This window comes from Pseudomonas sp. FYR_5 (assembly GCF_043106315.1).
Taxonomy (GTDB): Bacteria; Pseudomonadota; Gammaproteobacteria; order Pseudomonadales; family Pseudomonadaceae; genus Aquipseudomonas; species Aquipseudomonas putida_Y.
Map to the genome: position 1 here is coordinate 1 of NZ_JBICMK010000095.1, position 56,395 is coordinate 56,395.

55 protein-coding genes and 1 pseudogene (1 of these 56 cut by a window edge) are annotated in these 56,395 nt (G+C 58.9%); 30 read left to right on the plus strand and 26 right to left on the minus strand.

From position 1 onward, the window contains the following. Positions 1-253 precede the first annotated feature (253 nt). Positions 254-1,297 carry a histone deacetylase family protein gene (locus ACF8RA_RS17595; RefSeq protein ID WP_392461481.1) on the plus strand — a complete coding sequence of 348 codons (1,044 nt, stop codon included), beginning with the start codon at positions 254-256 and terminating at the stop codon, positions 1,295-1,297. After that, on the plus strand, positions 1,297-2,400 hold the full coding sequence (locus tag ACF8RA_RS17600; protein ID WP_176682919.1) for a polyamine ABC transporter substrate-binding protein: 1,104 nt from the start codon (positions 1,297-1,299) through the stop codon (positions 2,398-2,400). The genes ACF8RA_RS17595 and ACF8RA_RS17600 overlap by 1 nt, the downstream gene beginning before the upstream one ends. A gap of 31 nt (positions 2,401-2,431) precedes the next feature. Here ACF8RA_RS17600 and ACF8RA_RS17605 read toward each other — a convergent pair whose 3' ends face one another. Then, a complete protein-coding gene (locus ACF8RA_RS17605; protein WP_392461479.1) occupies positions 2,432-3,961 on the minus strand; it encodes a PLP-dependent aminotransferase family protein in 1,530 nt (509 codons plus the stop codon). 89 nt (positions 3,962-4,050) lie between these two features. Here ACF8RA_RS17605 and ACF8RA_RS17610 point away from each other — a divergent pair, with 89 nt between their 5' ends. Genes ACF8RA_RS17610 through ACF8RA_RS17620 form a run of 3 tightly spaced genes read left to right on the plus strand, consistent with a single transcriptional unit; the run spans position 4,051 to position 5,817 of the window. Then, positions 4,051-4,680 (plus strand): FMN-binding negative transcriptional regulator, encoded by a 630-nt coding sequence (locus ACF8RA_RS17610; RefSeq protein ID WP_176682921.1) that lies wholly within the window; start codon positions 4,051-4,053, stop codon positions 4,678-4,680. A gap of 11 nt (positions 4,681-4,691) precedes the next feature. After that, the gene (locus tag ACF8RA_RS17615) at positions 4,692-5,138 is read left to right on the plus strand and encodes a GNAT family N-acetyltransferase (protein ID WP_003253286.1); all 447 of its coding nucleotides are present in this window, start codon (positions 4,692-4,694) and stop codon (positions 5,136-5,138) included. A gap of 7 nt (positions 5,139-5,145) precedes the next feature. Next, the gene (locus ACF8RA_RS17620; protein ID WP_176682922.1) at positions 5,146-5,817 is read left to right on the plus strand and encodes a GNAT family N-acetyltransferase; all 672 of its coding nucleotides are present in this window, start codon (positions 5,146-5,148) and stop codon (positions 5,815-5,817) included. 92 nt (positions 5,818-5,909) lie between these two features. Here ACF8RA_RS17620 and oadA read toward each other — a convergent pair whose 3' ends face one another. Both oadA and ACF8RA_RS17630 read right to left on the minus strand, forming a co-directional pair. Continuing rightward, positions 5,910-7,718 carry a sodium-extruding oxaloacetate decarboxylase subunit alpha gene (gene oadA, locus ACF8RA_RS17625; protein ID WP_209969087.1) on the minus strand — a complete coding sequence of 603 codons (1,809 nt, stop codon included), beginning with the start codon at positions 7,716-7,718 and terminating at the stop codon, positions 5,910-5,912. A gap of 11 nt (positions 7,719-7,729) precedes the next feature. Beyond that, positions 7,730-9,145, minus strand: a complete 1,416-nt coding sequence (locus ACF8RA_RS17630; protein ID WP_003253279.1) for an acetyl-CoA carboxylase biotin carboxylase subunit — start codon at positions 9,143-9,145, stop codon at positions 7,730-7,732. A 189-nt stretch (positions 9,146-9,334) separates the two neighbouring features. Here ACF8RA_RS17630 and ACF8RA_RS17635 point away from each other — a divergent pair, with 189 nt between their 5' ends. Continuing rightward, on the plus strand, positions 9,335-10,297 hold the full coding sequence (locus ACF8RA_RS17635; RefSeq protein WP_392461478.1) for a LysR family transcriptional regulator: 963 nt from the start codon (positions 9,335-9,337) through the stop codon (positions 10,295-10,297). Here ACF8RA_RS17635 and ACF8RA_RS17640 read toward each other — a convergent pair. Both ACF8RA_RS17640 and hexR read right to left on the minus strand, forming a co-directional pair. Continuing rightward, positions 10,239-10,457 (minus strand): PA3496 family putative envelope integrity protein, encoded by a 219-nt coding sequence (locus tag ACF8RA_RS17640; protein WP_061405728.1) that lies wholly within the window; start codon positions 10,455-10,457, stop codon positions 10,239-10,241. The genes ACF8RA_RS17635 and ACF8RA_RS17640 overlap by 59 nt on opposite strands. A 211-nt stretch (positions 10,458-10,668) precedes the next feature. Next, the gene (gene hexR, locus ACF8RA_RS17645; RefSeq protein WP_003253273.1) at positions 10,669-11,535 is read right to left on the minus strand and encodes a transcriptional regulator HexR; all 867 of its coding nucleotides are present in this window, start codon (positions 11,533-11,535) and stop codon (positions 10,669-10,671) included. A gap of 103 nt (positions 11,536-11,638) precedes the next feature. On the opposite strand from hexR, the gene zwf reads away from it, so the two are divergent. From zwf to ACF8RA_RS17665, 4 genes are all read left to right on the plus strand, one after another. Further along, on the plus strand, positions 11,639-13,081 hold the full coding sequence (gene zwf / locus ACF8RA_RS17650) for a glucose-6-phosphate dehydrogenase (RefSeq protein WP_176682925.1): 1,443 nt from the start codon (positions 11,639-11,641) through the stop codon (positions 13,079-13,081). 214 nt (positions 13,082-13,295) lie between these two features. Continuing rightward, positions 13,296-15,482 carry a DNA helicase II gene (gene uvrD, locus ACF8RA_RS17655; RefSeq protein ID WP_176682926.1) on the plus strand — a complete coding sequence of 729 codons (2,187 nt, stop codon included), beginning with the start codon at positions 13,296-13,298 and terminating at the stop codon, positions 15,480-15,482. A gap of 131 nt (positions 15,483-15,613) precedes the next feature. Continuing rightward, positions 15,614-16,468: a Tim44 domain-containing protein gene (locus ACF8RA_RS17660; protein WP_176682927.1), complete on the plus strand. Its 855-nt coding sequence runs from the start codon at positions 15,614-15,616 to the stop codon at positions 16,466-16,468. Between the two features lie 114 nt (positions 16,469-16,582). Next, positions 16,583-16,990, plus strand: a complete 408-nt coding sequence (locus tag ACF8RA_RS17665; RefSeq protein WP_176682928.1) for an SMI1/KNR4 family protein — start codon at positions 16,583-16,585, stop codon at positions 16,988-16,990. A 161-nt stretch (positions 16,991-17,151) separates the two neighbouring features. Here ACF8RA_RS17665 and ACF8RA_RS17670 read toward each other — a convergent pair whose 3' ends face one another. Beyond that, complete coding sequence (locus ACF8RA_RS17670) at positions 17,152-18,912, minus strand: cation:proton antiporter (protein WP_176682929.1); 1,761 nt, start codon at positions 18,910-18,912, stop codon at positions 17,152-17,154. Positions 18,913-19,249: 337 nt separating this feature from the next. On the opposite strand from ACF8RA_RS17670, the gene ACF8RA_RS17675 reads away from it, so the two are divergent. Then, positions 19,250-19,735 (plus strand): acyl-CoA thioesterase, encoded by a 486-nt coding sequence (locus ACF8RA_RS17675; RefSeq protein WP_003253263.1) that lies wholly within the window; start codon positions 19,250-19,252, stop codon positions 19,733-19,735. On the opposite strand, the gene pdxY is transcribed toward ACF8RA_RS17675, so the two are convergent. Further along, on the minus strand, positions 19,732-20,604 hold the full coding sequence (gene pdxY / locus ACF8RA_RS17680) for a pyridoxal kinase PdxY (RefSeq protein WP_176682930.1): 873 nt from the start codon (positions 20,602-20,604) through the stop codon (positions 19,732-19,734). The genes ACF8RA_RS17675 and pdxY overlap by 4 nt on opposite strands. A gap of 120 nt (positions 20,605-20,724) precedes the next feature. On the opposite strand from pdxY, the gene ACF8RA_RS17685 reads away from it, so the two are divergent. Next, positions 20,725-21,117: a DUF3301 domain-containing protein gene (locus ACF8RA_RS17685; RefSeq protein WP_176682931.1), complete on the plus strand. Its 393-nt coding sequence runs from the start codon at positions 20,725-20,727 to the stop codon at positions 21,115-21,117. Here the strand turns inward: ACF8RA_RS17685 and ACF8RA_RS17690 are convergent, their stop codons facing one another. Genes ACF8RA_RS17690 through zigA form a run of 3 tightly spaced genes read right to left on the minus strand, consistent with a single transcriptional unit; the run spans position 21,118 to position 23,961 of the window. Then, positions 21,118-22,089: a CobW family GTP-binding protein gene (locus ACF8RA_RS17690; RefSeq protein WP_392519399.1), complete on the minus strand. Its 972-nt coding sequence runs from the start codon at positions 22,087-22,089 to the stop codon at positions 21,118-21,120. A gap of 40 nt (positions 22,090-22,129) precedes the next feature. Further along, positions 22,130-22,756 carry a DUF1826 domain-containing protein gene (locus tag ACF8RA_RS17695; RefSeq protein WP_176682933.1) on the minus strand — a complete coding sequence of 209 codons (627 nt, stop codon included), beginning with the start codon at positions 22,754-22,756 and terminating at the stop codon, positions 22,130-22,132. Further along, positions 22,753-23,961, minus strand: coding sequence for a zinc metallochaperone GTPase ZigA (zigA, locus tag ACF8RA_RS17700; protein ID WP_392519400.1), 1,209 nt, complete (start codon positions 23,959-23,961; stop codon positions 22,753-22,755). The genes ACF8RA_RS17695 and zigA overlap by 4 nt, the downstream gene beginning before the upstream one ends. Positions 23,962-24,075: 114 nt before the next feature. Here zigA and ACF8RA_RS17705 point away from each other — a divergent pair, with 114 nt between their 5' ends. Then, positions 24,076-24,456 (plus strand): glutamine synthetase, encoded by a 381-nt coding sequence (locus ACF8RA_RS17705; protein ID WP_176682935.1) that lies wholly within the window; start codon positions 24,076-24,078, stop codon positions 24,454-24,456. Between the two features lie 212 nt (positions 24,457-24,668). Here ACF8RA_RS17705 and ACF8RA_RS17710 read toward each other — a convergent pair whose 3' ends face one another. After that, complete coding sequence (locus ACF8RA_RS17710; protein WP_176682936.1) at positions 24,669-25,196, minus strand: DUF3617 domain-containing protein; 528 nt, start codon at positions 25,194-25,196, stop codon at positions 24,669-24,671. A 132-nt stretch (positions 25,197-25,328) separates the two neighbouring features. Here ACF8RA_RS17710 and cls point away from each other — a divergent pair, with 132 nt between their 5' ends. Continuing rightward, positions 25,329-26,768: a cardiolipin synthase gene (gene cls, locus ACF8RA_RS17715; protein ID WP_176682937.1), complete on the plus strand. Its 1,440-nt coding sequence runs from the start codon at positions 25,329-25,331 to the stop codon at positions 26,766-26,768. An 83-nt stretch (positions 26,769-26,851) separates the two neighbouring features. Here the strand turns inward: cls and cfaB are convergent, their stop codons facing one another. Then, the gene (gene cfaB, locus ACF8RA_RS17720) at positions 26,852-28,036 is read right to left on the minus strand and encodes a C17 cyclopropane fatty acid synthase CfaB (RefSeq protein ID WP_021785301.1); all 1,185 of its coding nucleotides are present in this window, start codon (positions 28,034-28,036) and stop codon (positions 26,852-26,854) included. A gap of 207 nt (positions 28,037-28,243) precedes the next feature. Here cfaB and lpdA point away from each other — a divergent pair, with 207 nt between their 5' ends. From lpdA to ACF8RA_RS17735, 3 genes are all read left to right on the plus strand, one after another. Next, positions 28,244-29,644: a dihydrolipoyl dehydrogenase gene (lpdA, locus tag ACF8RA_RS17725; RefSeq protein WP_176682939.1), complete on the plus strand. Its 1,401-nt coding sequence runs from the start codon at positions 28,244-28,246 to the stop codon at positions 29,642-29,644. A 268-nt stretch (positions 29,645-29,912) separates the two neighbouring features. Continuing rightward, positions 29,913-30,521, plus strand: coding sequence for a LysE family translocator (locus ACF8RA_RS17730; RefSeq protein ID WP_392519401.1), 609 nt, complete (start codon positions 29,913-29,915; stop codon positions 30,519-30,521). Positions 30,522-30,781: 260 nt separating this feature from the next. Beyond that, positions 30,782-31,504 (plus strand): LuxR family transcriptional regulator, encoded by a 723-nt coding sequence (locus tag ACF8RA_RS17735; RefSeq protein WP_209969062.1) that lies wholly within the window; start codon positions 30,782-30,784, stop codon positions 31,502-31,504. Here ACF8RA_RS17735 and ACF8RA_RS17740 read toward each other — a convergent pair whose 3' ends face one another. Beyond that, complete coding sequence (locus ACF8RA_RS17740) at positions 31,505-32,173, minus strand: acyl-homoserine-lactone synthase (RefSeq protein WP_176682942.1); 669 nt, start codon at positions 32,171-32,173, stop codon at positions 31,505-31,507. Positions 32,174-32,537: 364 nt separating this feature from the next. Here ACF8RA_RS17740 and ACF8RA_RS17745 point away from each other — a divergent pair, with 364 nt between their 5' ends. The 13 genes and pseudogenes from ACF8RA_RS17745 (at position 32,538) to ACF8RA_RS17805 (ending at position 44,722) form a co-directional block, all read left to right on the plus strand. Next, a complete protein-coding gene (locus tag ACF8RA_RS17745) occupies positions 32,538-33,806 on the plus strand; it encodes a beta-ketoacyl-[acyl-carrier-protein] synthase family protein (protein ID WP_176682943.1) in 1,269 nt (422 codons plus the stop codon). Positions 33,807-33,808: 2 nt separating this feature from the next. Beyond that, on the plus strand, positions 33,809-34,615 hold the full coding sequence (locus ACF8RA_RS17750; RefSeq protein ID WP_209969059.1) for a MaoC/PaaZ C-terminal domain-containing protein: 807 nt from the start codon (positions 33,809-33,811) through the stop codon (positions 34,613-34,615). Further along, positions 34,612-34,878: an acyl carrier protein gene (locus ACF8RA_RS17755; protein WP_176682945.1), complete on the plus strand. Its 267-nt coding sequence runs from the start codon at positions 34,612-34,614 to the stop codon at positions 34,876-34,878. The genes ACF8RA_RS17750 and ACF8RA_RS17755 overlap by 4 nt, the downstream gene beginning before the upstream one ends. A gap of 32 nt (positions 34,879-34,910) precedes the next feature. Further along, positions 34,911-35,810, plus strand: coding sequence for a diiron oxygenase (locus ACF8RA_RS17760; protein ID WP_392519402.1), 900 nt, complete (start codon positions 34,911-34,913; stop codon positions 35,808-35,810). Further along, positions 35,807-37,330 (plus strand): phytoene desaturase family protein, encoded by a 1,524-nt coding sequence (locus ACF8RA_RS17765; RefSeq protein WP_392519403.1) that lies wholly within the window; start codon positions 35,807-35,809, stop codon positions 37,328-37,330. The genes ACF8RA_RS17760 and ACF8RA_RS17765 overlap by 4 nt, the downstream gene beginning before the upstream one ends. After that, complete coding sequence (locus ACF8RA_RS17770) at positions 37,327-38,166, plus strand: alpha/beta hydrolase (RefSeq protein ID WP_176682948.1); 840 nt, start codon at positions 37,327-37,329, stop codon at positions 38,164-38,166. The genes ACF8RA_RS17765 and ACF8RA_RS17770 overlap by 4 nt, the downstream gene beginning before the upstream one ends. Positions 38,167-38,197: 31 nt before the next feature. Then, on the plus strand, positions 38,198-38,953 hold the full coding sequence (locus ACF8RA_RS17775) for an SDR family NAD(P)-dependent oxidoreductase (RefSeq protein WP_176682949.1): 756 nt from the start codon (positions 38,198-38,200) through the stop codon (positions 38,951-38,953). Positions 38,954-38,996: 43 nt separating this feature from the next. Further along, positions 38,997-40,502, plus strand: coding sequence for a phytoene desaturase family protein (locus tag ACF8RA_RS17780; protein WP_392487794.1), 1,506 nt, complete (start codon positions 38,997-38,999; stop codon positions 40,500-40,502). A 40-nt stretch (positions 40,503-40,542) separates the two neighbouring features. After that, a complete protein-coding gene (fdxA, locus tag ACF8RA_RS17785) occupies positions 40,543-40,914 on the plus strand; it encodes a ferredoxin FdxA (protein ID WP_176682951.1) in 372 nt (123 codons plus the stop codon). 21 nt (positions 40,915-40,935) lie between these two features. Beyond that, a complete protein-coding gene (locus ACF8RA_RS17790; RefSeq protein ID WP_392519404.1) occupies positions 40,936-42,576 on the plus strand; it encodes a phytoene desaturase family protein in 1,641 nt (546 codons plus the stop codon). Between the two features lie 77 nt (positions 42,577-42,653). After that, entirely contained in the window at positions 42,654-43,094 is a 441-nt protein-coding gene (locus tag ACF8RA_RS17795) for a hypothetical protein (protein ID WP_176682953.1), read from the plus strand. 41 nt (positions 43,095-43,135) lie between these two features. Next, positions 43,136-44,037, plus strand: a pseudogene (gene tnpC, locus ACF8RA_RS17800) (IS66 family transposase); the annotation flags it as partial. Positions 44,038-44,098: 61 nt separating this feature from the next. Next, the gene (locus tag ACF8RA_RS17805; RefSeq protein WP_252459811.1) at positions 44,099-44,722 is read left to right on the plus strand and encodes a trans-aconitate 2-methyltransferase; all 624 of its coding nucleotides are present in this window, start codon (positions 44,099-44,101) and stop codon (positions 44,720-44,722) included. 107 nt (positions 44,723-44,829) lie between these two features. Here the strand turns inward: ACF8RA_RS17805 and glmS are convergent, their stop codons facing one another. The 13 genes from glmS to ACF8RA_RS17870 form a co-directional block, all read right to left on the minus strand. After that, positions 44,830-46,665: a glutamine--fructose-6-phosphate transaminase (isomerizing) gene (gene glmS / locus ACF8RA_RS17810; RefSeq protein WP_010955884.1), complete on the minus strand. Its 1,836-nt coding sequence runs from the start codon at positions 46,663-46,665 to the stop codon at positions 44,830-44,832. 3 nt (positions 46,666-46,668) lie between these two features. Continuing rightward, the gene (locus tag ACF8RA_RS17815) at positions 46,669-47,445 is read right to left on the minus strand and encodes a DeoR/GlpR family DNA-binding transcription regulator (protein WP_003253204.1); all 777 of its coding nucleotides are present in this window, start codon (positions 47,443-47,445) and stop codon (positions 46,669-46,671) included. A 190-nt stretch (positions 47,446-47,635) separates the two neighbouring features. Further along, positions 47,636-49,003 (minus strand): bifunctional UDP-N-acetylglucosamine diphosphorylase/glucosamine-1-phosphate N-acetyltransferase GlmU, encoded by a 1,368-nt coding sequence (gene glmU / locus ACF8RA_RS17820; RefSeq protein WP_176682955.1) that lies wholly within the window; start codon positions 49,001-49,003, stop codon positions 47,636-47,638. Between the two features lie 123 nt (positions 49,004-49,126). Further along, the gene (locus ACF8RA_RS17825) at positions 49,127-49,546 is read right to left on the minus strand and encodes a F0F1 ATP synthase subunit epsilon (RefSeq protein WP_003260039.1); all 420 of its coding nucleotides are present in this window, start codon (positions 49,544-49,546) and stop codon (positions 49,127-49,129) included. A gap of 43 nt (positions 49,547-49,589) precedes the next feature. Beyond that, a complete protein-coding gene (atpD, locus tag ACF8RA_RS17830; protein WP_003253197.1) occupies positions 49,590-50,966 on the minus strand; it encodes a F0F1 ATP synthase subunit beta in 1,377 nt (458 codons plus the stop codon). A 27-nt stretch (positions 50,967-50,993) separates the two neighbouring features. Then, a complete protein-coding gene (gene atpG, locus ACF8RA_RS17835) occupies positions 50,994-51,854 on the minus strand; it encodes a F0F1 ATP synthase subunit gamma (protein ID WP_003253195.1) in 861 nt (286 codons plus the stop codon). 48 nt (positions 51,855-51,902) lie between these two features. Beyond that, positions 51,903-53,447, minus strand: a complete 1,545-nt coding sequence (gene atpA, locus ACF8RA_RS17840; protein WP_176682956.1) for a F0F1 ATP synthase subunit alpha — start codon at positions 53,445-53,447, stop codon at positions 51,903-51,905. Between the two features lie 21 nt (positions 53,448-53,468). After that, positions 53,469-54,005, minus strand: coding sequence for a F0F1 ATP synthase subunit delta (locus ACF8RA_RS17845; protein WP_003253191.1), 537 nt, complete (start codon positions 54,003-54,005; stop codon positions 53,469-53,471). Between the two features lie 12 nt (positions 54,006-54,017). Next, positions 54,018-54,488: a F0F1 ATP synthase subunit B gene (locus ACF8RA_RS17850; RefSeq protein ID WP_010955888.1), complete on the minus strand. Its 471-nt coding sequence runs from the start codon at positions 54,486-54,488 to the stop codon at positions 54,018-54,020. Between the two features lie 56 nt (positions 54,489-54,544). Beyond that, positions 54,545-54,802, minus strand: coding sequence for a F0F1 ATP synthase subunit C (gene atpE, locus ACF8RA_RS17855; protein ID WP_003097235.1), 258 nt, complete (start codon positions 54,800-54,802; stop codon positions 54,545-54,547). Between the two features lie 144 nt (positions 54,803-54,946). Beyond that, a complete protein-coding gene (atpB, locus tag ACF8RA_RS17860; protein WP_010955889.1) occupies positions 54,947-55,816 on the minus strand; it encodes a F0F1 ATP synthase subunit A in 870 nt (289 codons plus the stop codon). 16 nt (positions 55,817-55,832) lie between these two features. Beyond that, entirely contained in the window at positions 55,833-56,240 is a 408-nt protein-coding gene (locus ACF8RA_RS17865; RefSeq protein WP_010955890.1) for a F0F1 ATP synthase subunit I, read from the minus strand. A 149-nt stretch (positions 56,241-56,389) separates the two neighbouring features. Further along, on the minus strand, positions 56,390-56,395 hold the 3' portion of the coding sequence (locus tag ACF8RA_RS17870) for a ParB/RepB/Spo0J family partition protein (RefSeq protein WP_003253185.1). Its footprint extends 867 nt past the window's final position; only the last 6 of its 873 coding nucleotides appear in the window; the start codon falls outside the window, past its right edge; it ends in the stop codon at positions 56,390-56,392.

A 56,395-nucleotide genomic window follows, 5' to 3' on the forward strand; every position in this document is an offset into this window, starting at 1 on the left:
GTCACAACCTCTGACGCCCTGGTGGCCATTGTAGGAGCGGGTTCACCCGCGAAAGGGCAGGGCCTGCCGGCTAATGTCCAAAGGCCGTTCACCGTTGCCGCCACTGCCTTACCCGCGACGAGGCTGGGATAGGTCACCACCCATCTGGCCATAGACCTTGGCCATATCGATCCCCTTTTGGCCGTTTGCGTCGTTCTCCCCTGCCGATCAGCCCATGACAATGGACCCACGCCAGTCCCACCGGAGAACAACAATGCTGACGATCTATTCCGATGACCACCGCCTGCACCACGGCCGCTGCGAGCTGATCGATGGCAAGCTGATGCCCTGTTTCGAAATGCCTTCGCGCGCCGACCATGTGCTCGACCAGGTGAAAAAACGCAACCTCGGCGACATCCAGGGCCCGACCGACTTCGGCCGTGCGCCGTTACTGCGCGTCCACAGCGCCGATTACCTGGATTTCTTCGAAGGCGCCTGGGCCCGCTGGGCTGCACTGGGCCACGAGGGTGACCTGCTGCCCTTCACCTGGCCGGCCCGCACACTGCGCCAGGTCAAACCGACCGGCCTACATGGCGAACTGGGTTACTACAGCTTCGATGCCGGCGCCCCCATCACCGCGGGTACCTGGCAGGCTGCCTATAGTGCTGCACAAGTTGCCCTGACCGCCCAGGCAGCGATTCAGCAAGGCGCCCATGCGGCGTTCGCCCTGTGCCGTCCGCCAGGGCACCACGCTGCCGGTGAAGTGATGGGCGGCTACTGCTACCTGAATAACGCCGCCATCGCCGCCCAGGCCTTCCTCGATCAAGGCCGAAGCAAGGTCGCCATCCTTGACGTCGACTACCACCACGGCAACGGCACCCAAGACATCTTCTACAGCCGCGACGACGTGTTCTTCGCTTCGATCCACGGCGACCCGCAGGACGAATTCCCGTTCTTCCTCGGCTATGCCGATGAAACCGGCGAAGGCGCAGGCCAGGGCTACAACATCAACTACCCCTTGCCCGCCGGTAGCGACTGGGCCGCCTGGAGCGCAGCCCTGGAGGATGCCTGCAAGCGCATCGCCAGCTATGACGCCGACGTGCTGGTCATCTCCCTGGGTGTGGACACCTTCAAGGACGACCCCATCTCACAGTTCAAGCTGGACAGCCCGGACTACCTGGAAATGGGCAAGCGCATCGGCCAACTCGGCAAGCCGACCCTGTTCGTGATGGAAGGCGGCTACGCTGTGGAAGAAATCGGCATCAACGCGGTCAATGTGCTGGAAGGTTTCCAGCGCGCCCAGCCAGGAGCCCGATAATGGTCCGACTCAAGCGTCTGCTCGCCCCGTTCATCGCTGCCACCCTGTTCGCGGGCGCCCTGCATGCGCAAGCTGAGCAGCGTACCCTGCGTGTATATAACTGGTTCGATTACATCACCCCGCAGACCTTGACTGCCTTCCAGAAGGACAGCGGCGTGAAGCTGGTGTACGACATCTTCGACACCAACGAGGCGCTGGAGGCCAAGCTGCTAACCGGCAACTCCGGTTATGACGTGGTAGTACCGTCCAACGTGTTCCTCGCCAAGCAGATCGAAGCTGGGGTGTTCCAGCCGCTGGATCGCAGCAAGCTGCCGAACTGGCAACACCTGGACCCGGCGCTGATGAAGCTGATCGAAGCCAATGACCCGGGCAACAAGTTTGCCGTGCCGTATATGTACGGCACCGTGCTGATCGGCTTCAACCCGGCCAAGGTCAAGGCTGCACTCGGCGACAACGCGCCGGTGGACAGCTGGGACCTGATTTTCAAGGAAGAGAACATCGCCAAGCTCAAGCAGTGCGGCGTAGCCCTGCTCGACTCGCCGTCGGAGATTCTACCGGTGGCCCTGCAGTACCTGGGCTTGCCGCCGAACAGCGACAAGCCGGCCGACTACAAGAAGGCCGAGGCGCTGATGCTGAAGATTCGTCCGCATATCACCTACTTCCACTCCTCGAAGTACATGGCAGACATCGCCAATGGCGACATCTGCGTGGCGGTGGGCTACAGCGGCAGCTTCTCGCAGGCTGCCAACCGCGCCCGTGAGGCGAACAACGGCGTGGTGGTGGACATGCGCCTGCCCAAGGAAGGCGCGCCGATCTGGTTCGACATGCTGGCGATTCCAAAGGGCGCAGCCAACCCGGAGGATGCGCATACGTTCATCAACTACCTGCTGCGGCCAGAAGTGATTGCGCCGATCAGCGACTTCGTCGGGTATCCGAACCCGAACAAGGATGCGACCGACAAGGTGAATCCGACGATTCGCAACAACCCCAACCTGTATCCGACGGCAGAGGCGATGGCCAAACTCTATACGCTCAAGCCCTTGACGCGAAATGCCGAACGGGCCAGGACCCGCGCCTGGACGCGGATAAAGTCCGGTACCTGATGTTGAACCTGGGGCTGCTTTGCAGCCCCCTTCATTTTCTCCAGACTTTGCGTAGTTTCATCAAGGCCTCGGCTATCTCGCCCTCTGGCACCGCCGCAAAGCCCAGTACCAGTCCTGCCCGTTTATCCACAGACGCCTCACTGTCCGTCAACCAGAAACTGCTCAGTGGCGTCACCTCCACCCCCACCGCCTCGGCTTTGGCCACCAGCTCCTGTTCCCGAGTAAAGTTATCCACACCCACCTTCACATGCAGCCCAGCGGCCACTTCCGGCATTGCGCCCAAGCCCGGAATATCCACAGGCCAACCGGCCTTGAGCACATCGCGCCGCTTCAACGCCGCCTTGCGCATACGGCGGATATGCCGCTGAAAATGCCCGCGCGCCATGAACTCGGCCATCACGCACTGACTGCTGACTTCCGAATGCCGCACTGCCAACGCTCTGCCCTGGCTGAACGCCTGCACCAGCTTCGACGGAAGCACCAGGTAGCCCAGACGCAAGGCCGGGAAGGCTATCTTGCCGAAGGTGCCGACATACAACACTCGCCCGTGCCGGTCGAGCGCTGCCAGCGGGGCCAGCGGCGCACCGCTGTAGCGGTACTCACCGTCATAGTCGTCCTCGATGATCCAGCCGTCAGTGCGTTCAGCCCAGGCCAGCAATGCCAGGCGACGTGCAAGGCTCATGGTCACCCCGGTCGGGTATTGGTGCGCAGGCGTGACATAGGTCAGTCGGCAATTCGTCAACTGTTCCAGCCGGCTGCAGTCCAGTCCGTCTTCATCCACAGGCACGCCAACCACCCGGCCACCCGCGAGCGTGAAGGCATGAGCGGCCGCCCGATAGCCTGGGTTTTCCACAGCCACACCGTCGCCCGGTTGCAGCAGTAACTGTGCACAAAGGCTGATGGCCTGCTGCGCACCGCTAGTGATCACAATTTGTTCAGCCGTGCAGTTCAGGCCCCGCGAGCGTCGTAGGTAGGCCGCAATCAGATCGCGCAAAGCCGGCTCGCCTGCCGGATCACCATAGCCCAGTTGCGCAGGGCACGGGTTGCGCCAGAAACCCGCCTGTAGCTTGGCCCAGACGTCAAACGGGAACAGGTCGAATGCCGGAATACCAACACGAAAAGCACGCGGCGCACCGCTTCTGGGCGGTGGCAAATGGTTGCTTTTCAGGCGCTGCAGAGGCTCACTAAGAAGTCTTCCGCTGGATAAATCCTCAGTACTCTCTTCGCAAAATGTGGATAAACCTGTTGATAAACCCCGGGATAACCCTGTGGATACTTGTGTGGACAGTTTTGGCAGTCGGCTGACGTAAGTGCCATCCCCGACGCGGCTTTCGATGAAGCCCTCGGCATACAGTTGATCGTAGGCGCGCACCACGCTGTTGCGTGAAAGCGCCAACATGGCAGCCAGGTCGCGCGTGGCCGGCAGCCGCGTACCACTGCTCAGGCGTCCATCCAGTACCCGCGCTCGCAACGCCTGATATAGCTGCTGGCTAAGCCCGCGGCGGCGATCAAGGGCGATCCCGGCAGGGTCGAAAGGCAGTATGAGGGGGGACTCGCTCATGGTATTGGACCTATCAAAACAGGCAGTAATGGCTCTTACCCAGAACCAATAGCCTGCCTAGGATGGAGCCATTCGACAAGGATCCCGCCATGTACAACAGTAAGCCTCACCAGGAACACGACCTCACCCGCCTGCACCAGCACATGCTAGACACCCGCCTGGCCGTTCTGGTCAGTCAGGGCGAACAGGGCCTTCTGGCCACACACCTGCCGGTGCTGGTCGATACCGCCGAGGGTGATTTCGGCACTGTGTATGCTCACCTGGCCCGGGCCAACCGCCAATGGCAAGACCTGCAGCAAGGCGGCGAAGCGCTGCTGGTATTCCCCGGCGCCGATGCCTATGTCAGCCCCAGCTATTACCCAAGCAAGGCCGATAACCCCAAGGTGGTGCCGACCTGGAACTACCTGGCGGTGCACGCTTACGGCTCGGCCGAAGTCATCCATGAGGCCGAGCCGCTACTGGCTATCGTTAGCCGCCTGACCGACCGTCACGAACAGGGTCGCAGCGAACCATGGAAAGTCACCGACGCCCCTGCCGACTACATCGACGGCATGCTCCGCGCCATCGTCGGCATTCGCCTACCCATTGCGCGCCTGCAAGGTGCGCGCAAGCTCAGCCAGAACCGCTCCGGGCACGACATCGAAGGCGTGCGCGAAGGCCTGAGCGCCAGTCCCGATCAACTGGACAATCAACTCGCGGCGCACATGCGCCAACTCTGAAGGAATAGCCCATGCCCAACCTTACCCTGCGCCCTGTCACGGCCCAAGATCACGCAGCCTGGCACGCCCTGTGGCAGGCCTACCTGCACTTCTACGAGACCGAGCTGGCCGATGCCGTCAGCCTGAGCACCTGGCAACGCCTGCTCGACCCCAGCGAGCCAACCCATTCGGCACTGGCCTGGGTCGACGGCAAGGCGGTGGGGATGGTCAACTTCATCTACCATCGCTCCAACTGGAGCATCGAGAATTCCTGCTACCTGCAGGACCTGTATGTGGACAGCACGCAACGTGGCCTGGGCATTGGTCGACAGTTGATCGAGCACGTCTACACCACCGCCAAGGCCGACAACTGCATCAAGGTGCACTGGCTGACCCACGAAACCAACGCCACCGCCATCAGCCTGTACCAGCAGGTTGCCGAGCGCTCGGGTTTCATCCAATTCCGCAAAGGCTTGTAGGTCGAACATGACAGACGTATTGAACTGGAAACCCGCCGCAACCCCCAAGGCTGAGCCCATTGAAGGCCGCTTTATTCGCCTGGAAAAGCTCGATCCAGGGCACCATGGCGAAGACCTCTGGGAGGTGCTGCAGGGGCCGGCCTCCGATCCGGTGCTGTGGGACTACCTGCCCTACGGTCCGTTCGCCGAACGTGCCGCCTTTGACCGCTGGCTGGAAGGCAACGCAGCTGGCCGCGACCCGCTTTTCTACACCGTCATCGACCGCGCCAGTGGCCAGGCCCAAGGCATTCTCAGCCTGATGTCGATCGTGCCTGACCACGGCCGAATCGAGATCGGCCACATCGCCTTCGGCGCCGCCATGCAGCGCACGCCCAAGGGTACCGAGGCGGTGTACCTGCTGGGCAAGCTGGGCTTCGAGCTGGGTAATCGACGGCTGGAGTGGAAGTGCAATAACGCCAATGCCCGTTCCAAACGCGCGGCAGAACGATTCGGCTTCGTCTACGAAGGGGTGTTCCGCAAGCACCTGGTGGTCAAGGACCATAACCGCGACACGGCTTGGTACTCGATTACCGATGATGAATGGCCGGCGGTGGCTGCCGGGTTTGAGCGGTGGCTGAGTGAAGAGAACCAGCAACCGGGTGGCCAGGTGGAAAGCCTTGAGGTGTGCCGTAAAGGTTGAACGGTGTGCTGAATCAGAGGCTAGTGAATCCAGCACAAAAAAGGGGAGCATCCGCTCCCCAGAGGTTAACCACTTGTAGATGAGGGCTTAAATCAGCCCTCGATCTCGATCAGGATCTCACCTGGCGTCACGCGATCACCCTTGGCCACATGGATGGCCACGACCTTACCGGCGATGGCCGCCTGCACTTCGGTTTCCATCTTCATGGCTTCGGTGATCAAGACGGCCTGGCCGGCCTTGACCATGTCACCTTCCTTGACCAGCACATCAACGATGTTCCCTGGCATGGTGGTGCTTACGTGGCCAGGGTCAGTCGCTTGCTTGCGCTTGCTGCCGCCACCGCTGACGAACTCGTTGAGTGGCTCGAAGACCACTTCTTCCGGCATGCCGTCGATCGACAGGTAGAAGTGACGCTTGCCTTCGGCTTTCACGCCCACACCGGTGATGTCAACGCGGTAGGTTTCGCCGTGAACGTCGATGACGAACTCGGTCGGCACGCCTTCACCACCGGGCGCAGCCACGGCACCGGCTTCCGGAATCGGCAGCAGAACTTCAGGCGTCAGCGTGCCAGCTTCGCGTTCTTCGAGGAACTTGCGGCCAATGTCAGGGAACATGGCGAAGGTCAGCACGTCTTCTTCGCAACGGGCCAAGGTACCGATGTCGCTACGCAGCTTGGCCATTTCCGGCTTCAGCAGATCAGCCGGGCGCACATCGATCACGTCTTCGCTGCCGATAGCCTGGCGACGCAGTTGCTCGTTGACCACACCCGGTGCCTTGCCATAACCACCTTGCAGGTACAACTTCACCTCGTTGGTGATGGTCTTGTAGCGCTCACCAGCCAGCACGTTGAAGAACGCCTGGGTGCCGACGATCTGCGAGGTCGGGGTGACCAGCGGTGGGAAGCCGAGGTCTTCACGCACACGCGGGATCTCGGCCAGCACTTCGTTCATGCGGTTGAGGGCGCCCTGCTCCTTGAGCTGGTTGGCCAGGTTGGAAATCATGCCGCCCGGTACCTGGTTGACCTGCACGCGGGTGTCCACCGTTGTGAACTCGCTTTCGAACTGGTGGTACTTCTTGCGCACGGCGTAGAAGTACAAGCCGATTTCCTGCAGAAGCTCCAGGTCCAGGCCGGTGTCGAACTCGCTGCCCTTGAGTGCAGCAACCATCGACTCGGTACCTGGATGGCTGGTGCCCCAGGCGAAGCTGGAGATGGCAGTGTCGATGTGGTCGGCGCCATTTTCCACTGCCTTGAGCTGGCACATGGCAGCCAGGCCGGCGGTATCGTGGGAGTGGATGAACACCGGCAGCGACTGTTCAGCCTTCAGCGCCTTGACCAGTTCGCCAGTGGCGAACGGGGTCAGCAGGCCAGCCATGTCCTTGATCGCCACCGAGTCGCAACCCATGGCTTCCATCTGCTTGGCCTGCTTCACGAAGGCTTCGATGGTGTGTACCGGGCTGGTGGTGTAAGCGATGGTGCCCTGGGCGTGCTTGCCGGCGGCCTTGACCGCTTCGATGGCCACGCGCAGGTTACGCACGTCGTTCATGGCGTCGAAAATGCGGAACACATCGATGCCGTTGACCGCAGCCTTGGCGACGAAGGCCTTGACCACGTCGTCGCTGTAGTGGCGGTAGCCCAGCAGGTTCTGACCGCGAAGCAGCATTTGCAGGCGGGTGTTGGGCAGCGCCGCGCGCAGCTTGCGCAGGCGCTCCCACGGGTCTTCCTTGAGGAAGCGCACGCAGGCGTCGAAGGTGGCACCACCCCAGACTTCCAGCGACCAGTAGCCGACCTTGTCGAGCTTGTCACAGATCGGCAGCATGTCTTCGGTACGCATGCGGGTGGCCAGCAGGGACTGGTGGGCGTCGCGCAGGATCGTGTCGGTTACGTGAATTTTCTTGGACATTATGGGGTTCCTCACAGGCCTGCGTGGGCGGCGATGGCGGCAGCGATGGCCAGGGCCAGCTCTTCGGGTTTGCGCTTGATCGAGTAGTTGGTCAATTCAGGGTGGCTTTCGACGAAGCTGGTATTGAACTGGCCGCTACGGAATTCCGGATTGCGCAGGATTTCCTGGTAGTACGCGGCGGTGGTCTTCACCCCTTGCACGCGCATGTCGTCCAGGGCCCGCAGGCCGCGGTCCATGGCTTCTTCCCAGGTCAACGCCCACACCACCAGTTTCAGGCACATGGAGTCGTAGAACGGCGGAATGGTATAGCCGGTGTAGATCGCCGTGTCGGTACGCACGCCCGGGCCGCCGGGGGCGTAGTAACGGGTGATCTTGCCGAAGCTGGGCAGGAAGTTGTTTTTCGGGTCTTCAGCATTGATACGGAACTGCAAGGCGTAGCCACGGTGCTGAATATCTTCCTGCTTGACCGACAGTGGCAGCCCCGAGGCAATGCGGATCTGCTCACGAACGATGTCGATCCCGGTGATTTCCTCGGTGATGGTGTGTTCCACCTGCACCCGGGTGTTCATTTCCATGAAGTACACTTCGCCATCGGCGAGCAGGAACTCCACGGTACCGGCGTTCTCGTAATTCACCGCTTTGGCCGCACGTACCGCCAGGTCACCGATGTAGGCACGCTGTTCGGGAGTGAGCTGTGGGCTGGGGGCAATTTCGATGAGCTTCTGGTTACGGCGCTGGATAGAGCAGTCGCGCTCGAACAGGTGCACTACGTTGCCGAAGCTGTCACCGAGAATTTGCGCCTCGATGTGCTTCGGGTTGACGATGCACTTCTCCAGGAACACTTCGGCCGAACCAAAGGCCTTGGTCGCCTCGGAAATGACCCGCGGGAAATTCTGTTCCAGTTCTTCACGGCTATTGCAACGGCGAATACCGCGACCGCCACCACCGGAGGTGGCCTTGAGCATCACCGGATAACCGATGCGGTCACCTTCGCTCAGGGCTTCATGAATATCGGCAACGTTGCCTTCGGTGCCCGGGGTTACCGGCACACCGGCGGCGATCATGGTGCGGCGCGCTTCGGTCTTGTCGCCCATACGGCGGATCACGTCGGCGGCCGGGCCAATGAACTTGATCCCGCGCTCGGCGCAAATCTCTGCCAGTTCGGCGTTTTCCGAAAGGAAACCATAGCCCGGGTGCAAGGCATCACAGCCGGTTTCCACAGCCAGGTTCACCAGCTTGCGCGGGTTCAGGTAACCGGCCAGCGGCTCGGCACCGATGCTGTGGGCTTCGTCAGCGCGCTTGACGTGCAAGGCATGCCGGTCGGCGTCGGAAAAGATCGCTACCGAGCGAATGCCCATCTCGGCGCAAGCACGCACGATCCGAACTGCGATTTCACCTCGGTTGGCGATCAGGATTTTTTTTATCACTGGAGTCTTCCCAAAGCCGTAGGAACAGTCGAGCCGGTTCTACCGGTCGGCGCGTGACCAGACGTTGCTGGCCAGTCGCGTAATCACCCTAGCGCTGTAGGTCGATAAACAAAAATCAATATTTGTTAGAGGCTGTATTAGTAAAAGCTTATAGTTGGGTAACAGGGTGTTGCCGAGGAGCCGATTAAAATGCGTAAGTCCTTGATGCGTATGACATTGCGTCAACTCCAGATCTTCAATGAGGTGTGCGATTTGCGCTCGTACAGCCGTGCTGCGGAGGAGATGGCGCTGACGCAACCCGCCGTTAGTCTACAGATCCGCCAGCTTGAAGAGCTGATCGGCCAGCCGCTGTTCGAGTACGTGGGCAAGAAGCTCTACCTGACTGAGGCGGCCGAGGCCCTTCAGCGCGCCAGCCACGATATCTTCGGGCGCCTGGAAAGCCTGGACATGCAGCTTTCGGACATGCAGGGCTCATTGCAGGGCCAGTTGAAACTGGCGATCGAGTCCAGTGCCAAGTACTTCGTGCCACACCTGTTCGCCGCCTTCAAGCAGCGTCACCCGGAGGTCAACCTGACCCTGACGGTAGTCAACCGCGCCCAAGCCATCCGCCGCCTTTCCGATAACCGCGACGACCTGATCATCATGTCGATGGTGCCGCAAGACATGGGCCTGGAGTTTCTGCCGTTCCTCAACAATCCGATCGTTGCGGTGGCCCCGCCGCAGCACCCGCTGTGCAAGCTGGAGCATTTGCGCATGCAGGACCTGGAGCCTCATACCCTGTTAATCCGCGAGCAAGGTTCGGGAACACGCAAGGCGTGCGAAGAGTACTTCAAGGACAAGCGCGTGCATTTCGCCCAAACGCTTGAAGTAGCCTCGGCCGATGCCCAACGCGAATGCGTGATCGCCGGCTTGGGGATCGCCCTGCTGACCCGCCATGCAGTCAACCTGGAACTGGCCACCGGGGTGCTGAAGGAATTGCCGGTCGAGGAACTGCCGCTGTACCGTAGCTGGTGCGTGGTGCAGGCCAAGGCCAAGCGACAGTCGCCGGTGGCCTTGGCATTTCTGGCATTCATCCGCGGCGAACGTGCGCTGATCAGCGCGCTTGTTGAACGTTTTTCGGGGAAGTTGCCGCCGACGACTGCCATACCGTGAGTGCTTGCAGCTCAGGGTAGTCCGCCAGGTCGCGGAGCAGTTGACGTTGGTCGCAATAGCTCTCGATCGCGCGGCGGTATTCCATACGGCGCTGATCCTTTTCCTGCTGCTTGCGAGCCTTGGCGTTGGGTTGGTACGTACCGTCGAAGTCACGAGCCATTGCCTCTCTCCCAGATAGGATGCGGGAGTTTCAGACTGGCCTTGATGGTTTACCGTTTTGCGGTGGAATGGTGACAGAATCGTGAATTTTCACTGCCTGTACCGGCCTCTTCGCGGGCTTGCCCGCTCCCACAGGAATGGCACCGATTTATACAGGTGCACAGTACCTGTGGGAGCGGGCAAGCCCGCGAAGAGGCCAATACAGGTTGAATTCAGTCGTCTGTAGCCTTGATCGATTTGGGCGACAGACGCAAGCTGCGCAAGCTGCGCTTCACGCTCTTCAGGTGGTTGACCAGGCTTGGCCCGCGCGCCATGGCAACGCCCATGGCCAGCACGTCGATCACCACCAGATGGGCAATACGCGAGGTCAGAGGGGTGTAGATCTCGGTGTCCTCATGCACGTCGATCGCCAGGTTGACCGTCGACAGCTCGGCCAGCGGCGTCTGGCTGGGGCACAGGGTAATCAGGTTGGCGCCGCTCTCACGCACCAGGTTGGCAGTGATCAGCAGGTCCTTGGAACGGCCCGACTGGGAAATACACACCGCCACATCACCCGGTTTCAGGGTAACCGCCGACATCGCTTGCATGTGCGGGTCGGAATACGCTGCCGCGCTGAGCAGCAGGCGGAAGAACTTGTGCTGGGCATCGGCTGCAACCGCACCGGACGCGCCAAAGCCATAGAACTCTACCCGCTGCGCCTGGGCCATGGCGCTCACTGCTTGTTGCAGCGCCTGCGGATCAAGGTGCTCGCGCACTTCCATCAGGGTGTGGAGGGTGGTGTCGAAGATCTTCAGACTGTAGTCGGCGACCGAGTCATCTTCGTGGATGGCGAACTGACCGAAGCTGGCCCCGGCAGCCAGGCTTTGCGCCAGCTTCAGCTTCAGGTCCTGGAAGCCCGAGCAGCCGATGGCCCGGCAGAAACGCACGATGGTCGGCTCACTGATACCCACGCTGTGCGCCAAGTCGGCCATGGAGCTGTGCATGACGGCAGCCGGGTCGAGCAGCACGTGGTCGGCCACTTTCAGTTCCGATTTGCGCAGCAGGTGGCGCGATTGGGCGATATGTTGCAACAGATTCACAGGCTGGACTCGGTTATGATCGGCTTGCCGGGTTGTAGCTTTCTTGTAGTTATACTACATGGACGCCAACCCGCCCAGTTAAACGAACGTGGAGAGTGGTGGTTTGACTATTCCTTGCGACATTCTGGTCTTCGGCGGCACCGGCGATCTGGCCCTGCACAAATTGCTTCCGGCGCTCTACCACCTGTTTCGCGAGGCCCGTCTGAACCCTGCCGTGCGGGTCATCGCACTGGCCAGGCGCAACCTGCCACGCATCGACTATCTGAAGCTCGCCGAACGCCATTGTCGGGCGCAGATTGCCCGCAGTGACTTCGACGAAGAGGTGTGGCAGCGGTTTTCCGCACGTGTCGACTACTTCCCGATGGATGCTTCACAGAGCGCCGACTTCGGCCGCCTGGCACGCTACCTGGGCGAACCCGGTGGGCTGACGCGCATCTTCTACCTGGCCACCGCCCCCAACCTGTTCGTACCGATTGCCAACCACCTGCGCATTGCCGGACTGGCCGACACCGAAGCGCGCATCGTGCTGGAAAAGCCGATCGGCCATTCGCTGGAATCAGCCACTGCCATCAATGAAGCGATTGGCACGGTGTTCGAGGAAAGCCAGGTGTTTCGCATCGACCACTATCTGGGCAAGGAAACCGTGCAGAACCTGATGGCCCTGCGTTTTGCCAATGCCCTGCTGGAGCCAGTGTGGCGCAACAACCAGGTCGACCATGTCCAGATCAGCGTTTGCGAGACGCTGGGCGTAGAAAACCGCGGTGCCTACTACGACCGCGCCGGGGCTATTCGCGACATGCTGCAGAACCACCTGCTGCAACTGCTGTGCCTGGTGGCCATGGAGCCACCCGCGCAGTTCGAGGCCGAAGCGGTACGCGACGAAAAGGTGAAAATCCTGCGCGCCCTCAAGCCGATCACTGGCCAGGATGTACAGGACAAGACAGTACGCGGCCAATATGGCGCCGGACGTATCGGCGGCCAGGAAGTGCCGGCCTACTACTTTGAAAAGGATGTCGACAACGACAGCGATACCGAGACTTTCGTGGCCATCGAGGCGCACATCGACAACTGGCGCTGGGCGGGCGTGCCTTTCTATCTGCGCACCGGCAAACGCATGGCGCGGCGCGCTTCGCAGATCGTCATCCAGTTCAAGCCAGTGCCTCACGAACTGTTCAGCGGCGGCCAGGTCAACCAGCTACTGATACAGCTGCAACCGGACGAACGCATCAGCCTGCGCATGATGACCAAGAGCCCAGGCAAGGGCATGCGCCTGGAACCCGTGGAGCTGGACCTTAATCTGGCCCAGGTGTTCAGCCAGACTCGCCGCTGGGAAGCCTACGAGCGTCTGCTGCTGGATGTGCTCGAAGGTGATTCGACACTGTTCATGCGCCGCGATGAAGTGGAAGCAGCCTGGGCCTGGGTAGATCCAATCATCAAGGGCTGTGAAGAACACTTCCAGGCACCCCGCCCCTACCCGGCTGGCAGTTTCGGGCCCGAGCAAGCCAACAGCCTGCTCGCCAGGCATGGCAGGCGCTGGCATGGCTGAATGACCTGCGCGATGGCGCGACCTTTAATCTGAAACAGCAGCAGATGAAGTTCGAAGGTGCGAAATCCATAACGTGAAGGCCATCGACTGACCATGCCTCCGCCAGCTTGCGCAGGCCGTGACCTGGCCTCGGGCCGATGAGCGGGATGCAGCCAGGTGAATATTCATACAGTAGATATTTGCCCCTTACCCGGCATCGCCCTAGAATGGCCCGATGCGCACAGACGACCTCTCTCTCCTGCTGAATTCCCTCAACGATGCCCAACGCCAGGCCGTAGCGGCCACGCTCGGGCGTCAACTGGTGCTTGCCGGCGCCGGTTCCGGTAAAACCCGCGTGCTGGTACACCGCATCGCCTGGCTGATCCAGGTCGAGCAGGCGTCGCCGCACTCGATCCTGTCGGTGACGTTCACCAACAAGGCCGCGGCAGAAATGCGCCAGCGGATCGAGCAACTGCTGGGCATCAACCCGGCAGGCATGTGGGTCGGTACCTTCCACGGCCTGGCCCATCGCCTGTTGCGGGCCCACTGGCAGGAAGCGCGGCTGGTGCAGAACTTCCAGATCCTCGACAGCGACGACCAGCAGCGCCTGATCAAGCGGGTGATGCGCGAGTTGGGCCTGGACGAGCAGAAGTGGCCGGCACGCCAGGCCCAGTGGTTCATCAACGGGCAGAAAGACGAAGGCCTGCGCCCGCAGCATATCCAGGCGGGGGGCGACCTGTTCCTGGCGACCATGCGCGAGGTCTATACGGCCTACGAGCAGGCGTGCGAGCGCGCCGGTGTCATCGATTTCTCCGAGCTGCTGCTTCGCGCCCTGGACCTGTGGCGTGACCACCCGGGCCTGCTGGAACACTATCAGCGACGCTTCCGCCACGTGCTGGTGGACGAGTTCCAGGATACCAACGCCGTGCAGTACGCCTGGTTGCGCCTGCTGGCACGCGGCGGCGACAGCCTGATGGCGGTAGGCGATGACGACCAGTCGATCTACGGCTGGCGCGGCGCCAAGATCGAAAACATTCACCAGTACACCGCCGACTTCCCCGACGCCGAAATGATCCGCCTGGAGCAGAACTACCGCTCCACCGGCGGCATCCTCAAGGCGGCCAACGCGCTGATCGCCAACAACAGCGGGCGCCTGGGCAAGGAACTGTGGACCGACATGGGCGAAGGCGAACCACTGACCCTGTACGCGGCCTACAACGAGCACGATGAAGCGCGCTATGTCGTGGAAACCATCGAGAGCCTGGTCAAGCAGGGTAATGCGCGCAACGAGATCGCCATCCTGTACCGCTCCAACGCCCAGTCGCGAGTGCTGGAAGAAGCCCTGCTGCGCGAGCGCATCCCCTACCGCATCTATGGCGGCCAGCGCTTCTTCGAGCGCGCCGAAATCAAGAATGCCATGGCTTACCTGCGCCTGATCGAAGGGCGTGGCAACGATGCCGCTCTGGAGCGGGTGATCAACGTGCCGCCGCGCGGTATTGGCGAAAAAACCGTCGAAGCCATCCGCGAGCACGCCCGCCACAGCCAGCTGTCCATGTGGGAGGCCATGTGCCAGCTGCTCGCCGCCAAGGCCCTGAAAGGCCGCGCTGCCAGTGCCCTGGGGGCCTTTATCGAGCTGATCGAGGGGCTGGCCGCCAAGGTCGTGGACATGCCGCTGCATACCATGACCCAGACCACCATCGAACAGTCCGGCCTGATCACCTATCACCAGGAAGAAAAAGGTGAAAAGGGCCAGGCACGGGTAGAAAACCTTGAGGAACTGGTCAGTGCGGCACGCAACTTCGAGTCCACCGACGAAGACGCCGACCTGTCCCCGCTCTCGGCCTTCCTTGGCCACGCCTCACTCGAAGCTGGCGATACTCAGGCTGACGAGCATGAAGACAGCATCCAGCTGATGACCCTGCACAGCGCCAAAGGCCTGGAATTCCCCTATGTGTTCCTGGTGGGCATGGAAGAAGGCTTGTTCCCGCACAAGATGAGCCTGGAAGAACCCGGCCGCCTGGAAGAGGAACGACGCCTGGCTTATGTAGGCATCACCCGCGCCATGCGCCAGTTGGTCATGACCTACGCCGAAACACGCCGCCTTTATGGCAGCGAGACTTACAACAAGGTGTCGCGTTTCGTGCGTGAAATTCCGGCAGGCCTGGTTCAGGAAGTACGCCTGTCCAACAGCGTCAGCCGCCCGTTCGGCGGGGCCAAGACGGCCACCAACAGCAACCTGTTCGCCAATGCCAGCATTCCGCAGACCGCGTTCAACCTTGGCCAGCGTGTGCAGCATGCGGTATTCGGCGAAGGCGTAATCCTCAATTTCGAAGGTTCTGGCGCTCAGGCGCGGGTGCAGGTGAATTTTGCCGAAGGTAGTAAATGGCTGATGCTGGGGTATGCCAAGCTCGAGGCTATCTAAAGCCCACAAGGGTCGGGCCCCCAGCTTTGTAACATTCAGGCAAAAGCTCGAAACATTATGTCGCTGGTCATGTGCCCGGGAACCTGTGCACCATGACGCGCGTGCAATCCACAACAGGGGATATCCCACTTATGCAACGTTTTCTTAGCATCGCACTGGCGCTCTGCGTCGGCCTGACGCTGAGCCTGGACGCCAGCGCCAAGCGTTTCGGCGGCGGCAAGAGCTCGGGCTCCGCGCCTATCCACCAGACCCGCCAGGCTACGCCAACCACGCCTGCTGCCGCGCCGACCGCACCTGGCCGTGCACCGGCTGCCGCCAGCGGTGCTTCGCGCTGGTTGGGCCCACTGGCTGGCCTCGCCGCCGGTGGCCTGCTGGCTTCCATGTTCATGGGCGACGGTTTCGAAGGCTTCCAGATCATGGACTTCCTGATCGTGGCGCTTATCGCCTTCCTCGTGTTCCGCTTCATCGCCGCGCGTCGCCGCCAGCAGCAGCCACAAATGGCCATGCCGGGCCATGCGCCGATGCAGCGTGAGGCTCACGCTCAGCCTTCGCAGCCGTCGATTTTCGGTGGTTCAGCCGCACCCGCTGCCGCAGCCGCCCCGGTGATCAACGCGCCGGCCTGGTTCAACGAGCAGAGCTTCCTGGCAGCAGCCCGTAGCCATTTCCAGTCGCTGCAGCAGCACTGGGACGCCAACGAAATGGACAAGATCAGCGAGTTCGTTACCCCGCAAATGCTCGAGTTCCTCAAGCGTGAGCGTGCTGAACTGGGCGATGGCTTCCAATCTACCTACATCGATAACCTGGAAGTGCAACTGGACGGTGTCGATGACCGCGCCGACCGCACCGACGCTACCCTGACCTTCCGTGGCGTATCGAAGAATTCGCGCTTCGACCAGGGCGAAGTGTTCAGCGAAAGCTGGCACATGGTTCGCGCCCAAGGCGAGAACCAGCCTTGGCTGGTAGCCGGTATCCGTCAAAACGGCTAATCGCTGCGCGCTAAACAGAGAACCCCGGGCTTGCCCGGGGTTTTTTGCTTTTGCCAAAGTGGGCTACTAGGGTATAAGGCGCAGCGTTGTCATCTAGGTCAGAGGAAGTGAACCGTGGAAGAAGTGATCGAACAACTCCGTGAAGCGAATGAGCCGGTACCGGTGCCCCTGGAGCTTCCCGACGAAGACCAGCTGGTAGAGATCGAAGAGCAGCTGTTCATCAATATTCCATTCGTGTTCAAAGAGTTTCTGCTGACCGTAAGTGATGTGGTTTACGGCTCCCTTGAGCCTGTTACCGTCACTGATCCGCAGTCGCACACCTACCTGCCAGATGTGGCCTCCAACGCCTGGGATGCCGGCGTACCGCGCGACCTGATTCCACTGTGCCAGGACGGCGACAATTACTATTGCGTGGAAGAAGACGGCACCGTGGTGCTATGGGATGCCGAAGAGGAAGGTGTCGGCGAAGACAGTTGGGAATCGGTGTGGCATTGGGCGCGAGATGTTTGGCTGGAGAGCTGATTTCTAGCGCCTGTAGAGAAATCCACGCGATTCCAGGCTGGAAAAAAGACGGCTGAGGCCATCAATGTAGTTAAAGTCGCCAGGCTTTCTGCGCCTGGCGACAGGGATATCGCCCCCATTCCCTTGGGCGACGGTGAAATACTGCACAGGGCGTGTTCCCCTCATTGCGAGTTCTCGCGACTGTTCTCCAGCGTCTCTAGCAAGGCAATCTGCATACGCGTATGCACGCGGATGAACCAGCGCCACAACAACGCCACCACCACTGCAGCTACCACAGCAATCACCAGCAGTAACTCGCTAGTCGGCAAAATACTCGCCGACAATGCCGACAGCAGCAGGAAAATTACCAGCAGCGACAATAGCGGGATCACCTCAGCGATCACGCGACGCACACGCTGGGTATGCCGCCCGGCCATTTCTGGCTTGACGCCCATTTCTGCAAGCAGCATCGACAGGGCCTTGAGCTTGCGGTAGGCGGCGATCAGGAATGGCAGCGACAGCAACAACGCTGCGCCCCAGATCAACGCCTTCTGCAGACTAACATCGCTTACCCACTCGCTGAGCCAGTTGCCGATACGCGCTGCAAAGTAGCCCCCGCTGAAAAAGATGGCGATCACCAGCGCCAGGTTCACCCCCACCTGTAACAGGATGCGCCGGATCATCGCAACCAGCATGGCACTCTCGCCCTGCGGCTGGATGTTGCGCAACCACTCGCCATACAACGAAAGCACCCGTGCCAGGCGAGCAGGCACCATATTGCCCAACTTTTGCGACAACGGGTCGGCCGCGCGGATCAGGTACGGTGTCAACAGCGTGGTGATTGCCGATACCGCCACCGCCACCGGGTACAGGAAATCGCTGGTCACCTGCAAGGTCATACCCAGCGCGGCAATGATGAAGGAGAACTCGCCGATCTGCGAAAGACCCATGCCCACACGCAGTGACGTGCGCCCGTCATTACCGGCAATGAACGCCCCCATACCACAAGACAGCATCTTGCCCAGTACCACCGCCAAGGTGATGACCACGATCGGCCAGGCATAGTCGAGGAGCACCTGAGGGTCAATCAGCAGACCGATGGCGACGAAGAAGATGGCACTGAACAGGTCACGTACGGGCTCGATCAGCCGTTCAATCTTCAATAACTGGCGTGATTCGGCCATGATCGCGCCAATCAGGAAAGCGCCCAGTACCATGCTGTATTCCAGCTTCACAACCAGCAGGCAGAAGCCGAAACACAGGCCCAGAACGGTGATCAGCAACATTTCGTTGCTTTCGAACCTGGCGACATAGGCCAATAACCGCGGCACCAGCAAAATACCGATGACCAGAGCGACGATCATGAACAGCGACAGCTTGCCGACAGTGGAGAACACCTCGCCCGAGCTGACCGTGCCGCTGACCGCGATGCCTGACAGCAGGGCAATGATACCGATGCCAAGTATGTCCTCGACGATCAGCACACCAAAAATCAGCTGGGCAAAGCGCTCGTTCTTCATCTTCAAGTCGTTGAGCGCCTTGACGATGATGGTTGTGGAGGAGATGGCCAGGATAGCGCCCAGGAACAGTGAATCCATGGTGCTCCAGCCAAACCAACGGCCAATCTCGAAGCCGATCCAGATCATCAGCACGATTTCCAGGAACGCTGCGATGAATGCCGTGGCGCCGACCTTGAACAGCTTGCGTAGGCTGAACTCGAGCCCCAGACAGAACATGAGGAATATCACACCCAGTTCAGCGAGGATCTTGATGGTTTCCTCATCATGAATCAGGCCAAACGGCGGGGTGTGCGGGCCAATGATGAAGCCGGCGACAATGTAGCCCAGCACCACCGGCTGCTTGAGGCGGTGAAAAAGAATGGTGACGACGCCAGCGATCAGCATGATGACTGCCAGGTCCTGGATGAAGCTGATGGCATGCATGGCGTGATACTCCTTATCTCGTCTTCTTATGAATGCCTGGGCAGACCCCCTGTCGAGGCAAAACCGAGCGAGCAGCAAGTACATACTGTATTGAATGCAGAGACGCCCATGTTGCATGGGCGTACTCAGGTTAACATCGCACCCCGCCGCTAAAAGTCGGTGCAATATGCAGAAACAGATCGGCTGGAAAAGCGCTCGCGATGGCATGATCAGCGTGACGACAGCGCGCCAGCCAACGTCCCGTATCAGCAAGGCAAATTCAGAGAGGGGAACAACAGTGTCAGCAGATAACGCCCTCCATTCGCCCGATTCAGCGCAACCTCACCGTGAGCACACTATGGAACCTGGAAACGCCCAGCTGAGCATGACCGTCCTGATGACCCCGGACATGGCCAACTTCTCTGGCAACGTACATGGCGGCACCCTGCTCAAGTACCTCGATGAAGTGGCTTATGCATGCGCCAGCCGTTATGCCGGCAGTTATGTGGTGACCCTGTCGGTCGACCAGGTGATCTTCCGTGAACCCGTACACGTGGGTGAACTGGTGACCTTCCTGGCGTCGGTCAACTACACCGGCAACACTTCAATGGAAGTTGGCATCAAAGTCGTGACCGAGAACATTCGCGAGCGCTCGGTGCGCCATTCCAACAGCTGCTTCTTCACCATGGTCGCGGTCGATGACAACCGCCGCCCGGTGCCAGTGCCACCACGCCAGCCCCACAGCAGCGAAGAAAAGCGCCGCTTCCTGCAAGGCCAGCAGCGCCGGCAGATCCGCCAGGAGCTGGAAAAGCGCTACCAGGACCTGAAAACCGACGCTATTTAAAGCGCGAGCAGCTGCGCCTCGAAGCGCACCCGTGGGTGCGCAATGCGGTCCTGGGCCCGTACCAACTGCAATTCATAGCTGGCGCAGGCCTGGGTTTCCAGCAGCACTTCATGCACTGCCGCAGCCGTGAATTCGAATGCCTGCACCCAGCTGTCGCCGAGCAGCACCCGCGCCAGGAACAGCCCTGAGGTCAGGTCACCCACCCCCACCGGCTGACGCGGGAACGCCAGCAGCGGGCGGCGCAGGTGCCAACAATGCTCGGCAGTCACCAGCAGCATTTCAAACTGATCTTCGGCCCGCCCGGGATAAACCAGGTGCTTGACCAGTACAACCTGCGGCCCACGCTGCAGAAGGCTGCGCGCCATGTTCACGCAATCCTCCAGCGACTGGGCGCGGCGCCCACAGAAGCTGTCCAGCTCCAGCTGGTTGGGGCACAGGATGTCCGCCGTGGCTGCCGCCTCGTCAAGCAGGAACTCACTGACTTCCGGCGGCACGATGCAGCCCTTCTCCGGGTGCCCCATGACCGGGTCGCACAGGTACAAGGCCTTTGGGTTCACGGTCTTGATCCGCTCGACGCCAGCCAGGATCGCTCGCCCTTGTTCGGCGCTGCCCAGGTAGCCGGAAAGCACCGCATCGCAGTGGCCCAGCTCGCCGATGTTGGAAATGCCTTCCACCAACGCAGGAATTTGCGCTGGGGCAAGCACTTCACCCGCCCACTGGCCATACTGTGTGTGATTGGAGAACTGCACGGTATTGAGCGGCCAGGCATTGACCCCGATACGCTGCATGGGGAATACCGCGGCGCTGTTGCCGGCGTGGCCGAACACCACGTGGGACTGAATGGCGAGCAGGTGCGGGGTACGTTTCATGCGGGAGTTTTCCAAAGCTGTTTCAAGGATTGTGCGCAGCGCAGTATGAACTCGATTGCCACCTGTACGACAGGCCAGGAACGCAGTTAAGCTGGATCTACCTGTTTGGAGCATATGCAAATGTTGACCCTGGAGAACCTCTTCGTCCTGATGCTGGTAGCCACGGCAGGCGCCTGGTTGTGGCACAACCATGGGTTGCGTGAAAAGGCCTTGGAACGGGTCAAACAGCATTGCGCCAAACTCGACCTGGAGTTGCTTGATGATGCCGTAGCGCTCAAGCGCATCGCCTTTGTCCGGGATGCCAATGGCCGCAAGCGCCTGGCACGCGTCTATGCCTTCGAATTCACCGTCACGGGTGAGCAACGTCACCCCGGCACCGCGACCCAGTTCGGCGCCCACAGCGTGCAGATCGAACTGGCGCCCTACCCGTTCGAAATCAAGACCCCACCACGCACCGACAACGTCATAGAGATGCAGCAATGGCGCCAGGAGCACAACCGCTGGCGCAACTGATCAACTGACGCGACATTCATTCAACCCGGCTTGCAACGCGGGTTGCGGTTGCGGCTGATCGAAAATCAGCTCGATACGGCTATCCCTGCGCCAGTCGCTGGGCTGCCAAGCGGGCATATCCCCATTCAGCCCATTGAACGACCACCAGCCCTCCATGCTGTGGATAACTCCCTTGGCCCGTCGCCATGGCAAAGCACACAAGAAAGCTTTTAGCCGCTGTGGATAAAACTGTTGGCCAGGGTGCCAGCGCCAGCCAATACTCCAACCGCCCTCCCCTTGCTGGGCAAGGCACATCGGCTGACGGGGGTCTGTCCACAGTAATGCGGGAGCGACTCCAGGATTGTCGACAATCTGGTTTTTCAGTAATGAGCTGTCAACAATCTGTTCGGGGGCCGTCGGAAGGCCGGACAGAGGCAGTTGCCCTTGCACGGTCCACACAATGTTCCTTTCTTTAAATTTATTAGTTATCAACAACTTATGTTGTTCATCCACAGCCTCTGATTTATTGAAAACCACGTGTTCAGAGGCATTGAAAGCCTGCTGTTGAGCCTCTGGAAGCGGCTCGTTTCGAGCCATGGCCTGGGCATCCACAACCATCAAGAGTGGCTGAATTGTCAGCACTCCAACCCAAGGCGCTTGTTGCAACTGAGCCAGCAGCTGCAACGGATGGCCCAGGCCGGAAGGTTCGATAAACAGCCGGTCAGGCCGCGATTTGCGTAGCAATCGGCCCAGGCCCACCTGGAACGGCATGCCGTTGACGCAGCACAGGCAGCCACCTGCGACCTCGCCGATGGCAATGCCGTCTTCGTCACGGCTGAGTAAGGCTGCATCCAGGCCGACCAGGCCGAACTCGTTGATCAATACCGCCCAGTGCTCGTTGGCTGGGCGCTGGGCCAGCAAGTGACGGATCAAAGTGGTCTTGCCAGCACCCAGCGGGCCAGCAATTACATGGGTGGGAATGTTCTGCAACATGGCGTGGCTTCAGGCGGCGGTGATGCCTCACTATGCGCTGTCAGGCCAGCCAGTCAAGGCTGAGCAGCAAACGCCCCTGCTGTGCCGAAGGCGACCTATGAACCAGGCCTGCCCCTTCATTACCCTGCCATTTTTCACCTTTGAGTATCGCCACCTCACCGGTTTGCAGTTGCTGGATGTTATCCACAGATGGTTCAGCTGTGTGTAACTCACCACGACCGCTATCCCGTTCTTGCAACCATTCGCTACCTGGGCCGACGTAGGTGGTGAGCAGGCGCAACGGTACGTTATCCACATGGAAGCGTGGACACATGGGACCGTCCAGAACGCGCAAGCGCAAACCGACCCGACGTGCGCCAACCAGGCAGGTATAAGCCGCCACCAACCAGGTCACATCAGCAACGAAAGCTTCATATCCATGCAAATCCGCCGCTTCACGCAGCAGATCTGGCAATACCGGCTTCTGTTCCTCGTCCACATCAATTACCCGCTGATCAGCCAAGGGCTGGCCAAGGCTGATCACCAGTGCGGCAAAGTCCTCCAGTTGTGCCGGCAAGCGCCGCCGCCATACAGCCAGGTTTACGCCATCCTGCAGCACTTCGGCCAGCACCTGGGGCGTCTCGCCAAACACCTGAAAGATATCCACAGGTCGGTGCGCCAGGTTCATGCTGCCGCCTCCTCATGCCATGGGCCAAATGGGTCAGGTAGGCGCAACCAGCCCATGTGGCCCAAGTCCATTTCTTGATCCGTCAACAGGCATGCATCGAGGGCTGTGGATAATTTTTCGAAGTCGATATTCTGCCCGATAAACACCAACTCCTGACGGCAGTCACCGGTCTCAGCGGTCCAGTGTTTCAAGATCTCGCTCGTGTTATCCACATCCTGCGGCCACTGCTCGCGTGGCACGAAGCGCCACCAGCGGCCAGCCAGACCATGGCGCATCATGCCACCCGCTTGCGACCAGCTGCCCGCTCCCTGATATTTGCTGGCCAACCAGAAAAAGCCTTTGGAACGCAGCAGCCTTCCGTTACTCCAGTCCTTGTGGATAAAGTCGTAAAAGCGCTGTGGATGAAGCGGGCGTCGAGCCTGCCAGGTCATGGCCGCGATACCGTACTCTTCGGTTTCTGGCACATGCTCACCGCGCAGTTCCTGCAACCAGCCTGGTGCCTGGGCCGCCTGATCGAAGTCGAACAGCCCGGTGTCGAGGATACGTGCCAGCGGCACTTGGCCCATGACCATGGGTACAATCTGCGCCCGGGCATTGAGGCTGCGCAGAATGGCGATGAGTTCTTCGCGCTCATGTTGGCTGATCAGGTCGATCTTGCTCAGCAGCAGCACATCTGCGAACTCGACCTGCTCGATCAACAAATCACTGATCGACCGCTCGTCTTCTTCGCCCAACGTTTCGCCGCGGCTGGCCAGGCTGTCTGCTGCTTGATAGTCGCGCAGGAAGTTCAAGCCATCGACCACGGTGACCATGGTGTCCAGTCGCGCCATATCGGACAGACTGCGACCCTGCTCGTCGCGGAAAGTGAAAGTCTCAGCCACTGGCAGTGGCTCAGAGATACCGGTGGACTCGATCAGCAAATAATCGAAACGCCCCTCTTCGGCCAGCCGCGCAACCTCCTCAAGCAGGTCTTCGCGCAACGTGCAGCAAATGCAGCCGTTGCTCATCTCGACCAGTTTCTCTTCAGCGCGGTTGAGACTGACATTGCGCTGCACCTCGCTGGCATCGATGTTGATTTCACTCATATCGTTGACGATAACCGCGACCCGAAGGTTGTCGCGGTTGCGCAGCACATGGTTGAGCAGCGTGCTCTTGCCGGCGCCGAGAAAGCCGGACAGCACGGTGACGGGGAGACGATTGGACATGGCGAACCTCTTCAGGCAGACGCATTCGAAACGATGCATTGCATAATGTTATAAGGTAACAATACACTTTCGCCAAGTGGTTCTCGACGGACGAGTGCTCACAGAGGATGAAAAATGAATCTGCCACGCGTCATGGCATTGCTGTTACTCGCCATGCCTGCTTCCCTGTTGGCCATGCCACAAAACCAAACACTGGCCCTTTGTACGCGAAGTGCGACGCTGCTCGCTTGCCAGGACGGCAAAGGCAGTTACTACAGTGTGCGTACTGAAGGCAGCACCTTCTACCTTCGCGGCTACGACTTCAGCAGCCGTCGGCTGTGGGCACAAACCAACAGCCGCTATGGCACATTGACTTTTTTTACCGGCCTGGCCAGCGATGGTGAGGCCTGGGTGGGTTACAGCCGCCGCGTAGGCTGGACCACTTTGAACCGCGTATCCAGTTCCAGCGGGGAGCGCTTCAAGCTGCATTGCAGCTTGATCGAGGGGTGCCGTTGACCCCTGCTTTTATTTAGAACGCTTTTTCTCTGCCGCCTCTTTTGTAAGTCAGCGTCGAGCTCGTGCTGAAAACGCCAGCCTTGACCAGCCCTTTGTCAGACCGAAAAGCTAAGCCGTAACCGCGTCGAGACAAGGATCGAAATGAAATGTTCCACGTGGAACTATCCGAGCCTGCATGCCCACGACGCGGTTGCCACTCACCAGTGGGGATTTCAGCTGCGCGGTTTGACCGCCCCGCAATCATTGCCTAACCACACCGCACGCGTGTTCATGCTGCCTTGCTGCTGCACACCCGAAGCGTTGAACGTGCCACTGACCTGGGTGGTGAATTCCCGATCACTGAGGAATGTAGCCTGGCCACTACCCTGTGCCTTTGGGCAGCTGAACTGGAATTTCCACACGTTACCGGTACGGTCAGTAATTTTCTGCGTGCAGCCCGATTTCGGGTCCTGCAGCGGAATGTCATTCGTTGCCACCTGTTCTGGCGTCAGGCACGAACGCACACCCTTGCCACCTATACTTACCCCTTGCTTGGCCAACACTCCTTCCATCATCGCGCGCTGCTCTGGCGGCAGGTTCTTCAACTGGCCGAGCATGAATTCCATGTCGGGTAGCGGCTTGCCATCGACCTGCATGTTGCTGGTGGTCAGCTCCCACAAACCCGGTTGCAGCATCTGGGCTTGCACCAGCGGACTGCTCATGCCTAGGGCCAACGCCAACAGTGGCAGACGATTCTTCATGGACGAACGCTCCTGGAAAAAAGCCGGTCAAACGGGCCGGACTGAGCCTTAGACGCCAAATCCGCCTGCGGGTTGCAGGCGGACCGGGAACGTGTTCTGTTACCTCAAGTGTACTCGGCAAGCAGGATGCATATGGATTACCACAGCCCCTACTTCTTTGGTTACCTACTCGGCCTGATCCATCTGCTGGGTATTGTCGCCGCACTGCATGCGCTGTTCACGGTGCGGACAGCTCAGGGTGCCATTGCGTGGGCGATGCCCTTGCTCTTCATCCCTTACCTCACCTTGATCCCCTACCTGATTTTCGGCGCCCGCTCGTTCTATGCCTACATCATGGCTCGGCGCCAAGCCAACCAGGAAATGCACGTGGCCATGGCCAATCTCAACTGGCGGCCTTGGGTTGAAGAAGCCCTTGCCGCCCGCGAGTCGGAAAGCTATACAGCTTTGCGCGCCATGCCCAAGCTAGGTCGCATGCCATGCCTGGCAAATAACCAGGTGAAATTGTTGATCAACGGCAAGGCCACCTTCGATGCGATCTTCGCAGCCATCGAGAAAGCACGCGATGTGGTACTGGTGCAGTTCTTCATCATTCATGACGACACCCTCGGCAAGGCACTGCAGCAACTCTTGCTACGTAAAGCCGCCGAAGGCGTGCAGGTGTTCGTGCTGTACGACCGTGTCGGCAGCCACGCCTTGCCGGCCAGCTACAGCCAGTTGCTACGTGACGGCGGTGTGCAGATCCATGCATTCGCCACCCGTCGCGGCTGGTTCAACCGCTTCCAGGTGAACTTCCGCAACCATCGCAAGATTGTGGTAGTGGATGGGTTGCTCGGCTTCCTCGGCGGTCACAACGTGGGAGACGAGTACCTGGGTGAACATCCACAGCTTTCACCCTGGCGTGACACCCACGTACAGATCAGCGGTCCGGTATTGGCCTGCCTGCAAGAGTCATTCGCCGAAGACTGGTACTGGGCCACGCGCCAGCTACCGCCGCTGATCCTGCCCGATACGTACCCGGACAACGGCGTGCTGTGTCAGGCCTTGGCCAGCGGCCCGGCAGACCCACAAGAAACCTGCTCGCTGTTCTTCCTTGAAGCGATTCATTCGGCCACCCGCAGGGTGTGGATCACCAGCCCCTACTTCATCCCTGACGAGGCCGTGTTCGCCGCCTTGCGGCTGGCGGTGCTACGGGGAGTAGATGTGCGGGTGCTGATCCCGTCACGCCCTGACCACCGCATCGTCTACGCCGCCTCCAGCCTGTTTGCCTTCGAAGCAGTGCGCGCGGGGGTACGTATGTTCCGTTACCAACCCGGGTTTCTGCATCAAAAGGTAGTGCTGGTGGATGATGACGTCAGCGCCATTGGGAGTGCCAACCTGGACAACCGCTCGTTCCGTCTGAACTTCGAGATTACCCTGCTGACAGTCGATCGCGGCTTCGCAGACCAGGTCGAGCACATGCTCCAGGAAGACTTCGAACAAGCGCGGGAAATTACTGCAGAAGACACCCAAGATACCCATCGACTGCAGCAATTGGGGATGCGAATTGCGCGGCTGATATCGCCGATTCTTTAGGGTGAGTACTCCCGTTGAAAGCGGCCTTTTCGCGCTAAAGGCCGCTCCTGCAAAGCCAAATCAGGGCTGAGACACTTACGATTTCAGCGGTACAAGTCTTCCCGCGTCCAGGGCAGGTCATGATGCCCGTCGGCGTATGGCTTCACTGCCAGTATCTGGTGCAGGTTGATCCAGCCCTTCTGAAAGGCGTAGGCACACCCGGCCAAGTACAAACGCCAGATCCGCAGGGTCTTCTCAGGCACCAGCGCTGCTGCCTTGTGCAACTGGTTCTCCAGGTTCTCGCTCCAGTGGTGCAAGGTTTTAGCGTAGTGCAGGCGCAGGCTCTCCACGTCCACTACCTCCAGCCCGGCTTCACAGATACTGGCGCTGATCATCGACAGGTGCGGCAGTTCGCCGTGGGGGAATACATAGCGATCGATGAACTCACCCGCCCCGCGCCCGACCGGTCGGCCATCGACGTGCTTGGCTGTGATGCCGTGGTTCATCACCAGCCCCCCTTCCCTCACCGCCCCAAACAGCTTCTGGCAGTACAGCGCCAGGTTGGCATGCCCGACATGCTCGAACATACCCACGCTGACAACCTTGTCGAAGCGACCATCCTGAGGCAGATCGCGATAATCGAGAATCTGCAGGTCGACCTTGTCGGCAAGCCCTTCGGCTTGCACACGCTTGCGGCCGAGCTTCAATTGCTCCTTGCTCAGGGTAATGCCGAACACCTTGGCGCCATATTCACGGGCAGCGAACCGCGCCAGCCCGCCCCAGCCACAGCCAACATCGAGCAGGTAGTCACCGGCATCCAGGCGCAGCTTGCGGCACAGGTGGTCGAACTTGTCCTGCTGCGCCTGGTCGAGCGTATTGTCCGGCTCACGGAAGTAGGCGCAGGAATAGGCCATGTCCTGGTCCAGCCAAAGCTGGTAGAACGCGTTGGACACGTCATAGTGGTAGGAGATTGCCTTGGCGTCGGTGCTCTTGTCATGAGACAACCGTTGCGGCGGCGTTTCATCCTCATCCGCCAGCAGCGCTTCGCTCAGCTCGTCGCACACGCGGATGGCCTCACCGATATCGCCTTCCAGCTCCAGCTTGCCTTCGACGAATGCGGTGCCTAGCTGGTCCATGCTTGGGTGGGTCAACTGGCTGATCAGCTGTGGTTCCTTGACCAAAATCGTGACCTGAGGACTAGGCCCAAGATCAAAATGGTTGCCGTCCCACAGCTTCAGCCTCAGCGGCAGATGCAAGCTCTGCAATGCAGGTGGAAGTTGAGCAAGCATGAAACACCCCTCCTGTCCGTAATTGGCCACGACGCCTAATATTTCGAACGTCACCGGATCAGAGTAGTTCATCTGTAGGATGTTTCCTCTAAGCAAGACCATGGTCTAGAACCAACTGATCTTATCCACACAGCAGATTGTATACAATCTGTGCGTCTCAGCTTAACCTTGTGCCCTCTCGCACTTCTACATCCTGGAGTTGAACCCATGAAATCCTATGACGTGGTGATCATCGGCGGTGGCCCTGGCGGCTACAACGCAGCCATCCGTGCTGGCCAGTTGGGCCTGAGCGTTGCCTGCGTGGAAGGCCGCTCGACCTTGGGCGGTACCTGCCTGAACGTCGGCTGCATGCCATCCAAGGCACTGCTGCATGCTTCGGAGCTTTACGAAGCGGCCAGCGGTGACGAGTTCGCCCACCTCGGTATCGAAGTAAAGCCCACCCTCAACCTCGCCCAGATGATGAGACAGAAGGATGAGAGCGTGACAGGCCTGACCAAGGGCATCGAATACCTGTTTCGCAAGAACAAGGTCGAGTGGATCAAAGGCTGGGGCCGCCTGGATGGCATCGGCAAGGTCGTGGTCAAGGCCGAAGACGGAAGCGAAACTGCATTGCAGGCCAAGGACATCGTCATTGCCACCGGTTCTGAGCCTACCCCTCTGCCAGGTGTGACCGTCGACAACCAGCGCATCATTGACTCGACCGGCGCGCTGTCGCTGCCGCAAGTGCCCAAGCACCTGGTCGTCATCGGTGCTGGCGTGATCGGTCTTGAGCTGGGTTCGGTCTGGCGCCGCCTGGGTAGTCAGGTCACTGTCATCGAATACCTGGACCGCATCTGCCCAGGCACTGACACGGAAACCGCCAAGGCCCTGCAGAAGGCTCTCGCCAAGCAAGGCATGATGTTCAAGCTGGGCAGTAAAGTGACTCAGGCTACCGCAGGTGCCGATGGCGTCAGCCTGACGCTGGAGCCTGCCGCCGGTGGTACCGCAGAATCGCTGCAAGCCGACTACGTGTTGGTGGCTATCGGCCGCCGTCCTTATACCAAAGGGCTGAACCTGGAAAGCGTGGGCCTGGAAACCGACAAGCGCGGCATGCTCGGCAACGAGCACCACCGTACCTCAGTGCCGGGTGTCTGGGTGATTGGCGACGTCACTTCGGGCCCGATGCTAGCGCACAAGGCCGAAGACGAAGCGGTGGCCTGTATCGAACGCATCGCCGGCAAGCCCCACGAGGTCAACTACAACCTCATCCCTGGCGTGATCTATACCCGCCCGGAGATGGCCACCGTGGGCAAGACTGAAGAGCAGCTCAAGGCCGAAGGACGTGTCTACAAGGTTGGCAAGTTCCCCTTCACCGCCAACAGCCGTGCCAAGATCAACCACGAGACCGAAGGCTTCGCCAAGGTCATCGCCGATGCCGAAACCGATGAAGTACTGGGTGTGCACCTGGTGGGCCCAAGCGTCAGCGAGATGATTGGTGAGTTCTGCGTGGCTATGGAGTTCTCGGCCTCGGCAGAAGATATCGCCCTCACCTGCCACCCACACCCGACGCGCTCCGAGGCCCTGCGCCAGGCGGCGATGAATGTGGATGGCATGGCCATGCAAATCTGATGAGCCCCACTCGCTGCGTCAGGCCATGATCATGATCTGGATCGTATGAGTGAGTGGCCGTTTTCTGAATATCAGAAATGAAAAGACCTCCGGATGGAGGGCTTTTCATGTGTCTCAATAATAAAGGTTGTCACAGGCTGAAGGGGCAGATCCAATGGGCCACGCTGCACGTGGTCGGTACAGGCGCGTTGTTAACCGGGGCTACTTGGAGCAGTCCAGGCTGCGGACACCCGGTAGCTGTTGAATTTATTGCCAGGAGGCACCTTGCATGGCCAGTTATGGACTGTTTCTCATCCTCGCGACCCTTACCGTATTGAGCCCCGGCCCCGGGGTGGTGCTGACTCTCTCCAATGCCCTGCGCCACGGTTGGAGCGGTGCTCTGACGGGGATCTTCGGTATCGCCCTGGGCGCTTTCATCGTCGCTGGGCTCTCGGCCAGTAGCGTGGGGTTGGTTCTGGCGACCTCGGCAACGGCGTTCACCGTACTCAAGTACGTCGGCGCGTTGTACCTGTTGTACTTGGGGGTGAAGATGTGGCGTACCCAGCGTTTCATCCCGGAGCTCACCGTGACCGCCACGCAACCTTGGCGGCGCTTCGTCGAAGCGTTGTCGATCCAGCTGCTGAATCCCAAGGCTGGATTCTTCTTCCTGGCGGTGTTCCCACAATTCATCAGCCCGCAGGCCAACTACTACAGGCAGTTCTTCCTGCTGGTCTCTTCCTACGCGTTGCTGGTCGTGCTGGTACACACCGGCTACGCGCTGATGGCCAGTGGTGCCAGGGGTTGGTTGTCGACCAACCGTGGTGCGCGAATCGCCGGCAAGCTCTCCGGTATTACCTTCTTTTGTTTTGGGGTTCTGATGGCCTCGGCCAGCAAATAGAACCATCGTTGAACTTATCCGAAAGTCGCAATCTATATGTAACATGCGATACGTACTTTGGACGTAATCTCGATAGCCACGAAAAACGGGTAACCAGAGATCCAGCATTCTCATTGACTTACTTTTTAATATCTCCGACCATCACGCTTGCGCGGTAATCCGAGAATCACGATCTCTTCGAACAACAACTCTAAAAGGGTTTGCACGGCGCAATGGCTCTGCCAGTTTATTGGCGCCGTAAAAACGGCAGGGAAGACGACATGGAAAGTCGAAACCGGGACGCAGCCACGACATGCGATAAAAACCACCCCATCACACACCTGCACGACGAGTTGCAGCGTCAATTGTGTGGTTTGAAGGATTTGAAATACGCCTACTACGCGGCTACGCACAATCGCAACGTAGAGCCGATTATCATTTCAAATTACCCACCGAGTTGGGTCAAAAGCTATAAAGATAACAAGAGCTATCTGATTGACCCGATCATCAAACATGGGCTCAAGGAGATCACCCCCTTCTCCTGGCATGATGCCCTTGCCAACAGCGGTCCCGAAGGCGTGGACTTCTTCAGGCGCGCCACCCGTTATCAAATCTGCTCGGGCACCACATTCACCCTGCGCGATGCTTCCGGGACATTCTGTGCCTTGAGTGTGTGCGATGCGGGTTCGCAGGTAGATTTTGATCGGCGTCTGGCCAAGCAGCAAAGCCAGCTGCAACTGCTACTGATCGAATTTCATAGTTGGCTGATGACCTCGCGCACAACGGATCAGCTGTTTTCCAGTGCGGCCGATGGGCCGCTTTCCACCCGCGAACTGGGCGTGCTGCAACTGGTCATGCGCGGCAAAACCTACCGCGAAATTGCCACGGACTGTGGAATTTCAGAGCGCACAGTGAAATTCCACATGTCGAACATTTCTGGCAAATTGCAGGTCGGCAACGCCAAGCAAGCCGTCTACGAGGCAAAGCGACAGGGCATCATCTGATCAGGCGATGTGGTTGTCGGATACATCGTGCAACTGCAGGCTCAACGGCCACTGCTGGGTCTGCAGGGATGACAGCGGTTGCTTACGCGCAATGCTTTCAAGCAGTCGCAGGCGGTTGGACGAGCTGATCGGCATATCCAGCAAATGCACCGTCTCACCCGGCGACGCCTCGCCGCTGTCCAGAATCTGGTAGTGCCAGCCTGCCTGTCGAACGATGCGCGCCATGGCATCGCTGACCACGGTGACGATCGATTTCAAGCCGGTCAGTTCGCCGTGGTCATGCATGCTGAAAAGCAACATTTCGGTCAATGGCAAGTGCGCCAGGCCCAACTTGCGTGAACGGGTCTTGTCGACGAAGAAGCGGCTGGATTCAGCCATCAATGCCCGCTTGGGCGGTATGCAACTGAAGAAATCGCGAAAGGGACCTTCAACCATATAAGGGTGCAGTGTATTGATCAGGCGAAGGCCTGCCAACGGTATGCCTTGGCAAGTGCCAACCAGATAGGTCGTGTTCCAATTGTCATATTCATCCAATTCAATGCCATTTCTCACAGCGACCTTCCAATTAAGGCGATCACAGAAGACATGCTTGCGTAAGCCGTATAACTCGGCAACCCAGGGATGCGGGTCACGACGGTATTCAATCTTGTGAAAGTCGATAGTTATCATGTTGGGCTGTTCCCTTGCCTCAGGTATGGCGTTCGCGTGGGCGTTGGTATAACAACCTGCTGATTCTATCAACTGACGGCGCTGAGCAACCTGTACTTAAGTGCATGCAGGCCGTCGGTATTTCTCCAAATACCAAACACCTGCACCTAGATACAGTTGTCGTCATCGCAAAATTGGGCACACTTCTCGGGGCGTTGTGTAGGACGCCAGTTTTCACAACTTACAAGACGCTATTTGCCAGGCGCACGGTTGCGGTGGGTATCGAAAACCATCGTACCTTCGGCCCTGGCAGTTATCGCCTGCACTCAATGCCGCCCTTGTTCATACAAGGGTTGTCACGTCAGCACATCAATCAGGGAAGACAATGGAAAAGCCAGCCTCTCCAGCACCTCGCCGCGTCGTCGTTACTGGTTACGGTGCGATCTGCTCGCTCGGCCAGAACGCCGATGCTATCTGGGACGCGATGATGGATTACCAGATCGGCTATCGTCTGCACCGTTTTGATGATCCGACGATCCATGCGCGCTTCTTCGGTTTTATCGATGACTTTGGCCGCGAGGCCATGCGACCGTTCTCGAAGAAGATTTCCAAGATGTTGCCTCTGTTCGCCAAGTACAGCTTGGTGGCGGCCCATGAAGCATTGCACATGGCTTATGGCGACACACCACTGGATGACGTGGTCGCACCGTTCGACCGTGGTGTCGTTCTCGGCACCGGTTGGGGCGGGTTGGACACGGCGAACTTCAACAACAACGAATACTGCCAACAAGGCATTTCCACCTCGTTCGCCACGGTCATGTCGATGTGCAATGCCGCGACGGCTGCCATCACCATGAACTGGAACATGCGCGGCGTTCAAAACAGCCCGGTGGCAGCCTGCGCAACTGGCACCATCGCCATTGGCGAGGCCTATGAAGCGATTCGTGCCGGCCGAGCGAAAATGATGATCGCCGGTGGCAGCGAATCGTTGAAAGAGCAGTTCAACGTCTGGTCAATCGACGTCATCCAGGCGTTGAGCAAGGAGCAGGAAAACCCGCGCCTGGCATGCTGTCCGTTCAGCAAAGGGCGAAGCGGTTTCATCCTGTCCGAAGGCGCAGCGGTACTGTGTCTTGAGGATTATGAGCTGGCCAAGGCCCGCGGCGCCAAGATCCTTGGCGAAATCACCGGCTACGCCAACTACTCGGACGCATTCGACATGACGGCCCCGGCCGAGGACATGCTGGCTCGAGTGCGGGTGATTCAGGAAGTGTGCAGGCAAGCCAGTGTCGATGCGCCGCACATCGATTACATCAACCTGCATGGCACCTCCACCCCGCTGAACGACGTCAACGAAGCCCGCTCCATCAAACTGGCGCTGGGTGACGCTGCCCATGGCATTCCGATGTCCAGCACCAAGTCGTACACCGGCCACCTGATTGGTGCAGCAGGTTCGATGGAAGCAATCTTCTGCCTCAAAGCCATTGCCCGCGGAACGATCCCGGCCACCATCCATCTGGATGAGGCCGATCCTGAGTGCGACCTGAACTTCGTCCCTAACGAGCACCTGCACGGACAGCACCTGGAAAACGTGCTGAACCTCAGCTTCGGGTTCGGTGGCGCCAATGCCGGCATCATGCTGCGTAAGGTGCAATGATCATGCAGTGGCAATTTGGCCCTGAACAGATCGAAGCGTGGGCTGATCTTTCCGGCGACCGCAACCCTATCCATTTTGACCTGGAAGCAGCGCGGCGCATGGACGCCGCGGATGTCGTGGTGCACGGCATGCTGGCGCTGCTGCCAATCAAACATCAAATGGGGCGTGTTGCCGAGGGCCGCGATGAGGACTGGGTACAGTTCAAGGCGCTACTGAAGGCGCCGGTCCTGCGCAACTGCCCTGTCGCGCTTGCTACCCGCCCCCGCAGTGCAAGCACTGCATTTACGCTGCGTTCAGAAAAAAGTGAAGGCGAGCATGTGCTCGGCCATGTGTCTCAAGTTCCGCCGCCAACGTGGACATCGAAATCCCCAGGCTTCGCGCTTGACCGGGAATATGTAGAGGCTTGGCTTACCCAGTTTCGTGACGGGTTGGGCAAGGGGCTAGATGATTGGGTGGCACTGGATGCGCTGATATTTTCCCACTTCATCCGCAACCATCTGGGGGTGATCTTCGAGCGCCTGTCCGGGCAATTTGCCCAACACCAGGTTCCCGAGCGTATCGAGGACATCACCAATCACCTGGTCGTCCAGACCAGTCACCAGATCACGTTCTGCACGCAACTGCGTTCATTGGGCAGTTTGCAATCCGATATCCGCTGCGAGATCGACAACATTCTGTTGATTGAAACACCAGGCAAGGCCGTCGGCACCCTCGACCTGGGTGTCGTCGTCAGCGGCAGCCATGTGATGACCATAACCCTAGGCTTGATGATTAAAACCGTTCTCACCCCCACAGGAGCGAAACAATGACCACCGTTGACCAAGTATTCACCATCGTTCGTGATCTGATCCTGGACCTCAAGGATGTCGACGACAACGAAGTGACCCTCGATACCACCATTGAAGCAATGGAGTTCGACAGCCTGGACTTCGTCGAGATGCAGGTGGTCGTGCAGAAAAAGATCGGCGTGGCGATCAACCCGGATTCGTTCGTCACCCGCAAGATCGCCACTTTGCGCCAGCTCTGTGAATTCATTGTTGAGCTCAAGGAATCGACTGCCGTCGAGGCCTGAGCCGCTGGGCCCAATTCATGGAGGAGCAGGAAATGTCTACGCTGACCAACAGTGTGCTCGCTATTTCCCCGGCGAGGGAGTCGAAGGTTCGCAAGTTAAGCGAAGTGTCGCATCACAAGACGATGGACCACGCGACCGTACTACCATGGGACCAGGACATCAATCGAAGCCTTTACCCCAAGGATCCCGAGCATCTGTGGATCAATGGAACACGCTATTGCGAAGGCTTGACCGAGGCCCAGAAACTGGAACTGGCCTGGCTCGAGACGGGCCGTGACATTTCCATGTTCATCTGGCTCGAGCAGACCATTCCGCCGTTGTACATGGGCTACATCACGCAGTTCCATGACCGTATTTCGCCGGACCTGCAGGAATACCTGATGATCTTTTCCAAGGAAGAGATCGTTCATACCCTCACCTTCAAGCGCTTCATGGCCAAGGCTGGCCTGCAGACCTGGAACCCACCGGTCGGGCTCTATGAGTTGCTGACCCAGACACTGCCAAAAATGGAGCCGGCGGTTGGCGTGCTGTTCACGCTGTTGATCGAATGGGTTGCCGAAATGGGGGCCATGCACACCTCCCAAGGCGCTGCGGTCGAACCCATGACCCGTACCCTGTTCCGTGAGCATCACTATGACGAGGCACGGCACATCGCCTTTGGCCGCTGGATCAGCGAGTCCTACTTCGAAACTGCCAGCGCTGAATCGATCGCCCAGGTTAAAGCGATGAGCCGGAAAATCATTCCGGCGCTGATCGACATGTTCACCTACAACCCCGAGATCGCGTTGCACACTTCCTTCGCGTTTCCGATTGCAGTGGATGACAAGGCGAAAATCGAAGAGGTTTGGCGCTCACCGAACAATGCCCGACTGAACGACGCTCGCTTCGCCGAAATTTACGCCTGGATCGACAAGTTGGGGCTGCGGCAATGAGTTCTTCGACCTGGGACGCGGTCTTCGTGGGTACCGGGATCACGAGCCTGGCCTGCGCGGCCATGCTGGTCAAGCGTGATCACGGTGCACGCGTCCTGATGCTCGACAAGCATATTGTGGTTGGGGGCTATGCCTCGACGTTCAGCCGGCCCAAGCAATCGGCGATTTTCGATTGCAGCCTGCACAAGCTCAGCGGCATGTCGGAAGGGGGCAACCTCATCCGCATCCTGCGGGATCTGGGCCTTGAGGATGAACTGAACCTGGTCTACCCCAACGACTATTTCTGCGCCTACCAGAACGGCACGGCGCTGCCGTTGGCTAACGATGCCGACCAGGTCGAACGGCAACTGATCGAACGGTTCCCTCATCAGGCAGAGCCCTTGGTTACCTTTTTCACTCAGGTACGCACCTATGGGCGCAACGGGTACTACCAGTTCCAGATGCTCGATGGCAGTTTCGAACCTGACATGGCGCAGTTGCGCTGGGCCCATCGTAACCTCAAGCACAAGACCGTGCGTGAAGCGTTGCATGAGTTGTTCGATGACCCCTACCTGATTGAAATTCTGGCAGCCCCTGGCATTTATGTTGGCGGCTACTCGGAGGATCTGGGCTACCTGTACTACCTGCATGTGGTGTATGCCACGCTCAATCGCGGCAACGCCTATGTCGCAGGCTCTTCCCAACGCTTGTCCGACTTGCTGGCGCAGCAGATCGAACAGGCCGGGGGCAAGATCATGCTCAGCACGCCTGTAGAAGAGGTGACCACCGACAACCAAGGCAATGTCACGGGGGTACGCACCCGTGCTGGTGAGTTTCATGCGCCACAGGTCTTCATCAATACCTCACCCCATTATGCTGTGGAGCATTTGTTCCAGGCGGATGTGGACCTGACGAGCACCCGAGAGAAGCTGGCCGCGTTGAAGCCGGCACGCTCGACCACCACGGTGTACCTGACCACGGATCAAGCACCCGAACAGCTGGGGCTGCGGCATAGCGAGTCGATGCTGTTTGCTGCGGACCCCGCGTTGGCAGCCGAGCTGCGCATCAACGCCGAGCGCAGTGGTTTTCAGCCAGAGCTCTGTGAACAGGCCTTCTGGGCCATGTCCCCGATCGAGGTCACCAACTATCACGCCCTGGCGCCCGCTGGCGGCAAGGTCGTGTGTATCAATGTGCTTGATTCCATCGCACATTGGCCTGCAAGGCGTACGGCGCAATATCGCGCGAAAAAGCAACGCGCGTGTGAGGTGCTGGTAGAGCGGCTGCTGGCTCAGATTCCTGAACTGCGTGGTCACATTCTGCATACGGAAGTGGCAACCCCGCATACCTATGTGCGCTTCACCAATAACACTGATGGCTCTGGCTACGGGGCGATGGTGGGTACCGACCTCAAAGGGCATGTCTTCCATCACGGCTTCCCGGTGCAGGGCGTGCAATTTCTCAGCGCTTGGGTAGCTGGCCCAAGTTACGAGGCCGCCTTTGGCTATGCCGAGATGAAAGCCAGGCAATGGAGACGCGCATGAGAGCGGTTGAACAGTCCCCCACCCGGTTTGGGATAGCCATTTCCAAACTTTTCATTCGCGTGATGTTCAGGCAGGTACAAGGGTGGGAGCGCGACGTACCCAGCCGGGCCGAGGGCTTCGTTGAGACGGCCAGCGACGGCAGCAAGCTGGAAGGTGCGGTGTTGCTGGCCAACCCAGCCAAAGCCAAGGGTGTTGTGCTGCTTTGCCATCCGTTCTTGAAATATGGCATGCACTATTTTTTTGAGAACGGCATCGATCAGGTATTCCTGGAACAGGGCTACCACGTCATTGCCTTCAACTTCAAAGGCTTTGGGCGCAGCACCATCGGTGGTCATGCATTCGCCGATGACGTCTTGTCCATTGCGCGAAAGATCGCCCGGGAATACCCAGGCCTGCCGATTCATCTTGTGGGCTGCTCATTTGGTGGCTACCACCTGTCACATGCCTTGGCACGGGACGCCTCGCCCTTCACCTCGGCAGTTCTGGACAGCGTGCCTGTCTCGGTTCGCAGCTATTTCACGCGTGGTCCGTTACGCCTTGCCATGCGCTGGATCAGCGGAAGCCGTCTGGCAGTGCCTACCGGTACTTGTGCGATCGACCATTCCCTCAAGAGCGTTCACCACCTGCCAATCGCTTACTTCTACGGGTTGAGTGACCGCTATATCCCCGAGGCGAGTGTGACAAGGCTGAGCCTGGATTGCACATCCCTGCATGTGGTCGGCTTCGAAGCGTGTCGCCACCTGGAAAACCATAAGAAGCACCGGGATCGGTACTTCCAGGAGATCTTCGCGTTCTTCGCCCGTGCAGAATCTCATAAACCCGTTGTAACGGCCTGACTCTGGGCTCTTTGAATTAAGGAAACAGAACATGGATGTCCAACAGCTGGGCAAAGGCAAGTGGATACTCATCAGCGGCGGTACCCGCGGTATAGGGCGCGCACTTGTACAACACCTGGCGCGTGAGGGTTATGAGGTCGCGTTCACCTATCAATCCTCTGCTGACGCGGCCCGCCAGCTCGAGCAGGAGGTAGCCGCCAACGGTGGCCGGGCGCACGGGCATGCCTGTGACGGTCGGGACTTCCAGTCGGTCAGTTCATTGTGCGAACAGTTGGTCAACGATCTTGGCGGCCCCTATGGCTTGATCAACAACATGGGCGTGACTGGCGACCAGCTGTTGTTCAACCTCGATGTCGAGCGCTATCGCGACGTGGTTGCGACCAACCTCGACTCGGCGGTTTATTTCAGCAAGTCGTTGGTCCCGGCCATGGCTGGTGAACGGCGAGGCAAGATTTTGCACATGTCCTCCGTCAGTGGCGTAAAGGGGAACAAGGGCCAATTGGGTTATTCCGCGACCAAGGCCGCGATGATTGGTATCACCAAGACCATGGCGTTGGAACTGGCGCGCTTCAAGATCAATGTCAATGCCATCGCGCCCGGCTACATCGCCACGGACATGATCGATCAGATCCCCGATCATGTGCGCAAGTCGATCACCGACAACATCCCGCTCAAGCGCTTCGGTGAAGTACAGGAAGTTGCTGCATTGGCCAGCTTCCTGTTGTCACCGCAAGCCGACTACATCACTGGCCAGACCTTCCTGATCGACGGTGGCCTGACAGCCTGATTCGCCTTGCGCAATCTGCTGCGTGGTGATGCCTGGAGCATTCATGAGTCAATCATACGATACTGTTTTTGTAGGAGCAGGGCTGGGCGCGCTCGCCAGCGCCAGCCTGATGGCCCAACGGGGTCAAAAAGTCCTGGTGGTGGAAAAGCACAATATTCCGGGTGGTTACGCGAGCAATTTTCGCCGTAAAGACTTCACCTTCGATGTGTCCCTGCATTCGTTCGATGGTGTCGTCCGCGGTGCGCATTCATTCAAGGTGATCGAGGCTTGCGGTGTCGCGGACAAGATCGAGTTTCTCCATCACCCGACGCTCTATCGCTACCGTTCACCCGATATCGACATCACCGTAGGGCATCGCGACCTGGAAGGTTACAAACAGACCCTGTATCGCTGCTTCCCCGAGGAAATCGACAACATCAATCGGTTGTTCGCCGAGTCCAAGCGCAACTATAAGGACCTTTGCGGCTTCCTTTATTCACCCAAACCGTTCTGGATGCGATTTGTCGCGACCCCCTTCGCCTATCCCCGGGTTCTGCGCTATGGCCATGAAACGGTGGATAAGTACTTTTCCAGGTTCACCCGCAACGAACGCCTGAAGGAAGTACTGTCGGCACAGTGGAGCTACTACGGGCTGCCGGCGAAAGACTTGGCATTCGGCTATTTCTCGTACCCCTTCATCGACTATCTGGAAAACGGCGGCTACTCAATCAAGGGCGGCTCGCAGGCGCTTTCCTCGGCATTGGTCGAAGTTATCGAGGCGCACGGCGGCCGTGTCGAACTGGAGTCGGGAGTCCAGCAGATAATGGTCGACCGAGGCAGGGTCACCGGCGTCGTCACGCGCAGATCGGGGCCGGTGAAGGCCCCGAGCGTCGTGGCCAATGTTTCGCCGCATGCCGTGGTGGGTTTGGCAGGAAAAGAGCACTTCTCCAGCAAATACCTCGCTCGGTTGAACCAGCTGAAGTTTTCGGTATCCGGCTTCCAGGTGTATCTGGGCCTGGATTGCCCGCTGAGTGAACTGGGTGTCGACCCTGAGGAATACATCCACTTCTTCTCACCCGGGAAAACGCAACGCGCGCAATTCGAACATATCCAGGCCGGCGAACTGCATCAGGACAACACCAGTTGGTCGATCAACTATTTCTCCAATGTCGATCCGTCCATGGTGCCGCCCGGGAAATCCAGCCTTGGCCTGTTCACCCTCACCGGCCCGGACGTTTGGCACTCGCTGGAAAAACTCGCTTACCGCCGCAAGAAAGCCGCGCTGACCGAGTTGTTGATCGCTAATGCCGAGCGCGTCATTCCAGGCCTGCGCGACCACATCGAAGTCTGTGAAGCAGGGTCACCGCGCACGATGACCAAGTTCACACAGAACCCACAGGGTGCGATCTATGGGTTCGAACAAACGCCTCAGCAGTCCGGACTGTTTAACCGTTTCCCGCAGAAGTATCCGGTAAAGGGGCTTTACCAGGTGGGCGCGTGGACGTTCCCTGGTGCTGGCTTCATCGGAACGATGTTGTCTGCCCGCTTGTTGGTTGACCGCTACTTCTAGCCAGTGATGTGCCCGTAAATACGACCTCGAGAGACTAACCATGACTTATGTAGTGACGGACAACTGCATCCAGTGCCGACACACCAACTGTGTGGATATATGCCCTGCAGACGCGTTCCACCTGGGGCCGAACTTCATCGTGATCAACCCGGAGGCATGCGTCGATTGTGGTCTCTGCCTGCCGGAATGCCCTGAAGAGGCGATTTTGCCGGAGAACCGCCTGGATGACGGTAATCGGTACTTCCTGGAGTTGAATGCCGAGCTTGCACAACATTGGCCCGTCATTCTCCAGAGCATCCCACCGCTGGACGATTACCAGAAGTGGAGTCATCAGCCGAACAAACTTGCACACCTTGTGCGCGAAGCCGAAGCGGTCGATCCGACCCGCGACCACCATCTGCAGCACGCTTGAAGTGCACCCGGACGGATGCCCATGCAAAGCTATGACCGATTCAAGACGCTGGAAAACGATACCTTCGACGTGATTGTCGTGGGTGCCGGCATTGGTGGACTGACCGCAGCCGCTACCCTCGCCAATCGTGGCAAGCAGGTATTGGTGCTGGACATGCACTATGAAATGGGGGGCTGCGCCACGGTCTTTCATCGTAAGGGCAAGGATTACGAGTTCGACGTAGGTCTTCATTACATCGGCGACTGTGGCAAGGAAGGGTTGATCCCGCGTATTTTACGCGGCGCCGGCATCGACGATGGTGAAATCAACTTTATCGAGCAGGATCCAGAAGGTTTCGAAACGCTCTGTTTCCCCGATTTTCAGTTTGCCGTGCCGCGCGGATATGAGCGCTTCCGGGAAAGGCTCATCGAAGCGTTCCCCATGGAAAAATCAGGCATCAACCGTTATTTCAAGATGCTACAGCAAGTCTGGGATTTCATGGGCATTCACTCCCGGCCGCTCTCGGCGCTATGGGTGCTGCCACGTTCCTGGATGCTGATGCGTCATTCGAAATCGACGGTCGCCCAGTTTCTCGACACCTGCACACAGGATCAGCGCCTGCGCGCCATCCTGACCGGGCAGCTTGGCGTTTACCATCAACCGCCCAGCAGGGCGACCATGGCTGGCCACGCTGCGGTGGTGAACCACTTCCTGCAAGGGTCATATTACCCGTCGGGAGGGGGGCAGATGTTCTCTGACAAACTCGGCGCGGTTGTCGAACGCAACGGAGGCAAGATCCTGCTGCGTTCCAAGGTCGAGCGTATCCTGGTCGAGAAGGGCCGCGCGGTAGGTGTCGAATTCAGTAACAAGCATCTGGGCAAACGTACGGTCAAGGCAGACGCGGTGATCTGCAACGCCGACATCAAACACACCTTGCTGGACTTGATCGGACGGGACCACCTCACGGCTAAAACCGTCACCAAGGCAGAGTGTTTCGAAATGTCGCCGGCTATGGGTGTGGTTTACCTGGGTATCGATATGGACCTGAAGGCGATGGGGCTGAAGAACACCAATTATCGCATCTATCCCGGTTGCGACTACGAACGTGCCTACCGTGAGGTGTTCGCCGGACAGTTCCCGGATGAGCCCCATCTGTTCATCGGTAATGCCACCATGAAGGACCCGGACAATCCGGCCATTGCCCCGCCAGGCATCTACAACCTGCAATTGATGTCGGCAGTTCCTTCGAACCCGGAAAGCTGGGGTGTTACGCAGGCCGAGGTAGCGGATGGCAGCTACCGGAACAACCCAACGTACCTGGCCAAGAAGGAATGGTATGCGCGGCAACTGATTGCACTGGCTGAACGCGTGATACCGGGTATGTCGCAGCATATCGTGTATCAGGAAGTCTCCACCCCGTTCTCGGTGACCCGTTTCATCGGTTCAGCCGGTGGAACATCTTATGGCCTGGCATTCACGCCTGAGTACTTCCTGCATAATCGCCCGGGTACCAAAACCGAAATACGAAACCTGTTCTTGTGTGGCGCATCCACCCGCACCGGGCACGGGATATTTGGTGCTATGACGGGTGGTGTCGAAGCCGCTGCCGCTGTCGACGGCCGCAAGCTACGCTACCAGATCATGGATGTCGGCACGCGTGCTGAGGCCCAGGTAAGCGCTTGAGTCAACGCAACGCCGGGGGGTAAGGCCTGTCGTGCATGAGGCAGCTGGCACTGTGCAATTCATCATGGAGAGATGATATGTCGAATGACTACAACACCGCTTTGCTGCTGGCCGCGGGGCTTAGCCTACTGGCGTCGATCATGCACGTGGGGGTAATCCTGGTGGGGCCATCGTGGTATCGCCTGTTCGGCGCTGGCGAGCGTTTTGTGCGTGCGGCCCAGGCTGGGCGTTGGTATCCAGCGGTAGTAACGGCGGGCATCGCCCTGGTTCTCGCTACCTGGGGCCTGTATGCCTTATCAGGAGCCGGAGTGGTCGATCCATTGCCCTTGTTACGGCCTGCGCTGATCGCCATCACCGTGATCTACCTGTTACGCGGCGTACTTGGCCCTTTTGCTCTGGCGGGTACCGGGCGCAGTGGCCGTTTCATCGTGGTCAGCTCGGCAATATGCTTGTTGTATGGCCTTGTGCACCTGGTCGGGCTCATTCAAGTGTGGCAGTTGCTCAATCCCACTGGCTGATTACGGCTGGCGAGAGCAAATCGGCAAGTGCATGAAAAGGTGGCTGTGCCGGGCTGACCATTGCTCGCTCGACCTTGGCCCAGTGGGTCGGGCAAACCGGTGTACGGCTCCAACCGCTGGTCGATGCACTGCATGAAGCGGTGCTGAACCAGGGTGTGATTCACACCGATGAAACACCCGTGCAAATGCTCGCACCAGGCGAGAAGAAAACCCACCGGACCTACGTCTGGGCTTACACCACGACGCCGTTTTCAGCGCTCAAGGCAGTAATCTATGACTTCAGACCAAGCCGTACCGGCGAACACACACGCAACTTTCTGGGCGACTGGAACGGCAAGTTGGTCTGCGATGACTTCGCCGGCTACAAAGCCGGTTTTGAGCAAGGCATCACTGAAATCGGCTGCAGGGCTCATGCTCGCCGCAAGTTCTTTGACCTGCATGTCGCGAACAAAAGCCAGTTGGCCGAACAGGCGCTGCACTCGATTGGCGGTTTGTACGAGGTTGAGCGCCAGGCTCGGGACATGACCATCGAAGACCGTTGGCGAATACGTCAGGAAATGGCGGTACCGATCAGCAAAACACTGCACGACTGGATGTTGGCCCAACGCGACTTGGCACCTAACGGATCAGCCACGGCCAAAACCCTCGAATACAGCCTGAAACGCCGGGTAGCGCTGACGCGCTACCTGGACGATGGCGCTGTGTCCATCGGCAACAACAGGTCGAGAAGCAGCTACGGCCATGGGTACTCGGTCGCTCGAACGGCTTGTTTGCCGGATCACTGCGCAGTGGCAAACGAGCTGCTGCAATCATGAGTCTGATCCAGTCAGCGCGCATGAATGGGCATGATCCGTATGCCTGTCTCAAAGATGTGCTGACGCGGCTGCCGACACAGCGGGCCAGTGAGATTGGGCAACTGCCGCATCAGCGGGTATCGGCCTGACTTACGCAAGGTGAGTTGGGCGTACGCTTACAAGATTACGACCTCAGGGAAGGATACAAGAATGCAATGCAAAGACGCGTGCGGGTCTTTCAAGTGGACAACGTATTACGAGCACCACAGAGACCGCCCAGCATCATCGCTTCTTCACACAGCAATCGGACTTGCGAGCACTCAGACAAACTCTAGAAAAGCTGTGGATCTGGGCTGTGGCTCTGGCAATGAGACTCGCGCTTTACTTCAAGCGGGCTGGGATGTTCTAGCTATCGACCGAGAGCCGGCCGCAATCGAAATGGTACACGCCATAGGTCTGGATCACCCTGCTGCAAAGCTAGAAACAGCTACCCAATGGTTTGAAAGCATCGAGGCTTTGCCACCCTCGTCATTGATCCATGCAGGCATGGCCTTACCATTTTGTCATCCAGATCACTTTGAAAAATTCTGGTCAGTTGTGACGTCTGCACTTCTCCCTGGAGGAGTGTTCGTGGGCCAACTCTTCGGTGACAAGGATGATTGGGCATCCGACCCGGAGAGGACCTTTCACTCTGAGTCAGAAGCCCGCGTGCTATTCCAAGACCTTAGCTTGAAGGCGTTCAAAATCCATGAATATGATGGGCCCAGCATGCGAGGCACGAAGCATTGGCATCGCTTTGACGTCATTGCCCAAAAGCCAGCGTCGAACGAGTGAGGCAACTTTAAGGAGCAGGAGCATTGCAGGCGGCGGCGGGGTCGACTCACCGCCTCCTGCGACAGGTTTAATTCCCTAAATCTACAGCTTTATCACGAGCAGACCCCTTACTCGACAGTCACCGACTTGGCCAAATTACGCGGCTGGTCAACGTCGGTCCCCTTTAGCACGGCCACATAATAAGACAGCAACTGCAGCGGGATGGTGTACAGGATTGGCGCCAGGGCATCGGCAATGTGCGGCACCTTGATCACGTGGGTGCCTTCGCCATTGGTCATGCCAGCGTGCTCGTCGGCGAACACTACCAGCTCGCCACCACGGGCACGCACTTCCTGCAGGTTGGACTTCAGCTTCTCCAGCAGTTCGTTGTTCGGTGCAACGGTAACCACCGGCATGTCGTTGTCCACCAGAGCCAGCGGGCCGTGCTTCAACTCGCCTGCTGGGTAAGCTTCGGCGTGGATGTAGGAGATCTCTTTAAGCTTGAGAGCACCTTCCATCGCCACCGGGTACTGCGCGCCGCGGCCGAGGAACAGGGTATGGTGCTTGTCGGCGAACAGCTCGGCGATTTTCTCGACGGTGGCATCCATGGCCAGGGCTTCGCCCAGGCGGGTTGGCAGTCGACGCAGCTCTTCAACCAGCTCAGCTTCGACACCGGCTTCCAGCGTACCGCGCACCTGACCCAGGGCCAGGGTCAGCAGCATCAGCGAAACCAGCTGGGTGGTGAACGCTTTGGTCGAAGCCACGCCGATTTCAGGGCCGGCCAAGGTCAGCAGGGTCAAGTCCGACTCGCGTACCAACGAGCTGATACCCACGTTGCAGATCGCCAGGCTGCCAAGGAAACCCAACTCCTTGGCGTTGCGCAGTGCGGCCAAGGTATCGGCGGTTTCGCCGGACTGCGAGATGGAGACGAACAGCGTGTCCGGCTGCACCACCACCTTGCGGTAACGGAACTCGCTGGCCACTTCCACCTGGCAAGGGATGCCGGCCAGGCTTTCCAGCCAGTAACGCGCAACCATACCGGCGTGGTAGCTGGTGCCACAGGCAACGATCTGCACGTTGCGCACCTTGGCAAACAAGTCGGCAGCTTGCGGGCCAAAGGCCTGGACCAGCACGTTGTCCTTGCCCAGGCGGCCTTCAAGCGTGCGCTGAACAACGCTTGGCTGCTCGTGAATTTCCTTGAGCATGAAGTGACGGTAAGCGCCCTTGTCGGCAGCCTCGGCACCTTCGTGATACTGCACGGTTTCGCGCTGGACCTTGTTGCCCTGCTGGTCCCAGATGGAGACCTGATCACGGCGAATTTCAGCGATATCGCCTTCTTCCAGGTACATGAAGCGGTCAGTAACCTGGCGCAGCGCCAGTTGATCGGACGCCAGGAAGTTCTCGCCAAGGCCCAGGCCGATTACCAGCGGGCTGCCACTGCGTGCGGCGACCAGGCGGTCCGGCTGCTTGGCACTGATCAGCGCCAGGCCGTAAGCACCATGCAGGCGCTTCACCGCTGCCTTCAGGGCGTCGGTCAGGTCTGGAATGCTCTTCAGGGTGTGGTGGATCAGGTGGACGATGACTTCGGTATCGGTCTGCGAAGTGAAGACATAGCCCAGCCCCTTCAGCTCTTCGCGCAGTTCCTCGTGGTTCTCGATGATGCCGTTGTGCACCACGGCCACGTCATTGCCCGAGAAGTGCGGGTGGGCGTTGCCTTCAGTTGGCGCGCCGTGGGTAGCCCAGCGGGTGTGGGCAATACCCAGCTGGCCTGCCAATGGGTCATCAGCAACAGCAACCTCCAGCTCGCTGACCTTGCCGATGCGGCGGCGGCGCTGCAGTTCACCGTTCTGGGTGAGTACAGCCAAACCGGCGCTGTCGTAACCGCGGTATTCAAGACGCTTGAGGCCTTCGATCAGGATGGCTGTGATATTACGCTCGGCGACAGCACCAACGATTCCACACATGTTTTATTGCTCCTGGCTGATCGCGGCGCAGATCAGGTTGATGCCGCGGGCTTGAATTTGTTCGCGCGCTGCTGCTGGCAGGCGTTCATCTGTAATAAGGGTGTGCACGCTGCCCCAGGGCAGCTCGAGGTTAGGGATCTTGCGCCCCACCTTGTCCGACTCGACCATCACGATCACTTCACGGGCAACTTCCGCCATGACCCGGCTCAGCCCAAGAAGTTCGTTGAAGGTAGTGGTACCCCGGCCGAGGTCGATGCCGTCGGCACCGATGAATAATTGGTCGAAATCGTAGGAGCGCAGTACCTGCTCCGCGACCTGGCCCTGGAACGATTCGGAATGCGGGTCCCAGGTGCCACCGGTCATCAGCAGCACCGGCTCGTGTTCGAGGTCGCAGATTGCACGGGCCACATTGAGTGAATTGGTCATCACCACCAGGCCTGGCTGGCGCCCCAGTTCGGGGATCATTGCCGCCGTGGTGCTGCCGCTGTCGATGATAATGCGCGCATGTTCGCGGATACGTCCGACGGCGGCACGCGCAATGGCCTTTTTATAGGAAGAGACGGGTTGCGCCGGTTCACCGAGCAACTCTTGCGGCACCGGCACCGCGCCACCGTAGCGGCGTAACAACAAGCCGTTGGTTTCCAAGGCAGCGAGGTCTTTGCGAATGGTCACTTCCGAGGTGGCGAAACGCTTGGCCAACGCGTCCACACTTACCTCACCCTGCTCGCTGAGCAAAGCCAGAATATTGTGTCGCCGTTGTGGTGTGTTTCGTTTCGACATGTGCGTTTAAGTTTCGATTCGAAAGTTAGTGGTTGCAATCAAAACCTAAGACGAGCGATTCGTCAAGCTGTCGCTGACCTGTGGATTGTTTCCTCTGCTTTGGCGCGGTCCTGTAGACGCGGGACAGGGCCAATAAAAAAGCCGACTTATTCACATAAGTCGGCTTTCGATCGAAATGGCTGTGAATAACTCAGCTCTTCTTGATCTTCTCCGGGCGCTTCCAGCCCGATATGTTGCGCTGGCGCGCACGGGCTACAGCCAGGTCACCCGCTTCTACGGCCTGGGTGATAGTCGAACCGGCTGCGGTGGTCGCGCCGGCCTTGATTTCCACAGGCGCCACCAGCGAGTTGTTCGAACCGATGAACACATCTTCACCCATCACGGTCTTGAACTTGTTGGCACCATCGTAGTTGCAGGTGATGGTGCCGGCGCCGATATTGGTCCGCGCACCGATTTCGGCATCACCCAGGTAAGCCAGGTGTCCAGCCTTGGCCCCTTCACCCAGGTGGGCGTTCTTCAGTTCGACGAAGTTACCCACATGGGCCTTGGCGTCCAGTACGCTGCCCGGGCGCAGGCGGGCGAACGGGCCAGCATCGCTGCCTTCTCCCATCACCGCGCCTTCAAGGTGGCTGTTGGCCTTGACCACCGCGCCTTTGCGCAGGGTCGTGTTCTTGATCACGCAGTTAGGGCCGATCTGCACATCGTCTTCGATGACCACCTTGCCTTCGAGAATCACGTTGATGTCGATCAGCACGTCACGACCTACGCTCACTTCACCACGAACATCGAAGCGTGCCGGGTCGCGCAGGGTAACTCCCTGAGCCATCAGACGGCGGCCTTCACGCAACTGGTAGTGACGCTCAAGCTCGGACAGCTGGCGGCGGTCGTTGGCGCCCTGCACTTCCATAGCATCGTGTGGCTGTTCAGTTGCCACCACCAAGCCATCGGCCACTGCCATGGCGATTACGTCAGTCAGGTAATACTCGCCCTGGGCGTTGTTGTTCGACAGCCGGCCCATCCAGTCGGCAAGACGCGCGGCTGGCAGGGCCAGAATTCCAGTGTTGCCTTCCTTGATCGCTTTTTGCGCGTCGTTGGCGTCCTTGTGCTCAACGATGGCAGTTACCTTGCCCTGCTCGTCACGCACGATTCGGCCATAGCCGGTCGGATCGTCGAGGGTGACTGTAAGCAGTCCCAGTTGCTGATCGTTGGCCTTTGCCAACAGACGCTGCAGGGTCTCCACTTCGATCAACGGCACGTCGCCGTATAACACCAGCACAGTGTCAGCGGTCAGCGCCGGCAGTGCCTGGGCAACAGCGTGACCGGTACCCAGCTGTTTATCCTGCATGACGAAATTCAGGTCGTCAGCGGCCAGGCGCTCGCGAACCAGTTCGGCACCATGGCCAATGACCACATGAATACCTTGCGGCTGAAGTTGGCGCGCGCTGTGGATAACATGGCCGAGCATGGAATTGCCAGCTACCGGGTGCAACACTTTGGGCAGCGCCGAGCGCATGCGGGTGCCTTGGCCGGCGGCGAGAATAACGATATCGAGTGACATTACTGGCTACCAATCCTGGGCGGTCAGTGAAAGACCGTGGGGGGGGAGAAAACAGAAAAAGAAAAAGGGTAGCCGAGGCTACCCTTTTACTCAATCGCAACAGAAGTTATCAGCCGTAGCCGATTACTTGCCTCTGCGCATTTGCTGGACGGTACGCAGCTGAGCTGCGGCCTCGGCCAGACGTGCGGCGGCGGCGCCGTAGTCGAAGTCCGCGCCTTTCAGATTCAGGGCGTTCTCGGCAGCCTTGAGGGCCTCCTGAGCCTGAGCTTCATCCAGGTCTGCAGCACGTTGCACGGTATCGGCAAGCACCTTGACCATGTTCGGCTGAACCTCGAGGAAACCACCAGAGATGTAGAACACCTCTTGTGCGCCACCCTGCTTGGTCAGCGTGATCGGACCAGGCTTGAGATTGGTGATCAGTGGCGCATGGCCTGGAGCGATACCAAGATCACCCAGGTTACCGTGCGCAACCACCATCTCGACCAGGCCGGAGAAGATCTCTCCTTCCGCGCTGACGATATCGCAATGGACTGTCATAGCCATCTGCTTGCCTCAACCTGATAGCGCCCCTTGCGGGGCGCAGGAATTACAGTTTCTTGGCTTTCTCGATCGCTTCGTCGATGCTGCCGACCATGTAGAACGCTTGTTCTGGCAGGTGGTCGTAGTCACCTTTGAGGATGCCGCTGAAGCCAGCGATGGTGTCTTTCAGGGAAACGTACTTGCCTGGCGAACCGGTGAAGACTTCTGCCACGAAGAACGGCTGCGACAGGAAGCGCTGGATCTTACGAGCGCGGGCTACCAGTTGCTTGTCGGCTTCGGACAGTTCGTCCATACCCAGGATCGCAATGATGTCCTTCAGCTCTTTGTAGCGCTGCAGAACATACTGAACGCCACGAGCGGTCTCGTAGTGCTCGTTGCCGATCACGTTCGGGTCCAGCTGGCGCGAAGTCGAGTCCAGTGGGTCGACCGCTGGGTAGATACCCAGGGAGGCGATGTCACGGGACAGAACGACGGTGGCGTCCAAGTGGGCGAAGGTGGTCGCTGGCGACGGGTCGGTCAAGTCGTCCGCAGGTACATATACGGCCTGTACGGAGGTGATCGAACCTTCCTTGGTGGAGGTGATGCGCTCTTGCAGAACGCCCATCTCTTCAGCCAGGGTCGGCTGGTAACCTACTGCCGAAGGCATACGGCCCAGCAGTGCGGATACTTCGGTACCGGCCAGGGTGTAACGATAGATGTTGTCGACGAACAGCAGAACGTCGTTACCTTCGTCACGGAACTTCTCGGCCATGGTCAGGCCGGTCAGCGCTACACGCAGACGGTTTCCTGGTGGCTCGTTCATCTGACCGTAGACCAGCGCTACCTTGTCGAGAACGTTGGAGTCCTTCATCTCGTGGTAGAAGTCGTTACCCTCACGAGTACGCTCACCCACACCAGCGAACACGGAGTAACCGCTGTGTTCCATGGCGATGTTACGGATCAGTTCCATCATGTTTACGGTCTTGCCGACACCGGCACCACCGAACAGACCAACCTTACCACCCTTGGCGAACGGGCAAACCAGGTCGATAACCTTGATGCCGGTTTCCAGCAGGTCGTTGCCGCCCGCCTGGTCAGCGAACGAAGGCGCTGGCTGGTGGATACCGCGACGCTCTTCTTCGCCGATCGGGCCGGCTTCGTCGATCGGGTTGCCCAGTACGTCCATGATACGGCCCAGGGTGGCCTTACCAACTGGAACGGAAATGGCAGCGCCGGTGTCGACGACATCCAGACCGCGCTTCAGGCCTTCGGTCGAGCCCATCGCAATGGTACGAACCACGCCGTCGCCCAGCTGCTGCTGAACTTCCAGGGTGGTTTCCGCGCCTTGTACTTTAAGCGCGTTGTATACACTCGGCACGACGTCACGTGGGAATTCCACGTCGATGACGGCGCCGATGATTTGAACGATACGTCCGCTACTCATAGCTGGATCCTCTGAATATGTGAACCGTTAAACCGCGGCAGCGCCGCCGACGATTTCCGAGATCTCCTGGGTGATCGCAGCCTGACGCGCCTTGTTGTAGATCAACTGAAGCTCTTTGATCAAATCACCGGCGTTGTCTGTGGCGTTCTTCATGGCGATCATCCGGGCCGCTTGTTCAGCAGCGTTGTTCTCGACCACCGCCTGGTATACCTGCGACTCCACGTAACGCACCATCAAGCCGTCCAGCAGCTCTTTTGCGTCGGGTTCATACAGGTAGTCCCAGTGATGCTTGAGATCCTGATCCGGGGTTGCCACCAACGGTACCAATTGCTCGACCGTCGGCTTCTGGGTCATGGTATTGATGAACTTGTTCGAAACCACCGAGAGGCGATCGATACGGCCGTCCAGGTAGGCGTCCAGCATCACTTTGACGGAGCCGATCAGATCATTGATCGATGGCTCTTCGCCCAAGTGGCTGATCGCTGCTACGACGTTGCCGCCAAAGATGCGGAAGAAAGTCGCACCCTTGCTGCCGATCACGCACAGGTCGATTTCCACGCCCTGTTCGCGGTTTGCGCTCATGTCCTTGACCAGGGCCTTGAACAGGTTGGTGTTCAAGCCACCGCACAGACCACGGTCACTGCTCACCACGATATAACCGGCGCGCTTTACAGGGCGCTCGATCATGAACGGGTGGCGGTATTCCGGGTTGGCGTTGGCCAGATGACCGATCACCTGGCGGATACGTTCCGCGTAAGGACGGCTAGCAGCCATGCGCATTTGTGCCTTGCGCATCTTGCTGACCGCCACTTTCTCCATGGCGCTGGTAATTTTTTGCGTGCTTTTGATGCTCGCAATCTTACTGCGAATCTCTTTTGCGCCTGCCATGTATCACCTATCAGGTTAGCAAGCGGGGGCCTGAGCCCCCGCTGCGGCTTACCAGGTCTGGGTGGCCTTGAACTTCTCGATACCGGCTTTCAGGCCTGCGTCGATTTCGTCGTTGAAGTCACCCTTCACGTTGATCTTCGCCATCAGTTCAGCGTGATCACGGTTGAAGAAGGCGATCAGTGCTTGCTCGAAGCTGCCGATCTTGGAGACCTCTACGTCGGTCAGGAAGCCACGCTCAGCGGCGTACAGCGACAGAGCCATGTCCGCGATGGACATCGGCGCGTACTGCTTCTGCTTCATCAGCTCGGTAACGCGCTGACCATGCTCCAGCTGCTTGCGGGTCGCTTCGTCCAGATCGGACGCGAACTGGGCGAATGCAGCCAGTTCACGGTACTGAGCCAGAGCGGTACGAATACCACCGGACAGCTTCTTGATGATCTTGGTCTGAGCGGCACCACCTACGCGGGATACCGAAACACCGGCGTTCACTGCAGGGCGGATGCCCGAGTTGAACATGGCCGATTCCAGGAAGATCTGACCGTCGGTGATGGAAATCACGTTGGTCGGAACGAACGCAGAAACGTCGCCAGCCTGGGTTTCGATGATCGGCAGAGCGGTCAGGGAACCGGTTTTGCCAGTGACAGCACCGTTGGTGAACTTCTCGACGTACTCTTCCGAAACGCGCGATGCACGCTCCAGCAGACGGGAGTGGAGATAGAACACGTCGCCTGGGTATGCTTCGCGTCCTGGTGGACGGCGCAGCAGCAGGGAGATCTGACGGTAGGCAACAGCCTGCTTGGACAGGTCATCGTAAACGATCAGTGCGTCTTCACCGCGGTCGCGGAAGAACTCGCCCATGGTGCAACCGGCGTATGGCGCCAGGAATTGCAGTGCGGCGGATTCCGAAGCACTGGCAACAACCACGATGGTGTTGGCCAGGGCGCCGGTTTCTTCCAGCTTGCGAACGATGTTGGCAACGGTGGAACGCTTCTGGCCGACTGCAACATAAACACAGAAAATACCGGAGTCTTTCTGGTTGATGATGGCGTCGATGGCCATGGCGGTCTTGCCGATCTGACGGTCGCCAATGATCAGCTCGCGCTGGCCACGGCCGACAGGGATCATGGCGTCGACGGACTTGTAGCCAGTCTGTACAGGCTGGTCTACCGACTTACGCCAGATCACGCCTGGAGCCACTTTCTCGACTGCGTCGGTCTCGGTGTTGCCCAGAGGACCTTTGCCGTCGATCGGGTTACCCAGTGCGTCAACGACGCGGCCCAGCAGTTCCTTACCAACCGGAACTTCCAGGATGCGGCCGGTGCACTTGGCGCTCATGCCTTCGGCGAGGGTGTCATAGCCACCCAGGATCACTGCACCTACGGAGTCTTGCTCCAGGTTCAGGGCCATGCCGTAGACGCTGCCAGGGAACTCGATCATTTCGCCGTACATGACGTCGGCCAGACCGTGGATCCGCACGATACCGTCGGATACCGAAACGACGGTACCTTCGTTACGGGCTTGGGAGCTCACATCGAGGTTATCGATGCGGCCCTTGATGATTTCACTAATTTCGGAAGGATTGAGTTGCTGCATTGCTCTGCTGCCCCTTCAAACTCAAGATTTCAATGCTTCGGCCAGTTTCGCGATTTTGCCGCGAACAGAGCCATCGATTACCAGGTCACCGGCGCGGATGACGACGCCGCCAATCAGGCTGGCATCCTCCGACGCGTGCAGGCGCACTTCCTGGCCTAACCGTGCACTGAGAACCTTGGCGAGTTTGTCTTGCTGTTCTTGGTTCAACGCGAAGGCACTGGTGACTTCCACGTCCACGGATTTCTCTTGCTCGGCCTTGTACAGGTCGAACAGAGCGGCAATCTCCGGCAGAAGCAGGAGACGGTCGTTTTCCGCGGCAACATGAATGAAATTCTGTGCCTGTGCATTGAACTTGTCACCGCACACGTCAATGAACGTGGCGGCCTTTTCTGCGCTCGTCAGTCGCGGGGCCTTGAGCAGGCGCTGCATGGTGTCGTCTTGCGACACCGCAGCAGCCAGGCCGAGCATGGCTGACCAATTGGCCAGTTGCTGATGGGCCTGGGCATGCTCAAAGGCAGCCTTAGCGTAAGGTCGGGCCAACGTGGTCAGTTCTGCCATGATCGCCCTCGCTTAAATTTCAGCGGCCAGTTTGTTAACCAGCTCCGCATGCGCGTTTTGATCGATTGTGGCGCCAAGGATCTTTTCAGCACCACCAACGGCCAGAGCACCCACTTGGGCACGCAGGGCGTCTTTAGCGCTGTTCAGTTCCTGTTCGATCTCGGCCAGAGCCTGAGCCTTCACACGGTCAGCTTCGACGCGAGCCTGTTCACGGGCTTCGTCGACAAGCTGAGCAGCGCGTTTCTTGCTTTGCTCGATGATTTCGGCTGCCTGTGCTTTAGCTTCACGCAGTTGCTGACCCGCTTTCTCTTGGGCCAGCTCCAGGTCGCGAGCTGCGCGGTTGGCAGCGTCCAAGCCGTCGGCAATCTTCTTTTGGCGCTCTTGCAGGGCAGTGATGACCGGAGGCCATACATACTTCATGCAGAAGAGTACAAAAATCAGGAAAGCAACGGATTGGCCAATCAGGGTTGCATTAATGTTCACGCCAACACCTCGCTCGGTCTTAATTCATACAGCCATCAACTCGTGGTGACGAGTGATTAGCCGGCGATCTGACCAACGAACGGATTCGCGAAGGTGAAGAACAGAGCGATACCAACACCGATCATGGTTACGGCGTCGAGCAGACCGGCAACGATGAACATTTTGACCTGCAGCATTGGAACCATTTCTGGTTGACGAGCAGCGCCTTCCAGGAATTTGCCACCCAGCAGGCCGAAACCAATGGCGGTACCCAGAGCACCCAGGCCGATCAGCAGAGCAACAGCGATAGCGGTCAGACCAACTACAGTTTCCATCTTTCCTCCCGACTTTTACGTCGTATTGGTTAGGTTTTTAGTTTGAAGCGGTAAAACAAATCGTTTGGTACAGCATGCCCTTGCGGACTTTTTAAGCCCTCCCCCCGTACAGGCAGGGAAGGCTATCAGACACGCCAGGCGGTCTTAATGGTTATCTTCGTGAGCCATCGACAGGTAGACGATGGTCAGCATCATGAAGATGAAAGCTTGCAGGGTGATGATCAGGATGTGGAACACAGCCCACGCCCATTGCAGCACCACACCCAGGCCGCTGAGCCACAGCAGGCCCGAGCCGAACATTACAGCGATCAGGATGAACACCAGCTCGCCAGCATACATGTTGCCGAACAGACGCAGTGCCAGCGAGATCGGCTTGGCGATCAGGGTGACGAATTCCAGCAGGAAGTTGACCGGAATCAGCAGGATCTGCACGAAGATATTCTTGCTGCCAAACGGGTGCAGGGTCAGCTCACCGATGAAGCCGCCCAGGCCCTTGACCTTGATGCTGTAGAAGATGATCAGGGCGAAGACGCAGAAGGCCATGGCCAGGGTCGCGTTCGGGTCGGTGGTCGACACGGCGCGGAACGGAATGTGCGGGTCACCGGAAATCAGGATGGCCAGCTGAGGAATCCAGTCGACCGGTATCAGGTCGACGGCGTTCATCAGGAATACCCAGACGAAAATGGTCAGCGCCAGCGGCGCGATTACCGGGCTACGGCCGTGGAAGGAGTCCTTCACGCTGCCGTTGACGAAGTCGACCATCACTTCAACGAAGTTCTGCAGACCGCCAGGTTGGCCGGAAGTCGCCTTCTTGGCCGCCATGCGGAAGATCAACAGGAAGATCAGACCCAGCGCGACGGACCAACCCAGGGTGTCCAGGTGGAACGCCCAGAAGCCCATTGCCTTGGCTTCTGCAGCCGAATGGGCGAAGCCCCAGCTGCCGTCTGGTAGTTGACCGTAGGTCAGGTTCTGCAAGTGGTGCTGGATATAGCCCGAAGCGGTTTCTGCTGCCATGGTTGCCTCAAACGCCCTAAGGTCTCGAAAGTCTTTTATTCATCAGCAGGGGCGCGAACCAGCTGACCAAAAGGGTCAACACGAAGACGCCGAATACTGCTAGCGGCGCCAGTGGCTTCACTCCTGCAAAGGTCAGTGCAAAAAGCACTGCCGTCAAAATCATCTTGCCTGCCTCGCCAGCGTAAAACGACTTGACGATAGCTTGTGCCGCCCGAGCCCCGCTGAAGCGAAAAGCCTTCCAGGCGAAATACACATTGGGCAGCCAGGCAATCAAACCTCCGCAAAGGCCTGAATATCCACTGACCGACCCTTTCCACTGCCACAACACCAAGGTTGCCAGCAGCAGTACGACAAATTGAGCCAGCAGTACCGGAAAAACCGCCCAGCGATGGAAAGGCAGGCGGTTTGGCGTGCGTATTTCCATCACAACTGCTCCTCGGAAGTCGACCAACAAGTCAGCTATGACTTGGCATAATTTGTGCCGACAAAATGCGCGCAGAGTATAGGGGTGGATTAACCCCTATTCAACTCTTCGGTAGTGATTTCCGACTTCACGCTACAACAGGAATTGTTTCAGCG

Excerpts from the sequence above, each read along its gene's own strand:
- ACF8RA_RS17595 (WP_392461481.1), top strand. The coding sequence starts at position 254 with ATGCTGACGATCTATTCCGATGACCACCGCCTGCACCACGGCCGCTGC.
- ACF8RA_RS17600 (WP_176682919.1), top strand. The coding sequence starts at position 1,297 with ATGGTCCGACTCAAGCGTCTGCTCGCCCCGTTCATCGCTGCCACCCTG.
- ACF8RA_RS17605 (WP_392461479.1), bottom strand. The coding sequence starts at position 3,961 with ATGAGCGAGTCCCCCCTCATACTGCCTTTCGACCCTGCCGGGATCGCC.
- ACF8RA_RS17610 (WP_176682921.1), top strand. The coding sequence starts at position 4,051 with ATGTACAACAGTAAGCCTCACCAGGAACACGACCTCACCCGCCTGCAC.
- ACF8RA_RS17615 (WP_003253286.1), top strand. The coding sequence starts at position 4,692 with ATGCCCAACCTTACCCTGCGCCCTGTCACGGCCCAAGATCACGCAGCC.
- ACF8RA_RS17620 (WP_176682922.1), top strand. The coding sequence starts at position 5,146 with ATGACAGACGTATTGAACTGGAAACCCGCCGCAACCCCCAAGGCTGAG.
- oadA (WP_209969087.1), bottom strand. The coding sequence starts at position 7,718 with ATGTCCAAGAAAATTCACGTAACCGACACGATCCTGCGCGACGCCCAC.
- ACF8RA_RS17635 (WP_392461478.1), top strand. The coding sequence starts at position 9,335 with ATGCGTAAGTCCTTGATGCGTATGACATTGCGTCAACTCCAGATCTTC.
- ACF8RA_RS17640 (WP_061405728.1), bottom strand. The coding sequence starts at position 10,457 with ATGGCTCGTGACTTCGACGGTACGTACCAACCCAACGCCAAGGCTCGC.
- uvrD (WP_176682926.1), top strand. The coding sequence starts at position 13,296 with ATGCGCACAGACGACCTCTCTCTCCTGCTGAATTCCCTCAACGATGCC.
- ACF8RA_RS17660 (WP_176682927.1), top strand. The coding sequence starts at position 15,614 with ATGCAACGTTTTCTTAGCATCGCACTGGCGCTCTGCGTCGGCCTGACG.
- ACF8RA_RS17670 (WP_176682929.1), bottom strand. The coding sequence starts at position 18,912 with ATGCATGCCATCAGCTTCATCCAGGACCTGGCAGTCATCATGCTGATC.
- ACF8RA_RS17675 (WP_003253263.1), top strand. The coding sequence starts at position 19,250 with ATGGAACCTGGAAACGCCCAGCTGAGCATGACCGTCCTGATGACCCCG.
- pdxY (WP_176682930.1), bottom strand. The coding sequence starts at position 20,604 with ATGAAACGTACCCCGCACCTGCTCGCCATTCAGTCCCACGTGGTGTTC.
- ACF8RA_RS17685 (WP_176682931.1), top strand. The coding sequence starts at position 20,725 with ATGTTGACCCTGGAGAACCTCTTCGTCCTGATGCTGGTAGCCACGGCA.
- ACF8RA_RS17690 (WP_392519399.1), bottom strand. The coding sequence starts at position 22,089 with ATGTTGCAGAACATTCCCACCCATGTAATTGCTGGCCCGCTGGGTGCT.
- ACF8RA_RS17695 (WP_176682933.1), bottom strand. The coding sequence starts at position 22,756 with ATGAACCTGGCGCACCGACCTGTGGATATCTTTCAGGTGTTTGGCGAG.
- zigA (WP_392519400.1), bottom strand. The coding sequence starts at position 23,961 with ATGTCCAATCGTCTCCCCGTCACCGTGCTGTCCGGCTTTCTCGGCGCC.
- ACF8RA_RS17705 (WP_176682935.1), top strand. The coding sequence starts at position 24,076 with ATGAATCTGCCACGCGTCATGGCATTGCTGTTACTCGCCATGCCTGCT.
- ACF8RA_RS17710 (WP_176682936.1), bottom strand. The coding sequence starts at position 25,196 with ATGAAGAATCGTCTGCCACTGTTGGCGTTGGCCCTAGGCATGAGCAGT.
- cls (WP_176682937.1), top strand. The coding sequence starts at position 25,329 with ATGGATTACCACAGCCCCTACTTCTTTGGTTACCTACTCGGCCTGATC.
- cfaB (WP_021785301.1), bottom strand. The coding sequence starts at position 28,036 with ATGCTTGCTCAACTTCCACCTGCATTGCAGAGCTTGCATCTGCCGCTG.
- lpdA (WP_176682939.1), top strand. The coding sequence starts at position 28,244 with ATGAAATCCTATGACGTGGTGATCATCGGCGGTGGCCCTGGCGGCTAC.
- ACF8RA_RS17730 (WP_392519401.1), top strand. The coding sequence starts at position 29,913 with ATGGCCAGTTATGGACTGTTTCTCATCCTCGCGACCCTTACCGTATTG.
- ACF8RA_RS17735 (WP_209969062.1), top strand. The coding sequence starts at position 30,782 with ATGGAAAGTCGAAACCGGGACGCAGCCACGACATGCGATAAAAACCAC.
- ACF8RA_RS17740 (WP_176682942.1), bottom strand. The coding sequence starts at position 32,173 with ATGATAACTATCGACTTTCACAAGATTGAATACCGTCGTGACCCGCAT.
- ACF8RA_RS17745 (WP_176682943.1), top strand. The coding sequence starts at position 32,538 with ATGGAAAAGCCAGCCTCTCCAGCACCTCGCCGCGTCGTCGTTACTGGT.
- ACF8RA_RS17750 (WP_209969059.1), top strand. The coding sequence starts at position 33,809 with ATGCAGTGGCAATTTGGCCCTGAACAGATCGAAGCGTGGGCTGATCTT.
- ACF8RA_RS17755 (WP_176682945.1), top strand. The coding sequence starts at position 34,612 with ATGACCACCGTTGACCAAGTATTCACCATCGTTCGTGATCTGATCCTG.
- ACF8RA_RS17760 (WP_392519402.1), top strand. The coding sequence starts at position 34,911 with ATGTCTACGCTGACCAACAGTGTGCTCGCTATTTCCCCGGCGAGGGAG.
- ACF8RA_RS17765 (WP_392519403.1), top strand. The coding sequence starts at position 35,807 with ATGAGTTCTTCGACCTGGGACGCGGTCTTCGTGGGTACCGGGATCACG.
- ACF8RA_RS17770 (WP_176682948.1), top strand. The coding sequence starts at position 37,327 with ATGAGAGCGGTTGAACAGTCCCCCACCCGGTTTGGGATAGCCATTTCC.
- ACF8RA_RS17775 (WP_176682949.1), top strand. The coding sequence starts at position 38,198 with ATGGATGTCCAACAGCTGGGCAAAGGCAAGTGGATACTCATCAGCGGC.
- ACF8RA_RS17780 (WP_392487794.1), top strand. The coding sequence starts at position 38,997 with ATGAGTCAATCATACGATACTGTTTTTGTAGGAGCAGGGCTGGGCGCG.
- fdxA (WP_176682951.1), top strand. The coding sequence starts at position 40,543 with ATGACTTATGTAGTGACGGACAACTGCATCCAGTGCCGACACACCAAC.
- ACF8RA_RS17790 (WP_392519404.1), top strand. The coding sequence starts at position 40,936 with ATGCAAAGCTATGACCGATTCAAGACGCTGGAAAACGATACCTTCGAC.
- ACF8RA_RS17795 (WP_176682953.1), top strand. The coding sequence starts at position 42,654 with ATGTCGAATGACTACAACACCGCTTTGCTGCTGGCCGCGGGGCTTAGC.
- ACF8RA_RS17805 (WP_252459811.1), top strand. The coding sequence starts at position 44,099 with ATGCAATGCAAAGACGCGTGCGGGTCTTTCAAGTGGACAACGTATTAC.
- glmS (WP_010955884.1), bottom strand. The coding sequence starts at position 46,665 with ATGTGTGGAATCGTTGGTGCTGTCGCCGAGCGTAATATCACAGCCATC.
- ACF8RA_RS17815 (WP_003253204.1), bottom strand. The coding sequence starts at position 47,445 with ATGTCGAAACGAAACACACCACAACGGCGACACAATATTCTGGCTTTG.
- glmU (WP_176682955.1), bottom strand. The coding sequence starts at position 49,003 with ATGTCACTCGATATCGTTATTCTCGCCGCCGGCCAAGGCACCCGCATG.
- ACF8RA_RS17825 (WP_003260039.1), bottom strand. The coding sequence starts at position 49,546 with ATGGCTATGACAGTCCATTGCGATATCGTCAGCGCGGAAGGAGAGATC.
- atpD (WP_003253197.1), bottom strand. The coding sequence starts at position 50,966 with ATGAGTAGCGGACGTATCGTTCAAATCATCGGCGCCGTCATCGACGTG.
- atpG (WP_003253195.1), bottom strand. The coding sequence starts at position 51,854 with ATGGCAGGCGCAAAAGAGATTCGCAGTAAGATTGCGAGCATCAAAAGC.
- atpA (WP_176682956.1), bottom strand. The coding sequence starts at position 53,447 with ATGCAGCAACTCAATCCTTCCGAAATTAGTGAAATCATCAAGGGCCGC.
- ACF8RA_RS17845 (WP_003253191.1), bottom strand. The coding sequence starts at position 54,005 with ATGGCAGAACTGACCACGTTGGCCCGACCTTACGCTAAGGCTGCCTTT.
- atpE (WP_003097235.1), bottom strand. The coding sequence starts at position 54,802 with ATGGAAACTGTAGTTGGTCTGACCGCTATCGCTGTTGCTCTGCTGATC.
- atpB (WP_010955889.1), bottom strand. The coding sequence starts at position 55,816 with ATGGCAGCAGAAACCGCTTCGGGCTATATCCAGCACCACTTGCAGAAC.
- ACF8RA_RS17865 (WP_010955890.1), bottom strand. The coding sequence starts at position 56,240 with ATGGAAATACGCACGCCAAACCGCCTGCCTTTCCATCGCTGGGCGGTT.